Genomic DNA, 55142 nt, shown 5'->3' with positions numbered 1-55142 from the left:
CGCGGAGATCTGCCAGGAGCTGCAGCGCCTGGATTTCCCCTTCATCGACAAGAACATGCGGCCGTATTTCCGCGATGTCGCGATCCACGTCAACCGCCTGCTCGAAGACCTCACCAACCTGCGGGAAATGGCCGATCACGCCATCGAGATCGGCCTGCTGCTGGAGTCATCCCGGCAAAGCGTGGTGCAGCGCAAGTTCGCCGCCTGGGCGGCGATTCTGGCCTTCCCCACCGCGGTGGCCGGTATCTACGGCATGAACTTTCACTACATGCCGGAGTTGACCTGGCAGTATGGCTATTTCGCCGTACTGGGCTTCATAGGCGCGGGGTGCGTAGGGTTGTACGCCAGCTTCCGGCATTACGGCTGGCTGTAGCCATGGGCCGGCAGGTGGATGGGGTGATCCACTCTGCTGACGTCGCTTATTGACGCATCCCACGCCCGCTGACCAGCAGGCGCACGCACACGGCATAGAGCACGGCCGTGGCAACCAGCATGAAGCCGATGGCCGTGCCGATGCGGATGTCCGATACACCGAGGATGCCGTAGCGGAAGGCGTTGACCATGTGCAACACCGGATTGGCCATCGACACCGTCTGCCAGAATGGCGGCAGCAGGCTGATCGAATAGAACACGCCGCCCAGGTAGGTCAGTGGTGTCAGCACGAAGGTCGGGATGATCGAGATATCGTCGAAATTACGCGCGAACACCGCATTGACGAAGCCGCCCAGGGAGAAGATCGTCGCCGTCAGCAGCACCACCAGCACCGTCAGCCCGAGGTGATGCACCTGCAGGTGGGTGAAGAACAGCGACAGGATGGTGACGATCACGCCAACCGCCAGGCCGCGCAGCACGCCGCCTGTCACGTAGCCGATGAGAATGGTGTGCGGCGATACCGGCGATACCATCAGCTCCTCTACCGAGCGTTGGAACTTGCTGCCGAAGAAGCTCGATACCACGTTGCCGTAGGCGTTGGTGATCACCGACATCATGATCAGCCCCGGCACGATGTATTCCATGTAGGTGAAGCCATCCATGTCACCGATCTGTCGACCGATCAGGTTGCCGAAGATCACGAAGTACAACACCATGGTGATCGCCGGCGGCAGCAGGGTCTGCGGCCAGATGCGCATGAAACGGCGTACTTCGCGATAGACGATGGTGCGCAACGCCACCAGGTTGGCGCCGAACTCGGACTGCTCGCGGCTCATATGGCCACCTTCGACAGATTCTTCTCGACCAGTGACACGAACAGCTCCTCCAGGCGGTTGCTCTTGTTACGCAGGCTCAGCACCTCGATGTTGTGCGTCGCCAATTGGCGGAACAACTCGGTCACGCCGCGGCTTTTGTCCACCTGCACCTCGAGAGTGTGGTGGTCGACCAGCCTGGCGGGATAACCCGGCAGCTCAGGCAGCGCCGAGAGGTTCTCCTTGAGATCGAGCAGAAAGGTCTCGACGTGCAGCTTGCCCAGCAGCGCTTTCATGCTGGTGTTCTCGACGATCCGCCCGTGATCGATGATGCCGATGTTGCGGCACAGCTGCTCGGCCTCTTCCAGGTAATGGGTGGTTAGGATGATGGTGATGCCCTGCGCGTTGAGGTCGGTGAGAAAGCTCCACATCGAGCGGCGCAGCTCGATATCGACACCCGCCGTGGGCTCGTCGAGGATCAGCAGCCGCGGCTGGTGCACCAGCGCGCGGGCAATCATCAGGCGGCGCTTCATGCCGCCGGACAGCTCGCGGGACGCCACATCACGCTTGTCCCACAAACCAAGCTGGTTGAGGTACTGCTCGGCACGCTCCTTGGCCAGGCGCGCCGGGATGCCGTAATAGCCGGCCTGGGTCACGACGATGTCGAAGACCTTTTCGAACTGGTTGAAATTGAACTCCTGCGGCACCACGCCAATGCAGCGCTTGAGCGCGGCAGGCTGGGCATCCAGGTCGTGGCCGAAGACGTTGACCGTGCCACCGGACTTGTTCACCAGTGTGGAGAGGATGCCAATGGTGGTGGATTTGCCAGCGCCATTGGGGCCGAGCAAGGCGAAGAAATCCCCTTCGGCGACATCGAGGTCGAGGCCATGCAGGGCTTGAAAGCCGTTACCGTAGGTTTTGGTCAGCTGTCGGATCGACAGGGCAGTACTCATAGAAATACACACGCATGAAAAAGATAATGTTTAGAGGGACGCATCGGGCAAACATTGCAACGCATTTACGCGTTCAGGTCAGCTCGGTCATCACCGCACGCTGGTAGGCAGGCCGCTCGCGCAGCCGCCCATACCAGGCCTCGAGGTTGGGCTGTGGCGCGCGTTCGATGGGCATCTCGAACCAGGCGTAGATAAAACTGCCCAGAGGAATGTCGCCCATGGCGAACGAGCCGCCGGATAGATAGGGCTGCTCGCTCAGCGCCTGTTCCGGGCGCTCCAGAAGCTCGATGCAGCGCAGCCGTGAGGCCTCGATCAACGCCGGGTCGCGTTGCTCGAACGGTGTGCGCAAAGTGCCCCAGAACAGCTCCCGGAATGCTCCGGCGAAAGTGGAAGTGGTCCAGTCCATCCACTTGTCACCCCGCGCCCGCAGCGCCGGATCGTCGGGATAGAGACGACCTGGCGCATAGGCGGCGGCCAGGTAACGCACGATGCTGTTGGATTCCCACAGCAACAGGTCGCCGTCTTCGAGAACCGGCACCAGGCCATTGGGATTGCGCGCCAAGAATTCAGCCTGGTCGACGACCCCGAAGGCGCCGCCGGCGTCGATCCGCTGGTAGCCGACCCCGGCTTCCTCGGCACACCACAGCGCCTTGCGCACGTTGCTGGAATTCTTGCGGCCCCATATTTTCAGCATCGCCAATCGTCCTTATCAGATCCCGCCAGCCGAGACGGTGGACAACCCTACCACTCTGGCCAGAAGAAGAAAGCCGGCCTGATTGATGTTGGCTATCGATCCGGTTCATGGCGACCACCATGCCGCTGATTCATGGACTGACCTACGGGTCATCCGCGGATGCAATTTGTTGGCCGAACTCCCCGGTCCGGCCATGTGTCACTATCGTGAACGCGACAGGCCGTGAACTCGCGGAATTGACCTGTTACGCACCTGTCGGCAGTACCCGCTGCTACCGGCTACGATTACGGCGGCGGCAGCTGTTCTGCGGTCGCCACCATGGAGGATTCTGCATGCTCGCTGTCTGGTTGCTCGTTCTGGTCATCGGTACGGCCTACCTGGCCCACCGCCGCACGGCCCCCCTGCCCGCCCTGGCAATCGTCGCTGCCTACCTGCTCGCCATGGGCGCCTTCAGCCACGCCCCCGGCTGGTTGTTGCTAGTCCTCTGGTTGCCTTGGCTGGCGGTGGCCATACCCCTGGCATTGCCGGAACTGCGCCGCAAGCACTTCACGGCTCCGCTGTTCGCCTGGTTCCAGAAAGTGCTGCCGCCCATGTCGGCCACCGAGAAAGACGCCATCGAGGCCGGCACCGTATGGTGGGACGGCGAACTGTTCAGCGGCCGCCCCGATTGGGACAAGCTGCTGGCCTACCCCAAGGCCCGGCTGACGGCTGAAGAACAGGCGTTCATCGACGGCCCGACCGAAGAGCTGTGCGCCATGGTCAGTGAATGGGAAATCGGCCAGCGCATGGACCTGCCGCCCGAAGCCTGGGCGCATATCAAGCAGCATGGTTTCTTCGCCCTGATCATTCCCAAGGAATACGGCGGCAAGGGATTTTCCGCCTATGCGCACTCCCAGGTGGCGATGAAACTGGCCACCCGCAGCGGTGACCTCGCCTCCACCGTGATGGTGCCCAACTCGCTGGGCCCGGCAGAACTGCTGCTGCATTACGGCACCGAAGAACAGCGTAACCATTACCTGCCTCGCCTGGCACGCGGCGACGACATCCCGTGTTTCGCCCTGACCGGTCCCCTGGCGGGTTCCGACGCTGGTGCGATGCCTGACAGCGGCGTGATCTGCAAAGGCCAGTGGAACGGTGAAGAAGTCATCGGCCTGCGTCTGAACTGGGAAAAACGCTACATCACGCTTGGCCCGGTAGCCACCCTGCTGGGGGTGGCCTTCAAGGCCTACGACCCGGATCACCTGCTTGGCGAGAAGGAAGAACTGGGCATCAGCCTGGCGCTGATCCCGACCGAGACACCCGGCGTGGAAATCGGCCGCCGCCACCTGCCATTGGGCGCCGCATTCATGAACGGCCCAAATTCCGGCAAGGACGTATTCGTACCGCTTGAGTACCTCATCGGTGGGCCGGACTACCTGGGCAAAGGCTGGATGATGCTGATGAACTGCCTGTCGGTGGGCCGTTCCATCTCCCTGCCCGCCGTCGGCACCGGCGCGGCCAAGTACACCAGCCTGGTCACCGGCCAGTACAGCCAGGTGCGCGAGCAGTTCAACGTGCCGCTGTCCGCCTTCGAGGGGATTCAGGAGGCACTCGCGCGCATTGGCGGCAACGCCTGGCTGATGGACAGCGCGCGGATCCTCACTGCCAATGCAGTGGACCTGGGCGAGAAACCATCGGTGCTCTCGGCGATTCTCAAGTATCACCTCACCGAGCGTGGCCGCGAGTGCATCACCCACGCCATGGACGTGCACGGCGGCAAGGGCATCATCATGGGCCCGAGCAACTACCTGGGCCGCTCGTGGCAGGGTGCACCGATCTTCATCACGGTCGAGGGCGCCAATATCCTCTCGCGCAACCTGATGATCTTCGGCCAGGGCGCGATTCGCTGCCATCCCTACGTACTGAAGGAAATGGCCCTGGCGCACCGCGAGGATCGCGATCAGGCATTGCTGGAGTTCGACGACCTGCTCATGCAGCACATCGGCTTCGCCGTCAGCAACGCCGCCAGCACGCTGATTCTCAGCCTGAGCATGGGCCTGCTCGGCAAGGTACCGGGCGACCGTATCAGCCGTCCCTACTTCCGCGCCCTGAACCGCCTGAGCGCTGCGTTCGCCATGCTCGCCGACCTCAGCATGATGCTGCTGGGCGGCGAGCTGAAGCGTCGCGAGCGCCTTTCTGCGCGCCTGGGTGACGTGCTCAGCCACCTGTACCTGGCCTCGGCGGCGCTCAAGCGCTACCACGACCAGGACTATCCCGAGCATGTGCGCCCATTGCTGCACTGGGCACTGGAAGAGAGCCTGGGCAAAGCGGAAACGGCCATCGACGCGCTGCTCAGCAACTTCCCCAACCGCCTGCTGGGCAGTGCGTTGCGCGTGCTGGTGTTCCCCTTCGGCCGCCGTCACCAGGGCCCGGACGACCACCTCGATGCGCAGGTGGCTGCAATCATCGGCCGCAATGCTGGCGATCCGGCGCTCGAAGCGGTGCTCGAAGGCTGCTTCCGCCCCACCTCCACCGAGGACCCGGTCGGCGCCCTGCAACATGCCCTCAACCTGCTGCAGGCGGCTCAGCCGGTGCAGAAGAAACTGCAAAAAGCTGTCAGGGCTGGCCAGGTCCGTGAAACACCCGGGCAAAACGAGATCGCCACGGCGGTCGCTGCCGGCATCCTCACTGCCGAGGAAGGTCAGCAGTTGCAGGAGGCCGAGATCGCCCGGCGCGTGGTGATCGACGTCGATGACTTCAGCAAGGAAGAGCTGCTGCCCACAGCAGACAAGGTCAGGTAGTCGCTGCACAGGCAGGACAGCGGGCGCCGCGGACTTTATACTCCGGCGCCCGTTTTACTTTCAGGATCACCGCCATGGCCAACACCCATCTCGATCACCACATCGCGCTGCTCAATCACCTGCGCACCATTCTGGTCGCGCTGGGCGAAGCCGAGCAGATTCTCGATGACAGCCATGCCAACTTCCTCGAGCGCTACGACGAAGTGCTGAGCGAACTGCCAGTCGACCTGGAACGCAGCCAGTACCTGGGCCAGGAACTGATCAGTCAGATTTTCCAGCGCTACCCGCAGATCGCCCACCTGGTGCCCCGCGACCTGCTGTGGTTCTTCGGTGGCGACTGCCTGCACTTCATGCCGGACGAAGAGATCGAGCTGTATCAGCAACTCGACGAGCGTCGCTTTTACGCCGAGGAGAACGACGAGCCGTTCGACTGGAACCAGGAAAAGCAGCTCTTGGCCATGCCGGCCCCCGGCAGCCGCCACTAAGGTCTGTACGAAAAGTCTCCGAGCGAAGGTCAGGCGAGGCGAAAATCGGTGAGGAACGGACTGGGCTCGCATTCGAGTTTACGAGCTGTAAATGAGCAGTACTCGCTTCGCTCGCCCTACGGGCCGCGCTAAAGCGCGTTAGCCGCAAGCGGCTTCCGACTGGGCTGGCAATCCGGCCGATTCTTAACGAAGCATCACCGAGCGCAGGCACTTTTCGCGCAGAGCCTAAGCGCGACCAGCCCGCGGCGCAGCTGGCTACCGATTCACAGCCGCCCAGCCTGCCATACCGGTGCGCCCATTACCCGGCCAGGAACCTGCGGCATACCCGCTTCAGCTCGCGACGGCTATGCGCTCCACGCTCTGCGCCGCCTGGTAGAGAATCTGCCCGACCAGATCGACCTCCGCTTCGCTGATGATCAGCGGCGGCAGGAAGCGAACGGTCGCGCCGTGCCGGCCGCCCAGTTCGACGATCAGGCCACGCTCGAGGCAGGCGCGCTGTAGCTTGCGCGCCTTCTCGCCATCGGCAGCAGGCTGGCCGAGGGCATCCAGGCTGGCGGGGTCGATGATCTCCATGCCCAGCATAAGGCCGCGGCCGCGCACGTCGCCGATCCAGTCGAACTCGGTTTGCAGGCCTTGCAGCAGCATTTCCAGGCGCGCACCGACATGATGAACATGGCTGCAGACACCCTCACGCTGGATGAAGCGCAAGGTGGCATCACCAGCGGCCATGGCGAGTTGATTGCCGCGGAAGGTCCCGGCATGGGCACCCGGCTGCCATTGATCCAGCTCGCCTCGGTAGACCACCACCGAGAGCGGCAGGCCACCGCCTATGGCCTTCGACAGCGTCACCACATCGGGCGTGATGGCGCTGCGCTCGAAGGCGAAAAGATCGCCCGTGCGCCCGATACCGCACTGAATCTCGTCGAGGATCAGGGGAACGCCGTGCTCGCGAGTGATCGCCCGCAGCCCCTGCAGCCAGCGGTCGGGCGCGGGAATCACACCACCCTCGCCCTGCACCGTCTCCAGGATCATGGCCGCAGCCTGGGTCACGCCGCTTTCCGGGTCGCTCAGCACATGGCGGATGTAATGCAGATTGGCATCTATCGCCTGATTGCCAGTCAGCCCGAACGGGCAGCGGTAGTCATGGGGATAGGGCAGGAACTGCACCCCGGCCATAAGCCCGCCAAGGGCGTTCTTCGGTCCCAGATTGCCACTCACCGACAACGTACCGAGGGTCATGCCGTGGTAGGCGCCATGAAATGCCAGGATGCTCTGCCGACCCGTTGCGGTGCGTGACAGCTTGAGCGCCGCCTCCACCGCGTCCGCGCCGGTCGGGCCACAGAACTGGATGCGCGCATCCTTGGCAAGCTCTGCCGGAAGCAGGTCGAACAACGTTTCCACGAAGGCGTCCTTGATCGCCGTGCTCAAGTCGAGGGTGTGCAACGGAATGCCCGATGCCAGCGTGCCATGGATCGCTTCGACCACTACCGGGTGGTTGTGTCCCAATGCCAGAGTACCGGCACCAGCCAGGCAGTCGATGTAAACCTGCCCGCGCGAATTCTCGACGTACACGCCCTGCGCCCGTTTCAACTCCAGCGGTATGCGCCGTGGATAGCTGCGCGCATTCGACTCGCGCTGCATTTGCCGTTGCAGCACCGGCGTGCTGTCCAGGCAATAGTGCTGGCTAAGCCCGCTGTGCCGGCGCTGCAGTTCCAGCGCGGTGCCTGTTGTCGGGGTGATTGCATTCATGAGTGCATCCTCGTATCACGCGGATAGCGCGTCATCCATTACCTGCCGAGCCGGCCCGGGCAGAACCAGACAACGAGCCTTGAATGAGCTGCAGGCGGTGGCAGATTTGCCACCGCCTGCCTTCCCAGGCTCCAATCTTCCTCAGAAGTCGTAACGAGCCGCTACGCCGAGCGTCATCGGCGCACCTACGTCGAGCAGGGTGTCACTCTGATTATTGGTGGTGTATTGCTCGTCGAACAGATTGCGCACATAGCCGCTGAGCGTCAGATCGCCGATAGGGTATTCGGCGTTCAAGTTCACCAGCGTGACGCTGTCGTTGCGACGAACCCTGGTGATTTCGCGCGCGGTGTTGGTATCGAAGTTGGAGATACTCTGCCCCTGATAAATGACGTCACCGCCGATCATCAGGCCATTGCCGAAGGTGTAGTTGGCCCCCACGTTGGCCATCTTCTTCGGTGCATAGACGAACTCGTAGCCACTCAGATCCACACCGTCACGCACGAAGGACTTGTAGGTAGTGTCGTTGTAGGCGAAGCCTGCGTTGACCAGCAGTTGCGAAGTCACCAGGTATTCGGCCGAGAACTCCAGACCGATCATGCGGCTATCGGCGGCGTTGGAGACCTGGGTCGTGTTATCGGCAATATTGCGGAACGACACCTGCTGGTCTTTCCATGAGGTGCGATAGAGGTTGGCGGTGGTGCGCAGACGGCGATCCAGCCAGTTACCCCGCCAGGCCAGCTCGTAGGTGCTGGTGAACTCGGGGTCGTAGGTATCGTGACGTGAGCGGCTACGAATATTGACACCCCCACTGCGATAGCCGCGCTGCCAGGTCAGCCCGAGCACCTGATTCTCGGTGAGATCATGACTGATGCCGATTTTCGGCAGCAGTACGCTGGAACTGAGGTCCCTGTCGACAACAGGATCGGGAACGCTGATCAGGCGAACCGGGTAGTCGATCTTGGTGTTGTTCTTTTCGTGATCCCAACGCAGTCCGGTGATCAACTGCCAGTCATCCACGAACTCCCAATTGAGCTCACCGAAAACGGCATGACTGTCGATTTTGGTTTCGCCCTTCTGGTTCAGCGCGACCGTATTCCCATTGACCAACTGGTCATCGATCTCACCTTTGGAGCGCCCCAGATACATACCCATGACGCCACTGACCCGGTCCGACGCATAACCCAGGCGCAACTCCTGGCTACCCAGGGTCTGTTCGTTATGACGAGGGGCGGTCTGCGTGACGGTGGTGGTTCGGTCGAAGTCGAGAATGGAATCGTACTTTGACCAGGTGCCGGAGGTGACGCTGGTCAGGGTCCAGAAGTCGTCCAGGCGATAATCAATCTTGGCCGTGGCGGTGTTCTGAGCGAGCGTATGCAAAGTCTCAGTGTTTTCGGAGATTTTGTAGTAATCGGGCCTGGCATCGCTTCCGGCAACCGCATTGATACCACTGCGCTGTTTGGTGCGGCTGAAGGTCAGCAACACGTCCATGTCATCGGACGGCAGAATGAGGAATTTGCCACGAATATTCGACGAACGAAGCTGGTTGGCATCCATATCCAGAAAATCGTTCTCGATATAGCCATCGGCGGTCTGGTAGTCGACGGCCAGACGGCCCGCCATAACACCGTCGATCAAGGAGCCATTGGCCATGGCCGAAGCCCCGCGCTCACCATATTTTCCGACATTGCTTCTCACCGAAAACTGCGGATCGAAGGTTGGATCCTTGCTTCTCATGATGATCGCGCCGGCCAGGGAGTTGCGCCCCTGCGTGGTCGACTGGGCACCTCGATAGATCTCCACCTGCTCCATGTCCCAGAGCGCCATGGGGTTGAGGGTCATGAGCCTGTTGACCTGCAGCGCATCGTCGACGTAGACGGAAACTGCACCGTTCATTGCGGCCGGCCCCTGATCATCAAAACCGCTCACCGGAATGCCGCGGATACCCCAGTTCTCATTGCCAGACTGGGCATAGACGCCCGGTGTGCGATCCATCACTGACTGCAGATCCTGGTCACCGTGGCTGCGCAGATCCTCGGCAGTCGCTACCGCCACACTGGAGAGAGTCTTCTCTTCGCTGCGCTGGATCTTCTCGCCCGTGATCATCACTTCCTCGAGCTGAAGCGCTTGATCTCCCCTGGTTCCCTCAGCAGCCAGCACTGAGGTCGCGGCTATCAGGCCGGACGCGACAGCAATTGCCAGCGTGCTTTTCTTGAAATTACTCATCTGCCCTTCGGCTCCTTCGCCTTTGCTTATTTTTGAAGCGAACGATGCTCGCTCCGTAGTCCCCCCAAAGCTTCGGCAGCAGAAGCCGGAAGCTCACAAGTGCGAAATATTATTGATTGCAAGATAATTTGCAATCTTTATGATAGTGATTATCATTAATCATCACTTACAGATTGTTTACACGTAGTCTCAGCCACGCAAGAAGCGATGCCCGCTGCATCGACCTTTGGCATAAACCTCTTGATTGGAGGGATGGGTCATGGCCCCTCGTCTACATGGAAGCGCAACGCACACCGCTCTTCACAGTGGCTGCCCTGCGCAACGCATCACGTCATCCCTTCGCTGCCGCTTCCACTCTCAACCCTCAGAGCCGCTGCCACCTGCCGTAAGGACCCTACGCTCATGAACCAGGTCGCCAACCTGCGCTCAGCCGATGCGCCCACCACGCCTCATGAACGGGATGATTGCATCGTAGCCCCCTTGATTGACGCTAACCCGCTTCCCCTCCTGATCGCCAGCCAACAAGGCCAGTCGATCCATACCCTGAGCGACGCATTGCGCACCCTGGCCCGGCAGACGCTGAGCACAACCGGCGGCGTCCTGTTTCGCAATTTCAAGGTACCGACGCCGCTGGACTTCAAGCGTTTCGCAGCCAGTTTCGGCATGCCGCTGGGCACCTACGATTGAGTCAAAGCGGGCTGCCAATTGCATGGCTTCGAAGGCGGGCATTTCTTCGCCTTCGAGCAGCCGGAAAAGGTGTGCGAACTGGTGAAGCGAAAACTGGCCGAGGCGCTGTAGCGAAATCGGCGAATCACACAGCTCCCACGGCGCCTTGGCCGGGATGAAATTCGAGCCACGTACCTGGAAGGCACGGCCGAACTAGCCCTCGGCGCCGTAGATGCAACGCAGATAACTCGCCTGCTCCGCCTGTGGCAGACGATGCAGTTTCGGGCAGGACTCGCACAGTACCTGCGGCTTGCCAGTCACCGGTGCATGCAACTGGTAGTGCAGGCAGCAATGGCGGCGCAAGGGGATACATGCACAGACATCGGGCGCCGGCGAATCGACCATCCATTGCAGGCTTCTGGGCTTCAGACGTCCATCAGCGACCACGGCACGCTCCAGCCAACGGTGGGCCTCGGCGAAGCCTTCGCGCTCAAGGTTGGCGTCCATGCGGGCAAAGGCCCCGTCCCAGATAGCGGCAAAGTTGCCCCATAGCACCTTCGGTGCCAGCCCCCCCAGGCTGCAATGCTGGCGAACAGCGGCTCAAGGTGCTCATGCAGCAGGCGCGCCCAGTAGTCGTCGCGCTGCCGGGCGGCAAGTGAAGCCTGCGGCGTCGGCAGAAACAGCGCACGAGGCTGCCCAGCCTCGTGCAACAAAGCGACCTCTTGTTCCCAGAAGGCAATGGCCAGGTCACGCGTCAACACGACTGCCAGCAAGGCCGGCAGCATGACGCTGAGATAATTCATCGACCACTGCGAGGCGACTGGCGGGCGCTTGATCCCGGGATAGAGTTCGGCGAAACGCTCGAGCATGGGATACAACACACTCGCGTCAGCCAGGTCGGGCAGCGGCACCGACGTGCGCCCGTGGGTCTCGACCTGGATCATGCGCTGGATGGGTGGCCATGCTTGGCAAAGCCAGTCCGGGAGTTCGATGGCCTGCCTCCGCCGCGCCGGGTCAAGATGATGAGAACTATTAGCATTGATGGTATAGCCGGCCCTCTATAAACTCAACGCGTTTCACGCCGGGCAACTCGAGGCCACATGCAGACATTACGTGATTTCTGGTTGCTCGCCCGACCGTTCTGGTCGTCTGCCGAAAAACGCCCCGCTTTCCTGCTGCTGTTCGGCACGGTCGCGATGAACCTGTGCCTGGTCGGGGTCAATCTGCTCTACAACTTCTGGAACCTGCACTTCTACAATGCCCTGCAGGCGCTCGATTACGATGCCTTCGTGATCGGTGGCATACAGTTTCTCTTCCTGCAAATGGGCCTGGCCATCTTCACCGTGGCCGCCTTCCATTTCCAGCAGAAACTCACCCTGCGCTGGCGCCGCTGGGCCACCGAGAACACTCTGCAACTCTGGCTGCAACGCCAGCGCTATCTCAAACTGCAACTGACGGCACCGGAAACCGACAACCCCGACCAGCGCATCGCCGACGACATCAACCTGTTCATCACCCTGTCGTTGAAACTCAGCCTGGGCCTGATGACCGCCCTGTTGTCGCTGTTTTCCTTCCTGCACATTCTCTGGCAGGCGTCGAGCTTGGTGCGCATTCCCTTCGCGGGCGAAGAACTGGTGATCCCAGGCCTGCTGGTATGGGCAGCGTTGCTCTACTCCATCCTAGGTACTGGCGGCGCCTTCTGGCTGGGGCGTGCACTACCACGCCTGAATTTCGTCCAGCAGCGTCGTGAAGCGGACTTTCGCTTCGCCATGATGCGCCTGCGCGAAAACGCCGAAGCCGTGGCCCAGTACCGGGGCGAGAGCGAAGAGCACGCTCGCTTCAGCCAGCGCCTGGGGGCGGCACTGGACAATTTCTGGTCCCTGGTGAAACAGCAGAAGATCGTGCTCGGCTACTCCACCTTCTACATGCGCAGCGCCATGATCATTCCCATGTTCATCATGGCACCACAGTTCTTCGCCGGCGCTTTCCCACTGGGCCGCCTGACTCAGCTCAGCGCCGCATTTGGCGAGGTTCACGAAGCCATGGCCTACCTGGTGAGAGTGTTCCCCGAGATCGCCGAGTGGAAAGCGGTCGTCGACCGTCTGGTCGGCTTTCAGCGGCGCCTCGCAAGCGTTGGTGAAGAGAACGGGGTACGCCTCGAGCACAGAACCGAGGGTTTTGAAGTCACCAACCTGTCGCTATGGCTCCCGGAAGGCAGAACGCTGCTCGATGGCTTCGACCTGCGTCTGCAGCCGGGAGAAAGTCTATTGATCCGCGCGCCATCGGGTTTCGGCAAATCCACCATGATCCGTGCACTCACCGGTATCTGGAGCCATGCATCCGGAGTGGCACGCTACAACCTAGGCAGCACGCTCACGCTCGCCCAAAAGCCCTACCTTCCCCTCGGTACATTGCGCGACCTGCTCTGGTACCCGTGCGCACCGCACCCGGAAGAAAATCCGCGGCTACTCGAAGCGATGCATCAGTGCGGCCTCGGTCACCTGAGCGGACGACTCGACAGCGAAATCGACTGGGCGCAGACTCTCAGCGTTGGCGAACAGCAGCGTTGTGCCTTCGTACGCGCCCTGTTGTTGCAACCAAACGTACTGTTTTTGGATGAAAGCAGCTCCGCATTGGATGAGGCGAGCGAAAGAACCTGTTATCAGCAATTGCGCCATGCCTTGCCGGACGCCATCTTGATCAGTGTCGGACATCGAGCCTCGCTGGAGGTCCTGCACAGCAAGACCCTGGATTTATACCGCCCCGCGACCACCGATAACGAGCCTCACCAGCAAGCAATCGGGTGTGAGCCCAGTAACCCATCGCCCAGCCCACAGACCCGCAGTCACGTCTCGTGACCGCGACGGGTAGTTAACCGTTGTACAGAGAGATCGGCAGTTGCCGAGGCGGCGGGCAAGAAAATGCATCGCACAGGCGCAGCGGTGCTAGATTCTCAATCGTGGAAAAGTGCGATGCCCGGCGCCTGAAAGCCATGAAAACGCAAAACCGCCAGTCAATCCTGGCCGAGTCATGACTGGATTGATTGGCGGCTGGCAGTTTTTCAGCGCCGAAACGCAGAGACGAAAACGCCGCTCGATTGAGCGGCGTTTTCGTTTATTTGGAGCGGGAAACGAGACTCGAACTCGCGACCCCGACCTTGGCAAGGTCGTGCTCTACCAACTGAGCTATTCCCGCATTTACAACGAATTGGCGTCCCCTAGGGGACTCGAACCCCTGTTACCGCCGTGAAAGGGCGGTGTCCTAGGCCACTAGACGAAGGGGACCTGGAACTTCTTACCGCGATTCAGCTGCCAGGCTGAATCCAGAATCTGGAGCGGGAAACGAGACTCGAACTCGCGACCCCGACCTTGGCAAGGTCGTGCTCTACCAACTGAGCTATTCCCGCAATCTTTACTGCCCCACTTCTTTCCGAAGTGGCGTCCCCTAGGGGACTCGAACCCCTGTTACCGCCGTGAAAGGGCGGTGTCCTAGGCCACTAGACGAAGGGGACGTTGCCCGGAATTTCCGGCTTCCCCGCTGTGCTTTTCAGCATTACCGTGGAAGTGGCGCGCATTCTATGGAGCCTTTCAACACTCGTCAACCTCTCATATAAAATTTTTTAAAATCAACGACTTCACCCCCGATTACTGAAGCTGCAACGACTATGACCCAACCCATCGCACCTGGCCCGCCGGGGGCATTTAACCGACGCCGCACTGCCGCGATGCGTGAGAGCCACGACTCACCCTGACAATGAGTGCAGATGCGCCACGATATGCGCCTGATCAAATGCATTCGCCGCTAGGAGGCAACTCAACTAAGCACTACACTTGTGGGAAACAGCGTTCGAGAGGTTAAAAGCGATGTCCTCGCTCGTGATCACCATGGCGATAATCGGCGGCATCATCCTGCTGGTGCTCATCGCCTACCTGAACCAGCTTGCGGAAAACAACAAGCGCAAGAAGGCCCGCCTCAAGGCGGACCTGGCCGAGCGTTATCGCCGCATCGCCGACCTCAACGAACAGCTCGCCGGCCAAGTGATGACGCCCGAGCTCAAGCTGCTGCTCAGCCGCCTGCAGCTGCATTTCGCCGAACGTGTGCTGGAAGTCGATAAACAGGAAGCCTCCTACGCGGCCGTGGCCCAGGAGCTGCGCAAGTTCATCGGCCTTGGCGAAGCCATTCCGGTGCGCAATGCGCCCTTCCCGGTAACCGATGACGAACGCGCCAAGCTCGTACGCGCCCAGTTGGAGAGCCTGCATGGGCAGATCACCAAGGCCGCGCAGACCGGCCTGTTACCTGTCGACGAAGCCAAGCACTGGGTACAGCAAACCCGCCACATGCTTGCCCAGCTTTATATAGAGCTGTACGGCAATCAGGCCACCCAGGCCCTGCAGCAGCAACAGACCGGCCATGCGCGATTGGCTCTGGAGCGTGGCGTGCAGTTCCTGCAGAAACAGAGCGATGCGCCTCGCTACGAGGCAACCCTGGCGCACTTCCAGAAGCAGCTCGCCCGGGTCAACGCCATGCTCGCCGCGCCCGTGCAACAGGCGGGCGACGAGTCCAGCGAACTGACCGAAGGCCTGAAATCGATGGCCGACGATGGTGACTGGAAGAAGAAGGCACTGTACGACTAGGCTGCTGGCAAACGGCTCACGCCACCCGCACTGTTGCCTCTGGCACCAGGCCTGCGGCACGGACGCAGCCGGGTTCAGCAATCGCTCGCGCGCAGCAGCACCGCGGCCAGCTCTTCGATTGCACGCTGGTCAGCTTCGGTGAAGCGGCCGAGCAACGGGCTGTCCAGATCCAGCACCCCGATCAGACGATCATCCTTGATCAGCGGCACGACCAGCTCGCTGTTGGAGGCGCTGTCGCAGGCGATATGCCCGGCAAAGGCATGCACGTCCTCGACCCGCTGGGTCTGTCGTGACGCGGCTGCCGCGCCACACACGCCGCGACCGAACGGAACGCGTACGCAGGCCACCTTGCCCTGGAACGGCCCGAGCACCAGTTGCTCATCCTTGACCAGGTAGAAGCCGGCCCAATTGAGCCCTTCCAGTTCGTGAAAAATGAACGCACTGAACTGCGCCGCGTTGGCGATGAAATCCCGCTCGCCTGCCAATAGCGCCTCCAGCTGGGCGGTCAACAACGGGTAGCCGGCGAGCCCGGCGCCGCTTTCACTCAGGTCGATCATTGCGAAGTCTCCAGTAACTGCAAGCCCACCCACTGGCGGGCGAACTGATAAGCGCAGCGACCGTTGCGGTTACCCCGCCCGGTAGCCCAGCGAACCGCACGCTTTTCCAGCTCCTCGTTCCACTGCCACTGCAGGCCAGTTGCTGCCGCCTGCACCTCGATCCAGTGACGCACCACGTCCAGATAATGTTGCTGGGTGAACGGATAGAAGGACAGCCACAGACCAAAGCGGTCCGACAGCGCGATCTTGTCCTCCACAGCCTCGTTGGGGTGCAGTTCGCCGTCGACCACCCGGGTGTTGGCGTTGTCGCTCTCGCGCTCCGGTACCAGGTGTCGACGGTTGGAGGTGGCGTACAGCAGCACGTTTTCCGGCGAGCGCTCCAGGGAGCCGTCGAGCACGCTCTTGAGAATCCGGTAATCACCCTCGCCGGCCTCGAAGGACAGGTCGTCGCAGAACAGAATGAAGCGTTGCGGCAGCGCCAGCAGTTGTTCGACCACCCGCGGCAGGTCGGCCAGGTGATCACGCTCGATTTCGATCAGCCGCAACCCGGCGCCTGCATGCTCGGCCAGCAGCGCGCGGACCAGCGACGACTTGCCGGTGCCGCGCGCGCCCCACAGCAGCGCATGGTTGGCCGGCATGCCCTGCACGAACTGGCGGGTATTGCGCGCCAGTTGCTCGCGCTGGGTATCGACGCCGATCAGGTCGCTCAGGCTCATGTCCAGGCTCACCTTCAGCGGCTGCAGGTAGCCGCCACGGCCTTCGCGCTGCCAGCGCGCTGCCAGACTGTGCGTCCAGTCGAGCGGCTCGCGCGTGGCAGGCAGCAGCGGCTCCAGGCGCGTCAGCACGCTGTCGGCGCGCTGCAAGAAATCAAGCAAACGGGAATCCACGGTCAGTTCCTCGAATCAATCAGGTATGTGCGGCAGGTGTGCCGAAAAACAGGTGACATCGACTATGCTTGGGCAGCGAATGGAACGAGACAGCGCCCTTTATGGAAATACCACTGACACAGCGGCTGTCATTCAAACAGGCAGGCCTCACCGTTCTGGTGGCGTTCATCATCGGCGTATTGCTCAGCCTGGTGCAGATAGGCGTCGATTATGCCAGCGAAGACGCGGCCATCAACCGCGAGATTCGCGCGCTGATGGATATCAGCCACAACCCTGCCGCCCGCATCGCCTACAACATCGACGCCGAACTGGCGCAGGAACTGGTCGCCGGCCTGCAGCGCTCACCCGCGGTGATCGCCGCGCGCATCGTCGACAACAACGGCGAAACCCTGGCCAGTTCCTCACAGCCGGCTGCCGAGAGCCGCTACCGGTTGCTCAGCGATTTTCTGTTCGGCAGCAGCCGTCATTTCGAAACCCGCCTGTCGGTCGATCACGCCCCTGATGAACAGTTGGGTTCGCTGCAGCTCGACATCGACACCTACGCCTTCGGCAGTAACTTCCTCAAACGCTCGATGCTGACCCTGATCAACGGCTTCGCGCGCAGCCTGCTGTTGTCGGTGGTGCTGCTCGTGCTGTTCTATTTCATGCTGACCAAACCCCTGAGCCAGGTGATCCAGGCACTGGCCGGCCGGGACCTGCGCACCCCCGACCGCACGCGCCTGCCCTGCCCGCCCGGCCACGAGCGCGATGAGATCGGCGTCCTGGTGGAGGTTGCCAACCGCCAGTTCGCCAGCATCTCCACCGAAATCGAACAACGACGCAGCGCCGAGGACCGGCTCACCGATTACCTCGGCGAACTGGAAGCCATCGTTTCCGCCCGCACGGTGGAACTCAAGGCCGCCAACAGCCGCCTCAGTCGCTCCAATGACGAACTCGAACAGGCGCGCCGCGATGCGCTGGCCATGGCCCAGGCGCGTTCGATCTTTCTGGCCAACATGAGCCATGAAATCCGCACGCCGCTCAATGGTCTGCTGGGCATGGTGGCGCTGTCGCTCGAAGGCCCGCTGAACAGCGAACAGCGCCAGCAGCTGTCGATCGCCCATGACTCGGGCAAGGTGCTGGTCGATCTGCTCAACGACATTCTCGACCTGTCGAAGTTCGAAGCCGGGCAGCTGGAGCTGGAAAACATCGCCTTCGACCTCGGCACCCTGGTCGAGGGAACGGCCAGCCTGCTGTCACAGAACGCCCTGCCCGGCGTGGAGCTGACCTGCCTGATCGACCCACAGCTGCCGGTACAGGTGCTTGGCGACCCTACCCGCGTGCGGCAGATCGTCAGCAACCTGCTCTCCAACGCCCTCAAGTTCACCCGCGAGGGACGGGTCGATATCCGCGTCAGCTCGACCGCGGATCAGGTGCGCATCGAAGTTTGCGATACCGGCATCGGCATTGCCGAAGACGCCCAGGCGCGCATCTTCCAGCCATTCACCCAGGCAGGCGCGGACATTGCCCGCCAGTTCGGCGGCACGGGCCTCGGGCTGGCGCTGACACGCCGCCTGTGCGAGGCCATGCAGGGTCGACTGGAGCTGGCTTCATCCCCGGACAGCGGCAGCCGCTTCACTGCAACCCTGCCACTGCCGGGCCTGCAGGCTGCACCGACGCCTGCGCAGCTGACGGGGCGCGTTCTGGCCATCTGTGGCGCCGACAGCGGCCTGGCCGAACTGCTGCCGCTGCTGGTCGGCCATTGGGGCCTGGCCTATCAGCGCCTGGATAGCGCCCAGCAGGCCGGCGATGCCGCTGCCGATGTGCTGATCAGCGATTGCCCGAGCTGCATGGAACGCCTGCGCCAGCACACCGCCGTGCCGATCATCCTGGTCACTGCTTACGGCAGCTTTCTCGACCCCGACCATGCCAGCCAGCTGGCACCGCTGGAACAGGTGGCCCGGCCGCTCACCCGCCAGCACCTGCTGCAGGCGCTGAATCATGCCCTGCAGCAGCCAGCCGAGCATGTCACCAGCACGCAGGCACCGTCAGCGTCGCTGCGCCAGCGGGCGCACCATGTGCTGCTGGTCGAGGACAACCCGGTCAATCAGCTGGTTGCCAAGGGCATGCTCAGTAAACAGGGCCTGCAGGTGACCCTGGCCAACAATGGCGAACAGGCGCTTGCGCGGCTGCACGAGGAAACCTTCGACCTGGTGCTCATGGACTGCAACATGCCGATCATGGACGGCTACGAGGCCAGCCGCCAGATCCGCGAAAACCCGGCGTGGCAGCACTTGCCGATCATCGCCCTGACGGCCAATGCCCTGTTCGAGGAGCGTGAGCGGTGCCTCGCGGCAGGCATGAGCGACTACCTGGCAAAACCCTTCCGCCGTGAAGAGCTGCTGGGCCTGCTCGACCAGTGGCTACCGGCCTGAGGAAATCGCCGAGTGCTGCCCCGACAGGCCGCGCATACGCCGCAGCAACTGGTCGAGCTGCACACGCAGGGGCTCGAGCTCGCGTGTATCGACGCCGTGCTCGCAAAGCAGCTCGCGTTTGAGCACAGGCACCCGGTCGCGCAACTGACGGCCAGCGTCGGTAAGCAGCAAATGCACCTCGCGCTCGTCCTGCGCACTGCGCTGGCGCTGCACCAGGCCGGCCTGCTGCAAGCGCTTGAGCAATGGCGTCAGCGTGCCGGAGTCGAGCAACAGGCGCTCACCGAGCGCCTTCACCGTTGGCTGCTCGGGCCCTGCTCCGTCCCATTCCCAGAGCACCAGCATGGCCAGGTACTGCGGATAGGTCAGTTCGAGTCGCTCAAGCATCGGTTTGTAGCCGCGCACCACCAGGCGGGACGCGGCATACAGCTGAAAGCACAACTGCCGGTCGAGGTTCAGCTCATCCATCGAGCATTGCTTCAATGGCAGTGCGCAGCGCCTGCGGCTTGGTGGTGGGCGCATACCGGCTAACCTGGCGACCATCGCCGCTGATCAGGAACTTGGTGAAGTTCCACTTAATGCGCTGGGTTCCCAGCAGGCCCGGCGCCTCACGCTTGAGCTGCACGAAAAGAGGATGGGCGGCATCGCCATTGACCTCGACCTTGCGAAACAGCGGAAAGCTCACGCCAAAGTTGAGCTCGCAGAAACTGGAGATCGCCTTCTCGTCCGCCGGCTCCTGCTTGCCGAACTGGTTGCAGGGAAAGCCCAGCACCACCAACCCCTTGTCCCTGTATTGCTTCCAGAGGCTTTCCAGGCCCTCGTACTGCGGTGTGAACCCGCACTGGCTGGCCGTATTGACGACCAGAATCGCTTTGCCGCCAAAGTCGGCCAGGGTTTTGCGCTCGCCACTGATCATCGCGCAGGGTATCGCCAGCAAATCGTGACTCATGGTGCGGACTCGCTAATAAATGAGAACAAAGAATAGACAGCAATTAGATCGCACACAATTCAATCACTCAAAAACAAGGCCCGCCAGCCGCGGGCCGCAGGTCATGACAGGCACGCGCCGATCAACGGGGCACGTGCTTGAGCGACACCGAGTTGATGCAGTAGCGCAGCCCGGTCGGCCGCGGGCCGTCGGGGAACACGTGGCCAAGGTGCGCATCGCAATTCGAGCAGCGCACTTCGATGCGGTGCATGCCGTGGGTGAAGTCTTCCAGCTCGGTAATTACCTCGGCATTGAGCGGCTGGAAGTAACTCGGCCAGCCACAGCCGGAGTCGAACTTGGCGTCGGAATCGAACAGCGGCGTGCCACAGCACACGCATTCGTATACGCCCGGCGCCTTGCTGTCGTGATACTCGCCAGTGAAGGGCCGCTCCGTGCCGCCCAGCCGACAGACGTTGAACTGCGTGTCGGACAACTCTTCACGCCAGGTTTCCAATGGTTTTTCGAGCTTGCTCACAGGCCGTCCTCCTAAGGATAAAAAAGCCTTATCTGTACCTTTGCCCGACTCAGGCTGACACGTATGATTCGACACCTCAACCCGCAACGGCTCGCCGCCGCCTCGGCCCGCTGAAGGCCGCACCTCTTCGATTCGGGATTCTTCACCATGCAGGTCAGCAAATCCAACAAGCTCGCCAACGTCTGCTACGACATTCGCGGCCCGGTGCTCAAGCACGCCAAACGTCTGGAGGAGGAAGGCCAGCGCATCCTCAAGCTGAATATCGGCAACCCGGCACCGTTCGGCTTCGAGGCGCCCGAAGAAATTCTCCAGGACGTGATCCGCAACCTGCCCACGGCCCAGGGCTACAGCGATTCGAAGGGCCTGTTCAGCGCCCGCAAGGCAGTCATGCAATACTGCCAGCAGAAGCAGATCGAAGGCGTCAGTATCGAGGACATCTACCTCGGCAATGGCGTTTCCGAACTGATCGTCATGGCCATGCAGGCGCTGCTCAACAATGGCGATGAAGTGCTGATCCCCGCCCCGGACTACCCCCTGTGGACGGCAGCTGTAGCGCTGTCAGGCGGCAGCCCGGTGCATTACCTGTGCGACGAACAGGCCGGTTGGTTTCCGGACATCGCCGACATGCGCGCCAAGATCACCCCGAATACCAAGGCGCTGGTGCTGATCAACCCGAACAACCCGACCGGCGCGGTGTATTCGCGCGAAGTGCTGCAGGACATCGTCGACCTGGCGCGCCAGCACAACCTGGTGATTTTTTCCGACGAAATCTACGACAAGATTCTCTACGACGAAGCCCAGCACATCTCCACTGCCTCCCTGGCCCCGGACGTGCTCTGCCTGACCTTCAACGGGTTGTCGAAGTCTTACCGCGTGGCGGGCTTCCGCTCCGGCTGGGTGATCATTTCCGGTCCCAAGCATCGGGCGAAGAGCTACATCGAAGGCATCGACATCCTCGCCAACATGCGTCTGTGCGCCAACGTGCCCAGCCAGCACGCGATCCAGACCGCACTGGGCGGCTACCAGAGCATCAACGACCTGGTGCTGCCGCAAGGCCGCCTGCTGGAACAGCGCAACCGTACCTGGGAGCTGCTCAACGACATTCCCGGTGTCAGCTGCGTCAAGCCCATGGGCGCGCTGTACGCCTTTCCGAAGATCGACCCGAAAATCTGCCCGATCCACAACGACGAGAAGTTCGTGCTCGACCTGCTGCTGTCCGAAAAGCTGCTGGTGGTTCAAGGCACGGCCTTCAACTGGCCGTGGCCGGATCATTTCCGGGTGGTCACCCTGCCCCGCGTCGATGACCTCGAGCAGGCCATCGGCCGGATCGGCAACTTCCTCAAGACCTACCGTCAGTGACGATGCTGCTGCCTGCGGGCGCCATACCGGCGCCACAGGCAGCACGTCGGCCTGCCCACATGCCAGCCGGACCGATCTCATGGACCTGCAGATAGACGACTTCTACAAGGATGCCGCCAGCGGCCTGCTGGCGCTCTATCAGGTGTTCCCGCGCAAGGCTGCGCTCTACGTGGAGGACCTCATCGGCCGCGAAGAGCCTGACGAGTTCGGCCTGCCGAGCAAACGCCACCAGGCGTGCCTGGGCACCCTGCTGTGGCTCGCCGACGAAGGCTACCTGCGGTACGAATCGACCATTGGCTATGACGCTCTGGATCAGGCGGTGCTCAGTGAGAAGGGCTTCCTGCGCCTGTCGCAAAGCATTCCTCGCGCCCTGCCCGAAGGTACATCGCTGCCACCGGCGGTGAATCGTGTGCAGGCGACGCTGGCCTTTCAATTGCGCGAAGCGCTGGCTCAGCAACATGGTGAACGGATTGCGCGGCTGACCCGCCAATTGTTCGAAACCCGCCGCGCAGAGCCGCGCGGCTAGTCAGCGAAGGCTGGCCTGGGCTGCCATGGCCGCGGTTTTTCTCGGCCAGGATTGAAATAAACCGACAAAACCCCATCTAAGCACTGGTGAACGCCAGAGCCGCTGGCAAGCGGCCTGATGCAGGCGACACAGTTTGAAATAGTCACTCGGTTGAATAGCCACAGGGCGAGCCCTTATATAGCCGCCGTATCGAGCCTGTCTTTCCCCGTGAGGAGTCGTTTCACACCATGATGCGCATTATGTTGTTCCTGGCTACCAACCTGGCGGTACTGGTTATCGCCAGTATCACCCTCAAACTGCTGGGGGTTGATCGCTTTACCGGCCAGAACCACGGCAGCCTGCTGATTTTCTGCGCGGTCTTTGGTTTTGCCGGCTCGCTGATCTCGCTCTTCCTGTCCAAGTGGATGGCGAAGATGAGCACCGGCACTGAAATCATCACCCAACCACGCACCCGTCACGAGCAGTGGCTGCTGCAGACCGTTGAGCAGTTGTCCCGCGAGGCCGGTATCAAGATGCCGGAAGTGGGCATCTTCCCGGCCTACGAGTCCAATGCCTTCGCCACCGGCTGGAACAAGAACGACGCGTTGGTCGCGGTCAGTCAGGGCCTGCTCGAGCGCTTCTCGCCCGACGAAGTGAAAGCCGTGCTGGCCCACGAGATCGGTCACGTGGCCAATGGCGACATGGTCACCCTGGCGCTGATCCAGGGCGTGGTGAACACCTTCGTGATGTTCTTCGCGCGCATCTTCGGCAACTTCGTCGACAAGGCGATCCTCAAGAACGAAGGCGGCCACGGCATCGGTTACTTCGTGGCGACCATCTTCGCCGAACTGGTCCTGGGTATCCTGGCCAGCATCATCGTCATGTGGTTCTCGCGTAAACGTGAGTACAAGGCCGACGAAGCCGGCGCGCGACTGGCCGGCACCGGTGCCATGATCGCCGCGCTGCAACGCCTGCGCGCCGAACAGGGCGTGCCGGTGCAGATGCCCGACAGCCTGACCGCTTTCGGCATCAATGGTGGCCTGAAGAACGGCCTGGCCGGCTTGTTGATGACCCACCCGAAACTGGAAGATCGCATCGAAGCCCTGCGCCGCCTGGGCTGAGTGCGACACGAATGAAAAGGCGACCGCGAGGTCGCCTTTTTTGTGCCCTTCCGTTCAGCGCAGCTGCAACCGATAGGCACGCTCGTCCATATGGGTCAGGCCCCGCACCCTGAATCGATCCTCCATCGCGTCCTCGCTTTGCAGCAGCTCGCTATCCCAGGCCGTGCCGAACCCGCTTCGCACCTCGGCATCGCTGACCGAAAACGGCGGCCCGTCCATCAACGCCTGATCGTAATCCAGGGTCACCAGCAAACCCTGACTGCCCGCTGGCAGGATGTGTTGAAGGTGTCGTACGTAACGCTCGCGCATAGCCGGCGGCAGAGCAATCAGCGCGGCGCGGTCGTAGAACAGCGTGCAGTCCCCGAACTGCTCGCGGTCGAGGGCGAAGAAATCGCCGCAGTACAGTTCGATCAGCCCGTGGCGGTAAACCCTGAATGCGCCTTCCTGACTAACCGACGCCTGCACCCCCCGCTCGTGGAAGAACGCCTCCACCGCCGTCTGCGCCAGCTCCACGCCAATCACCCGATGGCCGCGCTCCGCCAGCCAGACCATATCCAGGCTCTTGCCACACAGCGGCACCAACACGCGCGCGCCTGTGGGCGCAGCGAGCAGCGGCCAATGACTGCGTAGAAACGCATTGACCTCCCTGGCGTGAAAGCCGATCTGGTTATTCTGCCAACGCGTTTGCCAGAACGTTTCCTGCATCGTGCCCCCCTTGAACAATCAATAAATCAGATAACAACGACCCGCAAATAGCCATTGTTAGCGCAGCTTAGCTGATAGATCATCAGCCTACTTTCAGGAGATCATCATGTTGCCCAGCCTGTTCATTTCCCATGGCTCACCCATGCTTGCGCTGCAACCCGGCGCCAGCGGTGTAGCGCTCACGCGGCTCGCCGCAGAGCTGCCGACACCTGCTGCCATCGTAGTGGTATCGGCTCACTGGGAAAGCGCTGGGCTGCTGGTGACGAGCGCGGCAAAACCGCAGACCTGGCACGATTTCGGTGGCTTCCCACCTGAACTCTATCAGGTGCAGTACCCCGCGCCCGGTAACCCGCAACTGGCAAAGGACATCGTGCGGCGCCTGAACGACGCGGGCCTGCCCGCCCGCACCGATGAGCGACGCCCGTTCGATCACGGTAGCTGGGTGCCGCTCTCGCTGATGTACCCGAAAGCGGACATTCCCGTGGTGCAGGTTTCGCTGCCCAGCCAGCAGGGCCCCACCTTGCAGTTGCAGGTAGGCAAGGCGCTGGCCGGGCTGCGTGAGCAGAACGTCCTGCTGCTCGGCTCCGGCAGCATTACTCACAACCTGCGCGAGCTGGATTTCTACGCCGAGCCGGAAAAGGTCGCCCCTTGGGCCAGCGATTTCCGCGACTGGATGGTCGACAAGCTGCAGCACAATGATCTTGATGCCCTGCTCGACTACCGCCGCCAGGCGCCCCACGCGCGGCAAAATCATCCCAGCGAAGAACACTTGTTGCCATTGTTCTTCGCCCGCGGCGCGGGTGACGATTGCCGCATCGAGCACCAGGGTTTCACCCTCGGCGCGCTGGGCATGGATATCTACAGCTTTGCCTGAGAGCCAGATTGCTCGAGGGTGGCGAGCAGCACCTGCACCTTGGTGATCGACTCCTGATACTCGGTCTGCCAGACCGAGTCGGCGACGATACCGCCGCCGCCCCAGCAACTGATCACGCCATCCTTGGCCAAAAGGCTGCGGATGGCGATGGAGCTGTCCATCTCGCCGCGTACGTCCAGGTACAGCAGCGAGCCGCAATACAGCCCGCGCCGCGTCGGCTCCAGTTCGTCGATGATCTGCATGGCGCGAATCTTCGGTGCGCCGGTGATGGAGCCGCCGGGAAACGCCCCCAGCAGCAGGTCCAGCGCATCCTTGTCTTCGGCCAGCTCCCCGGTCACCGCACTGACCAGGTGATGCACGTTCGGATAGCTTTCCAGCGCGAACAGTTCTGGCACGCGTACCGAGCCAATGCTGCAACTGCGCCCCAGGTCGTTGCGCAGCAGATCGACGATCATCAGGTTTTCGGCGCGATCCTTGGGGCTGTCGAGCAAGGCGCGGGCGTTGTCCGCATCTTCCTCCTCGTTGCGGCCACGGGGCTGAGTCCCCTTGATTGGCCGGGTTTCCACGCGCCCCTTGCTGACCCGAATGAATCGCTCCGGCGACAGGCTCAGCACTGCACCACCATCCGGTAGCGCCAGGTAACCGGAGAACGGCGTCGGGCACGCCTGGCGCAAGGCGCAATAGGCCTGCCAGGGTTCACCTTGATAGGCCGCGCGAAAACGCTGGGCGTAGTTGACCTGATAGCAGTCACCCGATGCGATGTAGGCATGAATGCGTGCGATGGCATCAGCGTACCGAGCCGCCTCGATATCCGCCTGGAACGGCCCAAGCAAGGCGAATGACGCATCTTTCGACACTGCCGAGGCGGGACCCCGGAACAGGGCGAGCACGCGCGCCTGCTCGCTGCTGGCGAGCGAGGGATGAAACACCAGTTGGCTGGTTTGCAACTGGTGGTCACTGATCAATGCCCAGGCATACAGGCCCAAGACGGCATCGCCCAGGCCGAGATCATCCCTGGCCTGTTCGGGCAGCGCCTCGATACGGCGGCCGAAATCGTAACCAAGGTAACCCAGCAGGCCGCCAGCGAACGGCAGCTCGAGCCCAGCCGGCAGATCGGCTTCCCCCAGAGCGGCCAACCCCACGCGCAGACGCGCGAAGAAGCCGGCGCCGGACTCACCCTCCACCGGGCACAGGGCCACCTGTGGCCAGGCGCTGAGCAGGTCATAGCGTCCACGCTGGGCACCGGGGCGGCCGGCATCCAGCAACACCGCACCCGGCGCCTGGCGCACCAACTCGAAGTAAACCGCGGGGTCAGCCCGATAAGGCAGGGAGTGGACGATACAGGTAGGCATTCAAGACATCACACGAACGAGGACGGCCGATTGTAGAGCCGCGGGCGGGATCGTCCTAGCGGCTGTTGTGGCTCGCGCAGGCTAACCGGACATTTGTTGCGGCCCGGAAACGACTCGGGGGAGCCAATGGCTCCCCCGAGTGTTAAAGCACCGCGGATCAGTCTTCGCGATAACGGCGCAGTTTCAGCGGCTTACCGGCAACGCGGGTGTCCTTGAGCTTGCTCAGCAGGCGCTCGAGGCCATCTTCCGGCAATTCCACGAGGCTGAAGCTTTCGCGGATCTGGATGCGGCCGATGGCTTCACGGGCCAGGCCACCTTCGTTGAGGATGGCGCCCAGCAGGTTCTTGGCAGCGATGCCATCACGCGCGCCCAGCGCGGTACGGCAGCGTGCGCGACCTTCACCCAGCGGCATCGGCGCGCGGCGCTCGCGCAGCTCGCCACGCTCGGAAGAACGTTCACTGCTACGCTCGCCTTCACGGCGCTCACGCGGAGCACCACCAGCGCCTGGCACCAGCGGTTGTTCGCGCTCGACGCTGGCCAGATCCAGCGGCTGGCCATTGGTGGCCTTCTTCAGCAACGCAGCAGCCAGGGCACGCGGGGTGCAGCCGATATCGGCGGTCAGGCGGTCGAGCAGCTCACCGTGGCTGGCTTCGGCATCGGCAACCAGTGGCGCCAGGCTGTTGGTCAGCTTCTTGATGCGCGCATCGAGAACCTGCTGGGCGTTGGGCAGCTTGACCTCGCCAACCTTCTGGCCAGTGACGCGCTCGATCACCTGCAGCATGCGGCGCTCACGCGGCGTGACCAGCAGCAGCGCACGACCATCGCGACCGGCACGGCCAGTACGGCCGATACGGTGCACGTAAGACTCGGGGTCGTACGGCATGTCGACGTTGAATACGTGGGTGATACGCGGCACGTCGATACCACGGGCAGCGACGTCGGTGGCGACGACGATGTCCAGACGGCCATCCTTGAGCGACTCGATCACGCGCTCGCGCTGGTTCTGGGCAATGTCACCGTTCAGGGCGGCAGCCTTGTAGCCCTTGGCTTCCAGCGCAGCGGCCAGATCCAGGGTGGCCTGCTTGGTACGCACGAATGCGATCAGCGCGTCGAACTCTTCGACTTCCAGCAGACGCAGCACGGCGTTGGTCTTCTGATCGGCGTGGATCATCAGATGCGCCTGCTCGATACGCGAGACGGTCTGCGTTTTGGTGGCGATCTTGATGTGCTGCGGGTCACGCAGGTGCTTCTCGGCGATGGCACGGATCGAGTGCGGCAGGGTCGCGGAGAACAGCACGCTCTGGCGGCTCTTCGGCATGGCTTCGAAGATCACTTCAAGGTCATCCATGAAGCCCAGCTTGAGCATCTCGTCCGCTTCGTCGAGCACCAGGTACTGGATGGTCGACAGCACTTTTTCGTCGCGACGCAGGTGGTCGACCAGGCGGCCCGGGGTGGCGACGATGACTTGTGCGCCCTGGCGAATGGCTTTCAGCTGCGGGCCCATCGGCGCGCCGCCGTAGACGGCGACCACGTTGAGGCCAGGCATCTGCTTGGAGTAGGTTTCGAACGCGGTGGCGACCTGCAGGGCCAGCTCGCGAGTCGGCGCCAGAATCAGTGCCTGCGGTTCGCGCTTGGCCGGGTCGATTTTCGACAGGATCGGCAACGCGAACGCTGCGGTCTTGCCGGTGCCGGTCTGGGCCTGGCCGATAATGTCCTGGCCAGAGAGAATTACCGGAATGGCCTGGTACTGGATGGGCGAAGGCTCTTCGTAGCCGACGGCGGTCAGGGCGGAGAGAATATTGGCGTGAAGGCCGAGTGCGGCGAAGCCGCCGGTTTCCTGGGTCATGGGTCTGCCTCTAGTGCATCCGCAAAGACCCATGTTCCAAAGCTGCACATGCCATGTAGGACCTTGTGGGTCACCCTGGCAGCCATGTCGGCGGGGATTTGCGAAAACGTGGTGATAATGAATCGTCAAGATAGCCCGCTTGGCGGACTGGCTGCCGAAAATAGCTTCCGGGCGAGTTGCACTACTTGAACGTGGCCATGAATTGGCCGGCGCGCACTATACCGGATTAACAGGTTCATGTGTGGTTTTTCGAACGAAAAAGCCCCCTCGGTGCGAGGTAAAACACCCTGCGCGACGTTGTGCCGCAGCCCCAGCATAGGCGTTGCAGTCAGGCTCTGCCGAGCAATTGCGCCTCGATAGCCGCCTTGTCGACGACCGACCAGACTTCGCCGATCCTGCCATCGCGAAAGGCATAGAAGACGTTCTCGCTGAACGACACCTTGCGGCCATTGACCGGCAGGTCGAGAAAGCGGCCCTTGGGTGCGCAATGGAAATCCAGGCGGCTGGCGATTATCGACTCGTCGCACGTCAGCAGGCGGATATTGAAGTGCAGGTCGGGGATGTCCAGAAAATCACGTTCAAGCATCTCGCGGTATCCGGACAGGCCCAGACGCCGACCGTTATGAACCACATCGTCATGCACGAAATCCCCCAGGCGCGTCCAGTCCCGGCGGTTCAGGCAATCGATGTAGGCGCGGTACACCGCGCATAGGTCGTGCTCGCTCATGCTGTGGCTCCGTGTCGATGGTTCCTGGCTGCTGGCGATCACGAACGGGTGAGCCCGCCACGTGAAAACCAGGCAGCCATGGAAAGACCCTGCCTCGACGGTTTAATTCCTGGCTCAGCTGGCCAGGCGCACCGCATCGATCAATGGCTGCAGCGAATAGCCCAGCTGCGCCTGCAGGTCTTTGGCACGACGACTGACCGCTTCGCGGTCGAATTGCTGGTCCAGCTCGGCAGGCACCAGCACCACCACATTGCCCTCCACCACCGGGCATTCCCAGTAATGGCGGTGGTAGAGCCCGCGCAGGAGCGCGGCACCCAGCGGCTTGCCGTCTTCGCTGGCCCACTGGTTGATGACCAGCCAGCCACCGGGATTGAGCTTGGCGCGGCAATCGTCGAGAAAACGCCAGGCCAGATGGCCTACGCCGGGTCCGGTATCGGTATACAGATCGACGAAGATCAGGTCGGCGGTTTCGGCGCTGGGCAGCAGATCCATGGCATCACCAATGCGCATGGTCAGCCGCGGATCATCCTCCAGGCCCAGGTATTCCATGGCCAGACGCGGAACGTCGGGGCGCAGCTCGATGGTCTCGACATCCTCGAGCGGCAGGAACCTCAGGCAGGCCTGGGTCAGGTTGCCGGCACCGAGGCCGAGAAACAGCGCGGTTTCCGGCGCCTCGTGGCACAACGCGCCGACGAACATGGCGCGGGTGTAGTCGTACTCCAGCCAACTGGGGTCAGCGGTGAACACGCAGCTCTGCTCGACCGACTCGCCAAATTCGAGAAACCGGTACTCGCCGATCTCCACCACACGGATCACGCCAAAGGCATCGTGCACCTCGGCCAATACCACTTCGTCCTTCATGTCCTCCACCGGGGGTAGGCCAGGCATGCGCAGATCTCCACCATCGCGTTCCCCGGCGCAGGCCGGGCTGGTGTCGATTGTCGATGATGCGGCGCACTCAGGTCACGCGCTAAATGCCCGCTCACGGCGCGAACCGGCATGCCGTGTTGCACCTGGCGATCGGTTACCATGACTGATCGACAACAAGAGATGCCGCCATGAGTCAGCCCTGGAGCCCCGATAGCTGGAGAAATCAGCCCATCGAGCAGCAACCTGTCTATCCGGATGCCGCGCGCCTGAGCCAGGTCGAGCAGACCCTGGCCAGCTTTCCGCCACTGGTGTTCGCCGGCGAGGCGCGAGAGCTGCGCAAGCAGTTTGCCGAGGTGACCCAGGGCCGCGCGTTCTTGCTGCAGGGCGGTGACTGCGCGGAGAGCTTCGCCGAGTTCAGTGCCGCGAAAATCCGCGACACCTTCAAGGTACTGCTGCAGATGGCCATCGTCATGACCTTTGCGGCCGGCTGCCCGGTGGTCAAGGTCGGCCGCATGGCCGGCCAGTTCGCCAAACCGCGCTCTGCCAATGACGAAACCATCGACGGCGTCACCCTGCCCGCCTACCGCGGCGACATCGTCAACGGTATCGGCTTCGATGCGGCCAGCCGTGCGCCTGATCCACAGCGCCTGCTGCAGGCCTACCACCAGTCCACGGCCTCGCTGAACCTGCTGCGCGCCTTCGCCCAGGGCGGCTTCGCCGACCTGCATCAGGTGCATCAGTGGAACCTGGATTTCATCGCCAATTCGGCGCTGGCGCAGAAGTATCACCAACTGGCTGACCGCATCGACGAGACCCTGGCCTTCATGCGCGCCTGCGGCATGGACAGCGCCGCCCAGGTTCGCGAAACCAGCTTCTTCACCGCTCATGAAGCCCTGCTGCTCAACTACGAAGAAGCCTTCGTGCGGCGCGACAGCCTTACCGGCGGCTTCTACGACTGCTCGGCGCACATGCTGTGGATCGGCGACCGCACCCGCCAGGTGGACGGCGCCCATGTCGAGTTTCTGCGTGGCGTGGGCAACCCGATCGGCGTGAAGGTCGGCCCGAGCATGACCGACGAGGACCTGATCCGCTTGATCGACATCCTCAACCCGGACAACGAGCCGGGCCGCCTCAACCTGATCGTGCGCATGGGCGCAGACAAGGTCGAGGCAGGCCTGCCGCGCCTGATCCGTACCGTGCAGCGCGAGGGCCGCCAGGTGCTCTGGAGCAGCGACCCCATGCACGGCAACACCATCAAGGCGTCCAGTGGCTACAAGACCCGTGACTTCGCGCAAATTCTGGCAGAGGTGCGGCAGTTCTTCGCCGTGCACCATGCCGAAGGAACCTATGCGGGTGGTATTCATATCGAAATGACCGGCCAGGACGTGACCGAGTGCATTGGCGGTGCCAAACCGATTACCGAGGCCGGCCTGTCGGACCGTTACCACACCCACTGCGATCCGCGCATGAACGCTGACCAGTCCCTGGAACTGGCGTTCATGATCGCCGAAACCCTGAAGCAGGTACGCCGCTGATACCCCTCGATGGCGGTGGGCCAGGCCCCTGGCTCACCGTTATCGGCTGGCGTGTCGCTCCAGGCCTCGGCCGCTTTAACCTGAACGAAGCCGACCGACAAACGGTCTTCTGTGCAGAGCCGATCACCTGAAGGCTCACCATTTCCCGGAAGGAGTCGCACATGCCCTGGTATGCCTGGTTGATCCTGATTGTGGCGATCGGCTCCATCGTCGGAGGCCTGTTCATGCTGCGCGATACGGCGAAGAAACTGCCGCTGAGCGAAGAACAGCTGAAACGCATCCATGACCGCAATATCGAGCAGGATGCCAAGGACGCGCAAGATCGCTGATCGCGTCGGCACCTTGTAAACTGCGCCTGCCCTAAGGAGGCGCAATGTTTCACTCGTGCAGATTTCTGTTGCCCCTGCTCCCTGTCGCTGCCGGTACCAGCCTGGGCTTCATCGAACCGGTGGGGCTGCTTTGCGCCTGCCTGTTCATCGCGCTGGTACTGGCGCCGCTGCGCCTGCCCGAGCCGGTCTGGTATGGCCTGGTGATCACCACCAGCCTGCTTTTGGCTGCGCACCAGTTGCCCGGTTTCGAACCCTGGGTGTTGGCCAGCGCCACACGCATCAGTGAGGATGCGCCGCCCTATGCGCTGCGCCTGTCGTGGGACAAGCTATTGGTGGGCTGCACCCTGCTCGCCTGGTGGCTGGGCCGGCAGCCGCGGCCGGCGGCCGGCCCGCTGCAGACGATGGCGGTGTGCGTGCTCACCCTGGTGGCGGTGCCCGGCCTGGCGCTGGCGCTGGGGGTGGTGGGCTGGCAGCCGAAATGGCCGGACATGCTCTGGCCCTGGCTGCTCATCAACCTGGGAGTGGCGGTGCTGGCGGAAGAATTGCTGTTTCGCGGCATGCTACAGCCGCGGCTGGTCGGCTGGCTTGGCACCCGGCCGGGCATTGCCTGTGGCGCCCTGCTGTTCGGCGCCGCGCATATTCCGTTCAGTCCGATGTTTGCAGTGGTGGCGACCCTCGCCGGCGCTGGCTATGGGCTGGCCTTTCACTACAGCGGCAAGCTGAGCGTGGCGATAGCCCTGCACGGCCTGGTCAACCTGCTGCATTTCACCCTGCTGAGCTACCCGCTGCGCCTGGGCTGAGCCGTTCGGCCCATACACGACCGAGGCGCGCTGAACCGCACCCTCAGCGGCGAAACTCGAAATGCAGCTCGGCGCCTTCGACCGAATTGGAAAATTCGGTACCGGTTTCACCGGTCAGTAGCTTGCCGCTGAGCTGGAAAGGGTCCGGTGCGATTTTCTTTTCTTCGAAAAAGGCCGGGAGTATGGGCGCCAGACCATCTTCGGCCGCTCGATCTTCGGCATCGAGCTGGGCAGCCAATTCGGGTGGCAGGCTCAGATCCAACTTGGTTCTGGGCGGCGTCTGCACCACTTTCTGCGGCTTTTTCTCGCTCTTGGCGCGCTCTGCGGCCTTTTTGGGCGCGACCGGTGCCGGTTTTTCCTGTTCCGCCGCCGGCGGCGCTGCCGGTGCGGGCGCCTCGATCGGCGCCTGGACCGCTGCCTCGGCTGGCTTGTGAGCAGGTTCGGTGGTGACCACTGCCGGCTCGCTGTTCTGACGCGGCGTCTCATCGCCCTGCTCTTCGGCGCCACAGGCGCCTAACAGCAGTGCTACGAGCAAGGGCAATAGGTAACGCATGGAGGTCATCGGGCAGTTCACGCGGTCGCGGCTAAAAATTCATTCTAAAACGCCTGGGGAATAACACCAGCCGGACTGCCGAATGGCAGTGCCGCCCGTCGCGCCCTCCATACCTTAGCGTTCACCCAAGCGTCCCAGCTCGGCTTCGATGTTCAGCCCAGGATGCTCGGCCTTGAGCCGCGCGATATGTCGCGCGGCCTCCTCGCCCTCGCCTCGCGCCTGCAAGTCGGCGATGGCGCGCAGAGCCACCCGTAGTTCCCCGGACAGAGGCGCCGTCTTGGCCGCCATGCGTGCCATGACTCGCGGCGCCTCGGCAGCCTCGGCCATCACCGCACCCTCTGCCGGGCTGGGCGGCGCCTGCAACGCCATCGGCGCGGAGGGCGGATGTGGCAGCCTCGCGGGGGGTGCGTCATAGCCGGTCGGCACCTGGTCGAGTGTTCTCAGCGTAAGACCAAGACCCAGCCCGAGTAAGGCGACACAGCCCAGTGCAGCCGACCAGCGCCTGCCTCCCGAGGCGCCACCCATGCCGTTGCGCAAGCGTTGCCAGATGCTGTGCTGGCTGGGCCCGCGAACCCGCTTGGCACCATCGGCAGCGGCCAGTATTCGCGCATCCACTGCCGGGGATGGCCGCGCACTTTGGTGCTGCCGGACGTGCTGCAGCAGCGGCTCGTCGTCTTGTTCGCGATCGTGCGGATGATCGTTCATGGTGATACCTCGTCAGCCACGCTGAGCAAGCGACGCAGCTTCTGCAGTGCATAGCGCAGGCGGCTTTTCACGGTTTCTGCCGGCGTGTGGGTCAGTTCGGCGATCTCGTGTACCTGCAACTCGCCATGGGCGCGCAACAGAAAGACTTCGCGCTGCTCGGCTGGCAGGCCTTCGAGCGCCGCCTGTATACGCGCCTCATCCTGGGTCAGGCTGAGCTGTCGCTCGGGGTCCGATGCGGCGCTGGGCTGATCATGCAACTGCTCGTCGAACAGCTCTTCGCGCTGTTGGCGCTTGCCGTGCCTGCGCCAGTGATCGATCAGCCGGTTGCGGGCGATCTGGTACAGCCAGGTCCTGAACAGCACGGCCGCTTCGCGTTGCAGCGACTCGCTGCGAATCAGGCTCATCCAGGTGTCCTGAAACACCTCTTCAGCGACCGTGTGGTCGCCGCACAAACCGAGCAGAAATCGAAACAGACCGAGCCGATGCCGCTGGTAAAGATGCGTGAAGGCAGCGGCATCGCCAGCCCGGTAGCGACGCAACAAGTCGGCATCGCTGGGCTCGGTGGCACTGGGCGGGTTGGCGGTCACTCACTCGACTCGGTCGACACGGGAGTCGCCAGTTTGCAGGCTTTGCGCCAGTTCCACCAGTTGCACGAACTCGCTGCGCAAGCCGAAGGGATCATCGCCACGGCTACCGCGTGCCAGCGCCAGGGTGTCGGCCCAGCCGAAGCGGCCGGTGTAGCGGCTGCCATTCAGTTGCTGAGCGAAGGCGGCCACCGATGCCGCGAAACGCAGGTCTTCGCTGGCCTCGGCGATGGGCGCCACCTGAAGAGGCGCCTGGATGGCCGTTTCCAGCAGGCGGCTGTGGTTCCGCTCGGGGGCCTTGTAGCGGATGCGCAGCCACGCCAGCTCACCCTCGCCCCCTGCAGCCGGGCCGGCATGGTGATAGCGCAGCGGCTCCAGCCACCCGCGGCTGCCGACCGGGACGATCTCATAGAGCGCGGTCACGCTGTGCCCGGCGCCGATGTCGCCGGCATCGACCTGGTCATTGTTGAAGTCCTCGCGGCGCAAGGCACGGTTCTCGTAGCCGAGCAGACGGTACTCGCTGACCTGCGCAGGATTGAACTCGACCTGAACCTTCACATCCCGGGCGACCGTGGCCAGGGTCGAACCGAGCTGCTCGACCAGCACCTTGCGCGCCTCGCGCAGGTTATCGATGTAGGCGTAATTGCCGTCCCCGGCGTCGGCCAATTGCTCCATCAACGTCTCGTTGTAATTGCCGGTTCCAAAGCCCAGGGTGGTCAGCGAAATGCCGGTCTTGCGCTTGTCGGCGGCGAGTGCCTTGAGGCTATCGAAATCGCTGATGCCGACATTGAAGTCGCCATCGGTGGCCAGCAGGATGCGGTTGATGCCATGGCGAATGAAGCCCTTCTGCGCCTGCTGATAGGCGAGCTGGATGCCCGACTCCCCTGCTGTCGAGCCGCCCGCCTGCAAATGCTCGATGGCCGCTCTCAATTGCGCCTTCTGCGAGCCGGCGGTGGGTTCCAGCACGACGCTGGAATCGCCCGCGTAGACCACCAGCGACACCCGGTCCTGGGCGCGCAACTGCTCGACCAGCAGTTTCAGGGTGCCCTGCACCAGCGGCAGGCCGTCAGGGCGGTCCATCGAGCCGGACACGTCGACCAGAAACACCAGATTGGCTGCCGGCAACTCGGCCACCTGCCGGTCGGCGGCCTTGATGGCGATGCGCAGCAGGCGGCTCTCCGGGTTCCAGGGGGTAACCGCCAATTCGCTGGCAACACCGAATGGCACGTTATCGCGCGGCGGGGCATACCCGTATGGAAAGTAATTGACCAGTTCCTCAAGGCGCACCGCCTCGGTCGGCGGCAATCGCCCTTCGTTGAGCAAGCGCCGCACGTTGGCGTAGCTGCCGGTGTCGACATCGATACTGAAGGTCGACACCGGTGCCTCAGCCACCGAGTGCACCGGGTTGGCGGCCAGGCGCCGGTACTGCTCGCGGTTCATATCGACCCCGGCTGCATAGGTGTATTCGCTGGCCACCGGCACGGCCATACGCGTCATCATCGGCGCCGGACTCACCGGCGCCTGGAGTGCCGTGACTTCGGCTGCAGCAGGCGTTCGCTGCAGTGCAGGCGACGAATCGGTGGGGTCATCGTGGCTGGCGCTGCAGGCGCCGAGCAGCAGTGATATGCCGCACAACAACGGTTGGGCAATCCTCTTCATGGTGCTTCTCCTGGGTTCGAAACAGCGCTTCGACCCAGTAGACGCAAGCACGCCGCGATTCGGGTTAATCAGAACCCGCTGGTCGAGGCTTCCTGGCAGAGCTGAGTGGCCAGCATACCCAGGGTCATCAACGCGCGCTCTGCCTCACGGTTCCACGGGATGCCGCAGTTGAGCCGCACGCAATGGTTGAACTGCTCCGTGTTGCTGAAGATCAACCCCGGAGCGATGCTGATGCCCTGCTGCAGGGCGCTGACGTGCAGGTCCTTGGTATTCACACGCGCCGGCAGGCTGACCCAAAGGATGAAACCGCCATTGGGCCGGGTGATCTGCGTGCCCTCCGGAAAATACTGCTGCACTGCCAGCTGAAAGGCGCTGAGATTCTTGCGGTATTCCTGACGAATGTGCCGCAGATGACGGTCGTAGCCGCCATTCTCCAGGTACGCGGCCACAGCCATCTGAGTGACGCTGCAGGCCGAATGGGTGGTGAACATCTGCAGCCGCTGGACTTCGTCGTGATACTTGCCGGCGATGATCCAGCCGATCCGTACACCCGGCGACAGGGTTTTGGAAAAGCTCGAGCAGTACACCACGCGCCCGTCCAGATCACCGGCCTTGAGCGCCTTGGTGCGGCCCTGCTCGAACATCAGCTCACCGTAGATATCGTCTTCGATGATCTGGATATCGAAGTCGCTGGCCAGGCGCAGCAATTGCTTCTGGCGCGCCTCGGGAATCGTGCCGCCCAACGGATTGCTCAAGCGCGCGGCGAGTACCAGCGCCTTGATCGGCCACTGGCTGGCAGCCAGTTGCAGTGCCTCGACACTGATGCCGGTAGTCGGATCGCTGGGAATCTCGATGACCTTCAGGCCAAGCAGATCGGCCAGCTGCAGCAAGCCGTAATAGGTCGGCGACTCGGTGGCGATCAGGTCGCCAGGGCGGGTCAGCACGCGCAGGCTCATCTGCAGCGCGTCCACACAGCCATGGGTGATCACCACGTCCGAGGGATCGACCAGCACCCCGGCATCGCGCATACGGATCGCCACCTGACGGCGCAGCGGCTCGAACCCCGGGCTGAACATGTAGCTGAAGGCACGCGGGCTCTGAAAGCGGGTGACCTTGGCCAACTGCTGGTGCAGGGCACGCACCGGCAAGTAGTCGACATGAGGCACCGCGGCGCCGAGCGGAAACACCCCCTCGCGGCGGGCTTCACCCAACACCTGGTTGATGATGCTGCTGCGCGTGACCAGCCCGGGCCGCTCGACTCGGGCAATGTCCGGCGTGTCGGCGGTCAGCGCAGGCGTCTGGTGCACATAGAAGCCTGACTGCGGCCGCGCGCGGATCAGCCCGAGGTCTTCCAGGTTGGCATAGGCCTGGAGCACCGTTGCGTGACTCACACTAAGCTGGGCGCTCATCTTGCGAACCGACGGCACCCGCTCACCGGGTTGATAAACGCCACGCCGAATATCGTCGGCAAGCTGCTGAGCGATACGCTGATAGAGCAACAGATTGGTCATGGCCGCTTCGTCCCGGTACTGAACCACAACAGTAGCCCACACAGCGCACGCTGTACCGGTACAGATCGGGATTATCAGGACGATACAGCCGTTCGTCCGCCCGAACATGATGTGAGGCGGTCATGCGCGGCGCTGCGATACCCCGCAAGGACGCGCGTGACTGTGCGCAGAGACGGCGCCCCCCGCCTTAGCGGGTAGCGCCCAGCCGCCCCTGCTCGTCGGAAAAGAGAATTTCGACCCGGCGGTTTTGCGCACGCCCCTTGGCCGAGGCATTTTCGGCCACCGGGAAGCTTTCACCGAAGCCCTGCACCTCGACGCGCTTGGCATCGATACCCAGGTCGATCAGTGCATCGGCGACCGTTTGCGCGCGCGCCCTGGACAGCGCCACGTTATCTTCGCGCTTGCCGCTGCTGTCGCTGTAGCCCTCGATACGCACGATACGCCGCGGATTGAGCTGCAGAAACTGCACCAGTTTCAGCACGGTGCGATTGGCGCTGGGCTTGAGGCGCGCCTCGCCCGCATCGAACAGCACGTCACCGAGGGTCATCACCAGGCCGCGATCGGTCTGCGCGGTGGCCAGGCTGACGATCTGCTCTTCAAGCCAGGCGTTCTGTTCCTGCACGCTGATCAACTTGGCCTCGCGCAGCGCCAGTTGCAGGCGCTGGCGCTCGAGCTCCAGCCGCGCGGCGCGCTCCTGGCCCAGGGCAAGCTGGCCGTGTTCGCGGGCAATCTCGCTGTAGCGCTGGCTCAGGTAGGCGTAGTGAGCCACGTCGTCGGCGCTGCCCCAGTAGCCGGCCAGGCGCTCAGCGCGGCCAAGGGACTCGCCTGCGCGGATCACATCCTTGGGCGCGCTGCGCAACACCAGCGGATCTTCCTTGACCGACTGGAAACTGCTGCGCGCAGCCTCCAGCGCGGTGCTGTGTTGATCATCGAGCCCGGCACAACCTGCCAGGCACAGCCCCATCAGCGCCGCAGCGCCAAGGCGTGCAGCACTCATGGCATGGCTCCGAGCTGGTCACGCAAGCGACCGATATGGCGGTTCAACTCCACCAGTTGGGCCTGGCTACGCAGGCCCAGCACGCGCGCCTCGGCCAGGCGCGCATCGAGTTCGGCCTGCTCGGCCTGGATGCGCGCATCACGGTAGGCCTCCTCGGCCATGGCCGTGCGCGCCAGGGCAAGCTTCTGTTCGGCCTGAGTCAGTTCGGCAATGGTTTCGCCAGCCGCCACGGTGCGAGCCTGCTCGACCACCTGTTCGGTCAGGCGCATCTGCTCGGTGGGCGCGGGGTCGCTGGCGCAGCCCTGCAACAACAGCAACGCCAGAACGGCGCCGGTATATCGATAGATCACGGTTACGTCCTACTGATTCGAAACACTGGCGGCCGGCTGCGGCTGCTGGTCCTTCCAGCGCAACAGGTTGCGCTGCAGAAGGGTTTGCGGCAGGCCGGCGGCGGTGAATTCTGTCATTTTTTTGGCCAGCTGTCCGCGCAGCCACGGATCGTTGCAGGCAGAATTGTGCGACAGCGCAAGATGCAGCCCCTCACTGGAGACCGGCGGGTCGAGCACCTGCAAATCCTCCTGCAGGCCCAGCGTGGATGCCAGGGCCTGCCCGGGGTAGCGTTCGTAGAGCACGTAGTCGGTGCGGCCGAGCATCAGCTTCTGGAACGCCTGGGTCAGACTGGACACGCCTTCCAGCGTCAGGTTATCCCTGGCATAAGCGTCGAACGTCTGCCCGAAGCTGTTGTTGACCAGCGTATCGCCGGTGCGTCCCTGCAGGTCGGCCCAGCCGGTGTAGGGAAAATCGCTGCCTTTGCGAACCCAGACCACGCTCGGCGTGGACAGGAAGGCCGGGTGGATGAAGTCCATGCTGTCCAGGCGCGAGACGGTCAGAAAGGCACCTGCAAGCATATCGATACGCCCGGTTCGTACATCCTCCTGCGCCCGCGACCAGGGGCCGGCGTAGACCACCTCGATACCGACGCCCAGTTCCTCGGACACCATCTTGAGCAGGTCCACGGTGGCGCCAATCAGTTGCCCAGGGTTCTGCGGGTCACGCCACAGGTAAGGGGGGTATTCAGGATTGCCAGTGGCCACCAGGCGCTCGCATTTGCCGGCAGCCTGGAGGCTGCTCGCCACCAGCAAGCCGACGAGCACCAGCAGACTCGACCTGATTAAACCTCGCTCATGCATGGTCGCTCTCTCGATTCAGGTAGCGGCCAGCGATCCACCGGCCAATGATTCATGACATGCTAGCTCATACCACCTGGATAATCAGCGATAACAGGCCGCATGAAGAAATTGATTCTCACCCTCGTCGCCTTCCTGGCGGTCGCTACTGGAGCGCTGCTGTACTTCTCGCCGGCTGCGCAACTGGCGGGTTACCAGGCCATCGAACAATGGCGCGCCGGATTGAATGAACGCAGCATCAGCGTCAACGACCTGGATATCCGCTACCACGAGGGTGGCCCGCAAGAGGCCGAAACCATCGTGCTGGTGCACGGTTTCGGCGCCGACAAAAGCACCTGGCTGTGGTTCGCGCGAGGCCTTACCGAGCGCTACCACGTGATCGCTGTCGACCTGCCCGGCTTCGGCGCCAGCGCTCGCCCCCACGGCAGCTATGACGTCGGTACCCAGGCCGAACGCCTGGCCGGCTTCACCGAGGCCTTGGCCATCAGGCGCATGCACCTGGTCGGGCATTCCATGGGCGGGCACATCGCGGCGCTTTACGCGGCCCGCTACCCCGAGCAGGTCACCAGCCTGGCGCTGATGGCCAATGCCGGCGTCAGCGCGCCGCAGCGCAGTGCGTTTTTCCAGCGCCTGGACGAGCACGGCGACAACCCCCTGCTGGTAGGCAGCACTCCGCAATTCGATCGCCTGCTCGACTGGCTGTTCGTCGCGCCCCCACAATTGCCCGAGCGCATCCACCAGTACCTGGCACAGCGAGCGGTGGATGACAACACGCACCAGCGCGAGGTGTTCGAACACCTGCAGCAGCGCTATCTGCCACTGGAGCCCGAGCTGCCGCGAATCAGCGCACCCACCCTGCTGCTCTGGGGCGACCAGGACCGCATCCTCGACGTATCCAGCATCGAGGTGATGAAACCGCTGCTCGCCGATGCCAGCGTGGTGATCATGAAAGGCTGCGGCCACGCGCCGATGCTCGAGCGCCCGGAAGAAACCGCTGCGCACTACCTGCAATTTCTCCAGGCGCTGAGGCAACGCAAGGCAGACGCGGCAAGCGAGGCGGCCTCCCGCTGAAAGCGCGGCGCGCCCATGAAAAAACCCGCTATCAGCGGGTTTTTTCACGGCTGCAAAACGCGGTCAGACCAGCTTTTCGAGCTCCGGCACGGCCTCGAACAGGTCCGCAACCAAGCCGTAGTCGGCCACCTGGAAGATCGGCGCCTCCTCGTCCTTGTTGATCGCAACGATCACCTTGGAATCCTTCATGCCAGCCAGATGCTGGATAGCACCGCTGATGCCGACTGCGATGTACAGCTGCGGCGCAACGATCTTGCCGGTCTGGCCGACCTGCATGTCGTTCGGCACGAAGCCGGCATCGACCGCAGCGCGCGACGCGCCGACAGCTGCACCGAGCTTGTCGGCCAGGGTGTACAGGTGCTTGAAGTTGTCACCGTTCTGCATGCCACGCCCGCCGGAAACGACGATCTTGGCTGCGGTCAGCTCGGGACGATCAGACTTGGCCAGCTCTTCGCCAACGAAAGCCGACTTGCCGGCGTCACCGCCTGCCGAAACGTTTTCGATGGCAGCCGAGCCACCTTCGGCGGCGACGGGGTCGAAGCCGGTGGCACGCACGGTGATCACTTTCACGGCAGCAGAAGACTGCACGGTGGCGATAGCGTTACCCGCATAGATCGGGCGCTTGAAAGTGTCCGGGCTCTCCACGGAAACGATCTCGGAGATCTGGTCGACATCCAGCTGCGCAGCGACGCGCGGCAGGATGTTCTTGCCGTTGCTGGTAGCGGCAGCCAGCACATGGCTGTACGCCTTGCCCAGCTCAGCCACCAGCGGCGCGACGTTTTCCGGCAGCTGGTGAGCGAAGGCGGCGTTGTCGGCAACCAGGACCTTGGCAACGCCAGCAATCTTGGCAGCTGCCTCAGCGGTAGCGCTGACATTCTGGCCAGCGACCAGCACGTGGATGTCGCCACCGATGGCCTGGGCGGCAGCGACGGTGTTCAGGGTCGCAGGCGCCAGCGCGGAATTGGTGTGTTCAGCGATAACCAGAATAGACATTAGATCACCTTCGCTTCGGTTTTCAGTTTCTCGACCAGTTCGGCAACCGACTTGACCTTGATACCCGCACCGCGTGCAGCAGGCGCTTCGACCTTGAGGGTCTTGACGGTGGAGGCCGTGGATACACCCAGCGCCTCAGGTGTGAGGGTTTCCAGCGGCTTCTTCTTGGCCTTCATGATGTTCGGCAGCGAGGCGTAGCGCGGCTCGTTCAGGCGCAGGTCGGTGGTGACGATGGCCGGCAGGTTCAGCGCAACGGTCTGCAGACCGCCGTCGATCTCACGGGTCACATTGGCCTTGTCGCCGCTGACTTCGACCTTGGAGGCGAAGGTGCCCTGGGCATAACCAGTCAGCGCAGCGAGCATCTGGCCGGTCTGGTTGTTGTCACTGTCGATGGCCTGCTTGCCAAGGATTACCAACTGCGGCTGCTCCTTGTCGACCACGGCCTTGAGCAACTTGGCGACCGCCAGGGAGTTCAGCTCGTCGGCGGACTCGACCAGGATGGCGCGGTCGGCGCCCAGCGCCAGAGCGGTACGCAGTTGCTCCTGCGCCTGGGTCGGGCCGATCGACACGACCACGATCTCGCTGGCGACGCCCTTTTCTTTCAGACGTACGGCTTCTTCAACGGCGATTTCACAGAATGGGTTCATCGACATCTTGACGTTGGCAAGATCGACGCCACTGTTGTCCGGTTTAACGCGAACCTTGACGTTGTAATCGACCACTCGTTTGACAGCTACAAGAACCTTCATGGATTCCTCGTTACTCTCCGGTGAATAGGAATGTCGCCAGAAGCGAGCATGCGGGTGATGCAGACAAGCAGGACGCGAGCGACCTTCAGCCATACGGCGAGCGCAAAACCGCCCGTATCTTGACCGCACCACCTAGCTCGGTCAATACGCCCTGGCTGCGAGCCATTCGTGTTGTAGCCGGATTCTAGCAGGCCTACAGAAAATTCAAACAAACGTTTGTATTGGCCCTGATCCGGGCTGGCGATATACTGCGCCAGCGTGGCTCAGGAAGGATGCCGGCACGCCATAAAAAACTAGAGAGCCTTGATGAGGAGATAGCCCGTGGAACGCGAATTTATGGAGTTCGACGTCGTCATCGTCGGCGCCGGCCCCGCCGGTCTGTCCGCCGCTTGCCGCCTGAAGCAGAAGGCCGCCGAGGCTGGCCAGGAAATCAGCGTCTGCGTGGTCGAGAAAGGCTCCGAAGTCGGTGCTCACATCCTCTCCGGCGCGGTTTTCGAGCCCCGTGCGCTGAATGAACTGTTCCCCGACTGGAAGGAACTGGGCGCGCCGCTCAATACGCCGGTCAAGGGCGACGACATCTATGTACTCAAGGATGCCGAGAGCGCCATCAAGGTTCCGGGCTTCTTCGTGCCCAAGACCATGCACAACGAAGGCAACTATATCATTTCCCTGGGCAATCTGTGCCGCTGGCTGGCCCAGCAGGCCGAGAACCTCGGCGTGGAAATCTACCCGGGTTTCGCCGCTCAGCAGGCGCTGATCGATGAAAGCGGCGTGGTGCGCGGCATCGTCACCGGCGACCTTGGCGTCGACCGCGAAGGCAACCCGAAGGAAGGCTATTACACCCCCGGCATGGAGCTGCGCGCCAAGTACACGCTGTTCGCCGAAGGCTGCCGCGGTCATATCGGCAAGCAGTTGATCAGCAAGTACCAGCTCGACAGCGAAGCCGACGCCCAGCACTACGGCATCGGCCTCAAGGAAATCTGGGATATCGACCCCAGCAAGCATCAGCAAGGCCTGGTGGTGCACACCGCCGGTTGGCCGATGGACATCATGGGCACCGAGAACACCGGTGGCTCCTTCCTTTATCACCTGGAAAACAACCAGGTGGTGGTCGGCCTGATCATCGATCTGTCCTACGCCAACCCGCACCTGTCGCCGTTCGACGAATTCCAGCGCCTCAAGCACCACCCGGTGTTCAAGCAATACCTGGAAGGCGGCAAGCGCGTTTCCTACGGCGCCCGCGCGATCGCCAAGGGTGGCCTCAACTCGCTGCCGAAAATGGTCTTCCCGGGCGGCGCGCTGATCGGCTGCGACCTCGGCACCCTGAACTTCGCCAAGATCAAGGGCAGCCACACCGCCATGAAGTCCGGCATGCTGGCAGCCGAGGCCATCGCCGAAGCGCTGGCCGCGGGTCGTGAGGGTGGTGATGAACTGCGCAACTATGTCGACGCGTTCAAGGCCAGTTGGCTGTACGACGAACTGTTGCGCAGCCGTAATTTCGGCGCCGCGATTCACAAGTACGGCGCCGTGGTTGGCGGCGGCATCAACTGGGTCGACCAGAACCTGTTCGGCGGCAAGCTGCCCTTCACCCTGCATGACAACAAACCGGATTACGCCTGCCTGAAGCTCGCGGCGGACTGCAAGAAGATCGCCTACCCGAAACCGGACGGCAAACTCAGCTTCGACAAGCTGAGCTCGGTGTTCCTCTCCAACACCAACCATGAAGAGGAGCAGCCCTGCCACCTAAAGCTGACCGACCCCAGCATTCCGATCGACAAGAACCTGCCGCTGTACGACGAGCCAGCGCAGCGCTATTGCCCGGCCGGCGTGTATGAAGTGGTCGCCAACGACGACGGCAGCAAGCGCTTCCAGATCAATGCGCAGAACTGCGTGCACTGCAAGACCTGCGACATCAAGGATCCTGCTCAGAACATCACCTGGGTAGCGCCGGAGGGCACGGGCGGCCCCAACTACCCCAACATGTGACCATCAAAAAAGGCTCCCTCGGGAGCCTTTTTGCCAAGTGCTATTCCTGCGGTCCTATGGGAAAAAAGACCCCACCGCTCCACACCCCCAGCCAGGTCCGACCTTCCATGTCGCGGGGCTGCGCCAGCTCGACCAACTGATAGAACACGTTGCGATGGATCAGCGCTTCCAGATTGGCGCGAATATGCACATAGGGCGACGGCTCCTGGGTCTGCGCGTCCAGCACCACACGCAAGGGGTGCTCACTGCCTGCTTCGACCTCATCGCCAACATTGGTGACGAAGCGCAATACCTGCGATTCGCCCTGCCCTGTCGCCTGTACCGAAACCGCCACGAACGGCGCGTCATCAACCGTGATACCCACCTTCTCCACGGGCGTGACCAGAAAATAGCCATCCCCATCGCGGCGAATGATGGTCGAGAACAGCCGTACCATGGCCGGCCTGCCGATCGGCGTGCCCATGTAGTACCACGAGCCGTCACGCGCAATGCGCATGTCGATATCGCCGCAGAAATCAGGATTCCACTGGTGCACCGGCGGCATGCCCTTGCTGCCAGCCGGCGGGATCTGCGCCAGCAGGTCACCCGCCTTGTCGGTTTCGCTCACTGCGCCTCCCAAGGCCAGTTCCAGAGAGAAGCTGGCCGTTAACGACTGAAGCCCAAAAGTTTACGCGCATAATCCTCGAGTGGTGCCCTGATCAGCTCTTCGGGGCGCGCATCATAAAACGTCAGGAATCCGCCGCGGCTGCGAATACGCGCCGTGTCCACCAGGTAGCGAGTGTTGGTTTCGATCAGCATCAGCTGCAGCACGCTGCGATCGGTGCCGAGCCGGTCGAAGGCTTCCTGATCTTCCCACTCCTCCAGGGTGCCGATGCGGTCGTCGGCGTAGGCGAAGCGGGTGTACAGCAGGTAATGCGCACCAGCGGCGCGCGCCTCGCCCAGCGCGTCATCGAGACCGACCGGCGCCCTTGCGCGGCGCACCATGGGGAAGTACTCGACGAACCCACGGAATGCTTCCTCGGCCACCACATTGGGCCGCGGATAGGCGTGCTTGCCGTTCGGTGCGAAATGTCCCTGAGCGATGTAGATGAAGGAATCGGCCTGCAACCGCCAGGACGCCGAGCGCCGCATCGTGTTGTGATCCAGCACGCCGGCATCACGCAGGTGGTAGGTGGCACCATCGGCCATGTCGCTGACATTCATGCAGCCGGCCAGGCTCAGCAACAGGGCCACGACAAACAGGTTACGCATGTGAACTCTCCCGACACCGGCGACGGAAAACCGGCGAATGACTGCCTGTAGCAGGTTTCGCGCCAGCCGGCTCACCCGGGCTCTCAAGCCCCTGGGCGGCGGCTCAGGCGGGAGGCGTCTCGCTGTCGCGTTTACGCTTGTTGCCCATGCGCACGCCGATGTCCATCAGGAACTGGAAGAACCCTTCCTGATCCTCCAGCACATTGCTCCAGAACGGCGAGTGATAGAGCGCCACGGCGCCATGCACCAGGGCCCAGGCAGCGCAGTAGTGGAAATACGGCGGCACGTCTTCGAGTTTGCCCTCGGCGATGCGGCCCTTGATCAACTGGGTGAGGCGCTCGAAGTTGGAGGCGCGGATGCTGTGCAGCTGTTCGACCAGCTCAGGCACCTGATTGCCCTTGACCACCTTTTCTTCCAGCCGGTCGAAGAGCCGGTAGCGCTGCGGGTCCCGCATGCGAAACTCGAAATAGGCACGCGACAGCGCTTCCTTGTCACGGTCTATGTCGGACGAATGCAGCAACTCGTTCAGATCACGCTCGTAGTCGAGCATCAGCCGCAGGTAGATTTCCGCCTTCGACTTGAAATGCTTGTAGATGGTGCCTTTGCCGATACCCACGGCGTCGGCGATCATCTCCACGGTAACACTGTCCTCACCCTGCTCGAGAAAGAGCTTGAGGGCGATATCAAGTATTTCCTGCTCGCGGCGGCGAAACTCACGGATCTTGCGGGGTTCTTTCTGCATGAGGATATGACAAGGTCAAAATTCAAGTCCGTTATTATGCCTAACTAACGCGAAATTGCACGGATCACACGCTCATGAATGCCATCATCGACGAGTTTCCCCAGCCGGACGATATTCACTACCTGAACCACGCGGCAGTTGCCCCCTGGCCGGCCCGCACGGCGCGGGCCGTGGAGCGCTTCGCCCGGGAAAACATCAGCACCGGCGCGCGTGACTACCCGCAATGGCTGGAAACAGAACGCCGCTTGCGCGAACGCCTGGCGCGCCTGCTGAACGCCTCGTCACGTGCCGACATCGCGCTGGTCAAGAATACTTCCGAAGCCCTGTCGTTCGTGGCCTTCGGCCTGGATTGGCGCGCCGGCGACCAGGTCATCATCAGCACCGAGGAGTTTCCTTCCAACCGTATCGTCTGGGAAGCGCTGCGCCCCCAGGGCGTCGAGGTGGTACAGGTGAACCTGCACGATGGCGATGCCGAAGCTGCCCTGCTCGCCGCCTGCACCTCACGCACCCGGCTGATGGCTATCAGCGCTGTACAGTACGCCAGCGGCCTGCGCCTGGATCTGCAGCGCCTGGGCGTCGGCTGCGAACAACGCGGCGTGCTGCTGTGCGTGGATGCCATCCAGCAGCTCGGCGCCCTGGGTATGGACGTGCAGAGCAGCCGCTGCGCCTTCGCCATGGCCGACGGCCACAAGTGGCTGCTCGGCCCGGAAGGCCTGGGGGTGTTCTATTGCCGCCCGGACCTGCGTGCGCAACTGACGCTGCACGAATATGGCTGGCACATGCTCGAGCACGCCGGCGATTACGACCGCGATGACTGGCAGCCGGCCCGCAGTGCCCGGCGCTTCGAATGTGGCAGCCCCAACATGCTCGGTGCCATGGCGCTGGAAGCCAGCCTGTCGCTGCTCGAAGAGGTTGGCATGGCGCAGGTCGAAGACGCGCTGCACGAGCGCGTGCAATGGCTTCTCGATGGCCTGCTGGGTATCGAGGGCGCCCAGTTGCTGAGCGTCAGGGACCGGCAAAAACGCGCGGGCATCGTCACGTTCGCCCTGGCCGGATGGGAAAACCAGATGCTCCACGAACGCCTGAAGAGCGCGCAGATCATCTGCGCCCAGCGTGGCGGCGGTATTCGCCTGTCACCGCATTTCTATACCCAGCCTCGCGTGATCGAACACACCCTGCGGGTGTTGCGCCAGCTCGCCAGCAAATGAGCACTCAGCAGCGCAAGAAGTATTCCAAATCCGTTTAACGCCGGGGATGGACGCCTGCCGAACATGACCAATACTTCAGGTACCGCTGCGGCATTCCCCCAAGTGTCGCGGCGGCCGGAGTGCCGAGGACCGCGCACTTCGCTTGACTCCTAATGGTCTTGACCCGGATTCCCCCGAAACCGGGTTTTTTTTGCCCGCGCCACACGGGCGAGCAGCCTATCGGCCTGGCAACGCGCTGACGATTGCCCGTCAGCACGTCGACGCTAATCAGCCAACCCGCGCCAGGGGGAACAGGCGCTTGAAGTTCTCGCCGGTCTGCTGCGCCAGCGTCTCGTAGCTCACGCCTCGCAGCACCGCCAGGTACTCGGCGACGTCACGTACGTACTCCGGCAGGTTCGGCTTGCCACGGTGCGGAATGGGCGCCAGGTAGGGCGAGTCGGTTTCCACCAGCAGGCGATCGGCCGGCACCTGGCGAGCCACTTCGCGCAGCGCATCAGCGTTGCGGAAGGTGACGATGCCGGACAGGGAAATGTAGAAGCCGATATCCAGTGCGGCCCTGGCCATTTCCCAGTCTTCGGTAAAGCAGTGCAGCACGCCGGCTTGCGGCAAGTCGGCTTCGCGCAGCAGGGCCAGGGTATCGGCACGGGCTTGGCGGGTGTGCACGATTACCGGCTTGCCAGTGATCTGCGCGGCCTGCAGGTGCAGCCGAAAAGCGGCCTGCTGCAACTCGGCCGCTTCCGGCTCGTAGTGGTAGTCCAGGCCGGTTTCACCGATGGCGACCACGCCGGGATGATCCAGCTCGCCAAGCAGCCAGTCGAGCGCCGGTGCGCTGCCCGGTTCGAGGTCGAGTGGATGGATACCCACCGAGCAATTGACGTCGGCGTAGCGCTGCGCCAGATCACGAACGGTGGCTGCGTTGTCGGCACTGACGCCGATGCACAGGAAATGGCCGACACCTCGGGCACGCGCGGCGGCCAGCGCCTCGTCCAGTGAACCACCGTGGGCGGTCAGGTCGAGGCGATCGAGGTGGCAATGGGAATCTATGAGCATGAAGCAAACCTCACGCGGCAGGCGCAGACCGCAAGCGAGGCGGTACCCGGCTTTTCGCTCGCGGCGCTGGCCTGCGGCTACATCGTGTGGGTGGGACGATCGGACTTGAGGGCGCCGGCCAGGTAGGTTTCGATCTTGTTGCGCGCGGTGTTGTCGCCTTCGTTGAACTGCACGCCGACACCGGCGGCGCGATTGCCCTGGGCACCCTTGGGCGTGATCCAGACGACCTTGCCGGCGACCGGGATCTTTTCCGGCTCGTCCATCAGGTTGAGGAGCATGAACACTTCATCACCGAGCTTGTAGCTCTTGTTCGTGGGAATGAACAGGCCGCCATTCTTGATGAAGGGCATGTAGGCGGCATAGAGCACGGACTTGTCCTTGATGGTCAGAGACAAGATGCCGTTACGGGGCCCCAGATTCGGTGGCAAGCTCATGCGTGATTCCTGATGTCGTGGCGTAGGCGGATTCTAGCCCGGCGCAGGCAGGCTTGCCCACTGCACCAGCAAGGCTTCGAGAAGCAGCACACGGTTGAGGTTGGCCTTGCCCAGGACTTTCTGCCGCTGCTGCAGCAACCAGTCCTGGATATTCAGCACCTTGCCCTGCGGTGCTTTCTGCGCCAGGTACTGGACGACCTTGCTCATGTCGGTGGGCCCCAGGCCCTGCTCGTCCTCGGTCAGCTGATAACGCAGGATCAACTGCGCCCAGTCGCAGAACCAGTCGAACAGCAGCGGCAAGGGAACGGCGTTCCAGCTTTCGGCCAGCTGGCTAACGGAAATCTGCTGCTTGTGCAGCTTCTTCACGCCCTCGACCACCAGCGCACGCTGCTCGCGCACGCCCTGTGCCTGGAGCCTGACGGCTGCCAGCGGTGAGCCCGCTGCCAGGTACAGCAATTCGCGGATTTCCTGCTCGCTGCTACCCGACAAGGCCTCGCTCAGCCATTGCAGGCTCACCGCCTCACTCGGCAACGGGCAAGCCTGCTGCACGCAACGACTCTTGATGGTCGGCAGCAACCGGCTGGGCTGATGGCTGATCAGCAGCAGCACGGTGTCGCCGGAAGGCTCTTCGAGACTCTTGAGCAGCGCGTTGGCGGCGTTCAGGTTCATCGCCTCGGTCGGCTCGACGAGGATCACCTTGCGCCCGCCCAGCTGGGCGGTCTGCACCACGAAGTTGACCAGTGCCCGAACCTGGTCGACCTTGATCGGCTTGTCGGCCTCTTCCGGTTCGAGCACGTAGTTGTCCGGGTGACTGCCGGCAGCCAGCAGGTGACATGACTTGCACTGCCCGCAGGGCTGCAGGGCCACTGGAGACTTGCACAGCAGCAGCGCCATCAGGCGCTCGGCCAGGGCTCGCTTGCCGATGCCGGCAGGGCCGTGGAGCAGATAGGCGTGAGCATGCTGGGTACGCCCGGCGAGTTGCTGCCACAGCGCGGTCTGCCAGGGATAGACATCAACCACGCCGCAGCTCCAGCAGTTGCGGCAGCAGTGCATGCAGATCGCGCTGTACGGCCTCGAGCGCCTGCGCCGCATCAACAATGCGGTAGCGGGCCGGCTCCGCCCTGGCGCGCTGCAGGTAGGTGGCGCGCACGGCCTCGAAGAAGTCGCGGCCTTCCTGCTCGAAGCGATCCAGGCGACCGCGGGCAGCCGCGCGGGCCAGGCCCACTTCCACCGGCAGGTCGAACACCAGGGTCAGATCGGGCCGCAACGCGCCCTGCACGAAGCGCTCCAGTTGCGCGATGCGCTCGACATCGAGGCCGCGGCCTCCGCCCTGGTAGGCATAAGTGGCGTCGGTGAAACGATCACAGAGCACCACGGCGCCGCGCTGCAGCGCCGGCATGATGACCTGGGCAAGGTGTTGGGCACGCGCGGCGAATACCAGCAACAGCTCGGTATCGCTGGCCATGACTTCGTCACTGGGGGCCAGCAGCAGTTCGCGCACCCGCTCGGCCAGCGGCGTGCCACCGGGTTCGCGGGTCAGCAGCACGTCGATCCCCTGCTCGCGCAGGAGCGTCGCCAGGTACTCGCGATTGGTGCTCTTGCCGGCGCCCTCGGGGCCTTCCAGGGTAATAAACAGGCCGCTCACGGGTTGTCCTTATCACTATCACTATCACTGTTCTGGGGAATGGGCGCCGGGCTGGACCGGTAGTCGGCCCGGCGCTTCAACTGGTACTCACGGACAGCACGGTTGTGTTCGTCGAGGCTTTCCGAAAACACGTGACTGCCATCACCGCGCGCGACGAAATACAGCGTCTTGCCTGGCACCGGGTGCAGCGCCGCATGAATCGCCTCGCGGCCGACCAGGGCAATCGGCGTTGGCGGCATGCCATCGATGGTGTAGGTGTTGTAGGGCGTCGGCTCGCGCAGGTGGGCACGGGTGATTCGCCCCTCATAGCGCTCGCCGAGGCCGAAGATGACCGTCGGGTCGGTCTGCAGGCGCATGCCAATGGCCAGGCGTCTCACGAACACGCCAGCGATTTCGCCGCGCTCCTCGGGCACCCCGGTTTCCTTCTCGATCAGCGAGGCCATGATCAGCGCCTCGTAGGGGTTCTTGTACGGCAGCGCTTCGGAACGCTTCGCCCATTCCTCGTCGAGCACCACCTGCAGGCGCTTGTGGGCCTGTTTGAGCAGATCCAGATCGCTCATGCCGCGTACGTAGCGGTAGGTGTCCGGGAAGAAGCGGCCCTCGGGATTGAGGCCCGGCTGCCCCAGCCTGACCATGATCTCGTCATCGCTCAGCTCGCTGAGGGTCAGTTCCAGCTTGTCCTGGCGCGCCAGCGCGGCACGCACCTGGCGGAAGCTCCAGCCTTCGACCAGGGTCAGGCTGTATTGCACCACGTCGCCACGGCGCCACAGGTCGAGCATGTCGCGCACGCTCAGGTCGGGCGTCAGCCGATACTCGCCGCTGTGCAAGGGCTGGCCCTGCAGGTTGAAACGCCAGTACAGGCGCAGCCAAAGCGCGCCGTCGATGACGCCCTCGGCTTCGAGACGGTTGAGCACGCCTCCGGGCGTGGCACCGGCAGGTACCTCGATCAGGCGTTCTTCGCTGATCGCCAGCGGCTGCTCCAGGGCACGGTGCTGCTGCCAGGCGGCGAAGCCCAGTGCAAGACCGGCCAGTACCACGGTGATTTCGAGCACGAACAGTAATTTGCGAATCACGGATCAGCAGTCCAGTAGATGACGGGCAACGGCCTGCAGTTTACGGGTGAGCGGCCCGACCGGCCAGTGACGGTGCTGCAACTGGCGAACCGGCCATACGCCGTACAGGCTGTTGCAGAGAAACACCTCGTCGGCGGCCAGCACCTCGTCGAGCTCGATATCGCCGACCTGACAATCGATACCCAGGCCCTGCGCCTGTTCCAGCAGCTCGGCGCGCATCACCCCGGCCACGCCGCAGCGCGACAGCTCGGGCGTCGACAGCGCGCCACGGCAGACCACGAAGAGGTTGCTGAACACCCCTTCGATCACGCGCCCCGACACATCGCGCATCAATCCTTCTGCGTACCCGTCGTCCTGCCATTCGGCGCGGGCCAATACCTGCTCGAGGCGATTGAGGTGCTTGAGGCCGGCCAGCAGCGGCTGCTCGGCCAGGCGGGTGGCGCAGGCAAACAGCTGGATGCCATCCTCCGCGTGCTGCAGCGGATAGGCTGGCATGCGGCCAGCCTGCAGGATACGCCGCGGAGCCCCTGCAGGCCGTGCGTAGCCGCGCTGGCCGTCACCACGGGTGATGATCAGCTTGGCGAGGCCCTGCTGCAGTTCGCCACAGAAGGCCAGCAGTTCGCCGCGCAGTGCCGCGCTGTCGAGGTCGATGCGCAGACGCCGGCAGCCGGCGGTGACCCGAGCCAGGTGACGTTCGAGCAGCACCGGCCGACCGCCGCGCACGGCCATGGTTTCGAACAGGCCGTCACCGTAGGCCAGGCCGCGGTCCACCAGAGACAACGACGTGGCCGGCCGGCCATCGACCCAGCTGAACATCAATCGGCGTACCGGCGAAATACCAGTGAGCCGTTGGTGCCACCGAAACCGAACGAGTTGGACAGCGCCACTTCGATCGGCATCTTGCGCGCGTGGTGCGGCACGAAGTCCAGGTCACAGCCTTCGTCCGGCTCGTCCAGGTTGATGGTCGGTGGCGCCACCTGATCCCGCAATGCGAGGATGCTGAAGATCGCCTCGACCGCCCCGGCCGCACCGAGCAGGTGGCCGGTCATCGACTTGGTCGAGCTGACCGCGACATGGCGCGCATGCTCGCCGAATACCGTCTTGATCGCCGCCACTTCGGCCTTGTCGCCAGCCGACGTCGAGGTGCCATGGGCGTTGATGTACTGCACATCGGAAGGCTGGATGCCTGCATCGCGCAAGGCGTTGGCCATGCAGCGCGCAGCACCGGCGCCGTCTTCGGGCGGCGAGGTCATGTGGAAAGCGTCGCCACTCATGCCAAAGCCAATCAGCTCGGCATAGATGGTCGCGCCACGCGCCCTGGCGTGCTCGAGCTCTTCGAGCACCAGCGCGCCGGCGCCGTCGGACAGCACGAAGCCGTCGCGGCCCTTGTCCCACGGCCGACTCGCCTTGGTCGGCTCGTCGTTGCGGGTGGACATCGCCCGTGCCGCGCCGAAGCCGCCCAGCCCCAGGCCGCAGGCGGCCATCTCGGCACCGCCGGCAATCATCACGTCGGCCTCGCCGTAGGCAATGTTGCGCGCAGCCATGCCGATACAATGGGTACCGGTGGTGCAGGCGGTGGCGATGGCATAGTTGGGGCCCTGCAGACCCAGGTGGATCGACAGGAACCCGGAAATCATGTTGATGATCGAGCCCGGCACGAAGAACGGCGAAATGCGCCGCGGTCCCTGTTCGTGCAATGACTTGCAGTTGTTCTCGATGTTGGTCAGGCCGCCAATCCCGGAGCCCATGGCCACACCGATACGATCACGGTTGGCATCCGTGACTTCCAGGCCGGAATCTCGGGCCGCCTGAAAGCAGGCCGCCAGGCCGTACTGAATGAACAGGTCGAGCTTGCGCGCCTCTTTGGCGGACAGATACGGCTCGACATCGAAATTCTTCACCGACCCACCGATACGGGTGGAAAAGGCGGAAAGATCCATATGGTCAAGCAGGCCGATGCCACTGCGGCCGGCCAGAATGCCCTGCCAGCTGCTCGGCACATCGTTACCCAGCGGCGACAACATGCCCATACCGGTAACCACGACGCGTCTACGCGACACAGCAATCTCCTCTTGTCAGTTTTGTCGACGCCTCGATGTACCCCGGCACACTCATGCCCGGGCCGATTGATCATCCGGCGATTGGCTCCAGGTGGCTGCACCACCCCAGGTCCAGGACGCCGTCGGCGCTCTTCTTTGCTTTTACAGTGAACCGTCAAAGAAAAGCCGCACGCCTTTGCAGACGTGCGGCTTTTCCAGATCGGGAAGCGACGAACTGCTTACTGCGCGTGCGCGGTAACGTAGTCGATTGCTTCCTGAACAGTGGTGATCTTCTCGGCTTGCTCGTCCGGGATTTCGGTCTCGAATTCTTCTTCGAGAGCCATCACCAGCTCAACGGTGTCAAGAGAGTCGGCACCCAGGTCTTCAACGAAGGAAGCGCTGTTGGTTACTTCTTCTTCCTTCACGCCCAGTTGCTCGGCAACGATTTTCTTGACGCGTTCTTCGATGGTGCTCACGTGTTGTCACTCCTATTGGACAAATCCAGCCAGCTGGTTGTGCCGGCAAGTGTATAGAAAGGGTTTTCGGCTTTTCAAGCTGAAAGCCGATGGCGCGCACGGAAAAGCCCCGACGATCCCATTTCAAAACCAGCAAAGTTGCCACTAATTTTCCATCGAATCGCCGACGTTCGCCTCGGCACCGCCCGTATTCAGCTCATGTACATCCCACCGTTCACAGGGATGGTAGCCCCTGTGACGTAAGCTGCACCATCGGATGCGAGGAAAGAAACCACGTTGGCGATCTCTTGTGCCTGCCCCAGACGGCCCAGCGGAATCTGTGTAAGCAGTGCTTCGCGCTGCGTTTCCGGCAATTCACGGGTCATATCGGTGTCGATGAAACCCGGTGCCACCGCGTTGACGGTGATCGAACGCGAACCGACCTCACGGGCCAGTGCACGGCCGAAGCCTTCAAGGCCAGCCTTGGCTGCAGCGTAGTTCACCTGCCCGGCGTTGCCCATGGCACCCACCACCGAACCGA

Annotated in this window: 56 protein-coding genes and 4 tRNA genes (2 of these 60 cut by a window edge); 17 read left to right on the top strand and 43 right to left on the bottom strand. The window is 63.0% G+C overall.

Annotated elements, in window-relative coordinates; all coding sequences use genetic code 11:
- On the top strand, positions 1-373 hold the final stretch of the coding sequence (locus tag ACZ0AV_RS23170; protein WP_499153180.1) for a magnesium and cobalt transport protein CorA. The gene continues 599 nt to the left of window position 1, outside the view; the window shows 373 of its 972 coding nt (coding positions 600-972); its start codon lies beyond the left edge, outside the window; the stop codon is at positions 371-373.
- Between the two features lie 46 nt (positions 374-419).
- Here ACZ0AV_RS23170 and ACZ0AV_RS23165 read toward each other — a convergent pair whose 3' ends face one another.
- From ACZ0AV_RS23165 to ACZ0AV_RS23155, 3 genes are all read right to left on the bottom strand, one after another.
- Positions 420-1208: an ABC transporter permease gene (locus ACZ0AV_RS23165; protein WP_499153179.1), complete on the bottom strand. Its 789-nt coding sequence runs from the start codon at positions 1206-1208 to the stop codon at positions 420-422.
- Complete coding sequence (locus ACZ0AV_RS23160; protein ID WP_499153178.1) at positions 1205-2137, bottom strand: ABC transporter ATP-binding protein; 933 nt, start codon at positions 2135-2137, stop codon at positions 1205-1207. The genes ACZ0AV_RS23165 and ACZ0AV_RS23160 overlap by 4 nt, the downstream gene beginning before the upstream one ends.
- 73 nt (positions 2138-2210) lie before the next feature.
- Positions 2211-2831, bottom strand: coding sequence for a glutathione S-transferase family protein (locus ACZ0AV_RS23155; protein ID WP_499153177.1), 621 nt, complete (start codon positions 2829-2831; stop codon positions 2211-2213).
- Between the two features lie 332 nt (positions 2832-3163).
- On the opposite strand from ACZ0AV_RS23155, the gene ACZ0AV_RS23150 reads away from it, so the two are divergent.
- Complete coding sequence (locus ACZ0AV_RS23150; RefSeq protein ID WP_499153176.1) at positions 3164-5611, top strand: acyl-CoA dehydrogenase; 2448 nt, start codon at positions 3164-3166, stop codon at positions 5609-5611.
- A gap of 74 nt (positions 5612-5685) precedes the next feature.
- Complete coding sequence (locus ACZ0AV_RS23145; RefSeq protein ID WP_499153175.1) at positions 5686-6096, top strand: PA2817 family protein; 411 nt, start codon at positions 5686-5688, stop codon at positions 6094-6096.
- 330 nt (positions 6097-6426) lie between these two features.
- On the opposite strand, the gene ACZ0AV_RS23140 is transcribed toward ACZ0AV_RS23145, so the two are convergent.
- Both ACZ0AV_RS23140 and ACZ0AV_RS23135 read right to left on the bottom strand, forming a co-directional pair.
- Positions 6427-7845 (bottom strand): diaminobutyrate--2-oxoglutarate transaminase, encoded by a 1419-nt coding sequence (locus ACZ0AV_RS23140; RefSeq protein WP_499153174.1) that lies wholly within the window; start codon positions 7843-7845, stop codon positions 6427-6429.
- Positions 7846-7986: 141 nt separating this feature from the next.
- On the bottom strand, positions 7987-10068 hold the full coding sequence (locus tag ACZ0AV_RS23135; protein WP_499153173.1) for a TonB-dependent receptor: 2082 nt from the start codon (positions 10066-10068) through the stop codon (positions 7987-7989).
- Positions 10069-10470: 402 nt separating this feature from the next.
- On the opposite strand from ACZ0AV_RS23135, the gene ACZ0AV_RS23130 reads away from it, so the two are divergent.
- Positions 10471-10755: a hypothetical protein gene (locus ACZ0AV_RS23130; RefSeq protein WP_499153172.1), complete on the top strand. Its 285-nt coding sequence runs from the start codon at positions 10471-10473 to the stop codon at positions 10753-10755.
- 192 nt (positions 10756-10947) lie between these two features.
- Here ACZ0AV_RS23130 and ACZ0AV_RS23125 read toward each other — a convergent pair whose 3' ends face one another.
- Both ACZ0AV_RS23125 and ACZ0AV_RS23120 read right to left on the bottom strand, forming a co-directional pair.
- Positions 10948-11181 carry a hypothetical protein gene (locus ACZ0AV_RS23125; RefSeq protein ID WP_499153171.1) on the bottom strand — a complete coding sequence of 78 codons (234 nt, stop codon included), beginning with the start codon at positions 11179-11181 and terminating at the stop codon, positions 10948-10950.
- Positions 11160-11678, bottom strand: coding sequence for a hypothetical protein (locus ACZ0AV_RS23120; RefSeq protein WP_499153170.1), 519 nt, complete (start codon positions 11676-11678; stop codon positions 11160-11162). The genes ACZ0AV_RS23125 and ACZ0AV_RS23120 overlap by 22 nt, the downstream gene beginning before the upstream one ends.
- A 156-nt stretch (positions 11679-11834) precedes the next feature.
- Here ACZ0AV_RS23120 and ACZ0AV_RS23115 point away from each other — a divergent pair, with 156 nt between their 5' ends.
- Entirely contained in the window at positions 11835-13592 is a 1758-nt protein-coding gene (locus ACZ0AV_RS23115) for an ABC transporter ATP-binding protein/permease (protein WP_499153169.1), read from the top strand.
- A 261-nt stretch (positions 13593-13853) separates the two neighbouring features.
- On the opposite strand, the gene ACZ0AV_RS23110 is transcribed toward ACZ0AV_RS23115, so the two are convergent.
- From ACZ0AV_RS23110 to ACZ0AV_RS23095, 4 genes are all read right to left on the bottom strand, one after another.
- Positions 13854-13929: transfer RNA gene (locus ACZ0AV_RS23110), tRNA-Gly, on the bottom strand.
- A gap of 13 nt (positions 13930-13942) precedes the next feature.
- Positions 13943-14018 (bottom strand) — tRNA-Glu (locus tag ACZ0AV_RS23105).
- A 46-nt stretch (positions 14019-14064) separates the two neighbouring features.
- Positions 14065-14140 (bottom strand) — tRNA-Gly (locus ACZ0AV_RS23100).
- 29 nt (positions 14141-14169) lie between these two features.
- Positions 14170-14245: transfer RNA gene (locus tag ACZ0AV_RS23095), tRNA-Glu, on the bottom strand.
- Positions 14246-14597: 352 nt separating this feature from the next.
- On the opposite strand from ACZ0AV_RS23095, the gene ACZ0AV_RS23090 reads away from it, so the two are divergent.
- Positions 14598-15368 carry a hypothetical protein gene (locus ACZ0AV_RS23090; protein WP_499153168.1) on the top strand — a complete coding sequence of 257 codons (771 nt, stop codon included), beginning with the start codon at positions 14598-14600 and terminating at the stop codon, positions 15366-15368.
- Between the two features lie 74 nt (positions 15369-15442).
- Here ACZ0AV_RS23090 and ACZ0AV_RS23085 read toward each other — a convergent pair whose 3' ends face one another.
- Positions 15443-15925 carry a GAF domain-containing protein gene (locus ACZ0AV_RS23085; RefSeq protein ID WP_499153167.1) on the bottom strand — a complete coding sequence of 161 codons (483 nt, stop codon included), beginning with the start codon at positions 15923-15925 and terminating at the stop codon, positions 15443-15445.
- Positions 15922-16812 carry an ATP-binding protein gene (locus tag ACZ0AV_RS23080; protein WP_499153166.1) on the bottom strand — a complete coding sequence of 297 codons (891 nt, stop codon included), beginning with the start codon at positions 16810-16812 and terminating at the stop codon, positions 15922-15924. Before ACZ0AV_RS23080 ends, ACZ0AV_RS23085 begins: the two co-directional genes overlap by 4 nt.
- 101 nt (positions 16813-16913) lie before the next feature.
- Here ACZ0AV_RS23080 and ACZ0AV_RS23075 point away from each other — a divergent pair, with 101 nt between their 5' ends.
- Positions 16914-19226, top strand: a complete 2313-nt coding sequence (locus ACZ0AV_RS23075; protein WP_499153165.1) for a hybrid sensor histidine kinase/response regulator — start codon at positions 16914-16916, stop codon at positions 19224-19226.
- On the opposite strand, the gene ACZ0AV_RS23070 is transcribed toward ACZ0AV_RS23075, so the two are convergent.
- The 3 genes from ACZ0AV_RS23070 to msrB form a co-directional block, all read right to left on the bottom strand.
- Positions 19215-19706 carry a MarR family winged helix-turn-helix transcriptional regulator gene (locus ACZ0AV_RS23070; protein WP_499153439.1) on the bottom strand — a complete coding sequence of 164 codons (492 nt, stop codon included), beginning with the start codon at positions 19704-19706 and terminating at the stop codon, positions 19215-19217. The genes ACZ0AV_RS23075 and ACZ0AV_RS23070 overlap by 12 nt on opposite strands.
- Positions 19684-20172, bottom strand: coding sequence for a glutathione peroxidase (locus ACZ0AV_RS23065; protein ID WP_499153164.1), 489 nt, complete (start codon positions 20170-20172; stop codon positions 19684-19686). Before ACZ0AV_RS23065 ends, ACZ0AV_RS23070 begins: the two co-directional genes overlap by 23 nt.
- 121 nt (positions 20173-20293) lie before the next feature.
- The gene (msrB, locus tag ACZ0AV_RS23060) at positions 20294-20686 is read right to left on the bottom strand and encodes a peptide-methionine (R)-S-oxide reductase MsrB (protein ID WP_499153163.1); all 393 of its coding nucleotides are present in this window, start codon (positions 20684-20686) and stop codon (positions 20294-20296) included.
- A gap of 147 nt (positions 20687-20833) precedes the next feature.
- Here msrB and ACZ0AV_RS23055 point away from each other — a divergent pair, with 147 nt between their 5' ends.
- From ACZ0AV_RS23055 to htpX, 3 genes are all read left to right on the top strand, one after another.
- Complete coding sequence (locus ACZ0AV_RS23055) at positions 20834-22045, top strand: pyridoxal phosphate-dependent aminotransferase (RefSeq protein ID WP_499153162.1); 1212 nt, start codon at positions 20834-20836, stop codon at positions 22043-22045.
- 79 nt (positions 22046-22124) lie between these two features.
- Complete coding sequence (locus ACZ0AV_RS23050; protein WP_499153161.1) at positions 22125-22571, top strand: hypothetical protein; 447 nt, start codon at positions 22125-22127, stop codon at positions 22569-22571.
- 227 nt (positions 22572-22798) lie between these two features.
- A complete protein-coding gene (gene htpX, locus ACZ0AV_RS23045) occupies positions 22799-23671 on the top strand; it encodes a protease HtpX (RefSeq protein ID WP_499153160.1) in 873 nt (290 codons plus the stop codon).
- A 54-nt stretch (positions 23672-23725) separates the two neighbouring features.
- Here htpX and ACZ0AV_RS23040 read toward each other — a convergent pair whose 3' ends face one another.
- Complete coding sequence (locus tag ACZ0AV_RS23040) at positions 23726-24376, bottom strand: thiopurine S-methyltransferase (RefSeq protein ID WP_499153159.1); 651 nt, start codon at positions 24374-24376, stop codon at positions 23726-23728.
- 106 nt (positions 24377-24482) lie between these two features.
- Here ACZ0AV_RS23040 and ACZ0AV_RS23035 point away from each other — a divergent pair, with 106 nt between their 5' ends.
- The gene (locus ACZ0AV_RS23035; protein WP_499153158.1) at positions 24483-25250 is read left to right on the top strand and encodes a DODA-type extradiol aromatic ring-opening family dioxygenase; all 768 of its coding nucleotides are present in this window, start codon (positions 24483-24485) and stop codon (positions 25248-25250) included.
- On the opposite strand, the gene pabB is transcribed toward ACZ0AV_RS23035, so the two are convergent.
- The 4 genes from pabB to ACZ0AV_RS23015 all read right to left on the bottom strand — a co-directional run bounded on the left by pabB (position 25235) and on the right by ACZ0AV_RS23015 (position 30036).
- On the bottom strand, positions 25235-26602 hold the full coding sequence (gene pabB / locus ACZ0AV_RS23030; RefSeq protein WP_499153157.1) for an aminodeoxychorismate synthase component I: 1368 nt from the start codon (positions 26600-26602) through the stop codon (positions 25235-25237). The two genes, ACZ0AV_RS23035 and pabB, sit on opposite strands and share 16 nt — an antisense overlap.
- A 157-nt stretch (positions 26603-26759) precedes the next feature.
- The gene (locus tag ACZ0AV_RS23025; protein WP_499153156.1) at positions 26760-28448 is read right to left on the bottom strand and encodes a DEAD/DEAH box helicase; all 1689 of its coding nucleotides are present in this window, start codon (positions 28446-28448) and stop codon (positions 26760-26762) included.
- A 328-nt stretch (positions 28449-28776) separates the two neighbouring features.
- The gene (locus ACZ0AV_RS23020) at positions 28777-29175 is read right to left on the bottom strand and encodes an ester cyclase (protein WP_499153155.1); all 399 of its coding nucleotides are present in this window, start codon (positions 29173-29175) and stop codon (positions 28777-28779) included.
- 114 nt (positions 29176-29289) lie between these two features.
- A complete protein-coding gene (locus ACZ0AV_RS23015) occupies positions 29290-30036 on the bottom strand; it encodes a spermidine synthase (protein ID WP_499153438.1) in 747 nt (248 codons plus the stop codon).
- Between the two features lie 197 nt (positions 30037-30233).
- Here ACZ0AV_RS23015 and ACZ0AV_RS23010 point away from each other — a divergent pair, with 197 nt between their 5' ends.
- From ACZ0AV_RS23010 to ACZ0AV_RS23000, 3 genes are all read left to right on the top strand, one after another.
- Positions 30234-31580 carry a class II 3-deoxy-7-phosphoheptulonate synthase gene (locus ACZ0AV_RS23010; protein WP_499153154.1) on the top strand — a complete coding sequence of 449 codons (1347 nt, stop codon included), beginning with the start codon at positions 30234-30236 and terminating at the stop codon, positions 31578-31580.
- 161 nt (positions 31581-31741) lie between these two features.
- The gene (locus ACZ0AV_RS23005) at positions 31742-31909 is read left to right on the top strand and encodes a DUF2897 family protein (RefSeq protein WP_499153153.1); all 168 of its coding nucleotides are present in this window, start codon (positions 31742-31744) and stop codon (positions 31907-31909) included.
- A 44-nt stretch (positions 31910-31953) separates the two neighbouring features.
- Complete coding sequence (locus ACZ0AV_RS23000) at positions 31954-32709, top strand: CPBP family intramembrane glutamic endopeptidase (RefSeq protein ID WP_499153152.1); 756 nt, start codon at positions 31954-31956, stop codon at positions 32707-32709.
- Positions 32710-32752: 43 nt separating this feature from the next.
- Here the strand turns inward: ACZ0AV_RS23000 and ACZ0AV_RS22995 are convergent, their stop codons facing one another.
- The 8 genes from ACZ0AV_RS22995 to ACZ0AV_RS22960 form a co-directional block, all read right to left on the bottom strand.
- Positions 32753-33262, bottom strand: coding sequence for a hypothetical protein (locus ACZ0AV_RS22995; RefSeq protein WP_499153151.1), 510 nt, complete (start codon positions 33260-33262; stop codon positions 32753-32755).
- A 114-nt stretch (positions 33263-33376) separates the two neighbouring features.
- The gene (locus tag ACZ0AV_RS22990) at positions 33377-33967 is read right to left on the bottom strand and encodes a hypothetical protein (RefSeq protein WP_499153150.1); all 591 of its coding nucleotides are present in this window, start codon (positions 33965-33967) and stop codon (positions 33377-33379) included.
- Complete coding sequence (locus tag ACZ0AV_RS22985) at positions 33964-34554, bottom strand: RNA polymerase sigma factor (protein ID WP_499153149.1); 591 nt, start codon at positions 34552-34554, stop codon at positions 33964-33966. Before ACZ0AV_RS22985 ends, ACZ0AV_RS22990 begins: the two co-directional genes overlap by 4 nt.
- Positions 34555-36210 carry a YfbK domain-containing protein gene (locus ACZ0AV_RS22980; protein ID WP_499153148.1) on the bottom strand — a complete coding sequence of 552 codons (1656 nt, stop codon included), beginning with the start codon at positions 36208-36210 and terminating at the stop codon, positions 34555-34557.
- Positions 36211-36278: 68 nt separating this feature from the next.
- Entirely contained in the window at positions 36279-37721 is a 1443-nt protein-coding gene (locus tag ACZ0AV_RS22975) for an aminotransferase-like domain-containing protein (RefSeq protein WP_499153147.1), read from the bottom strand.
- A gap of 187 nt (positions 37722-37908) precedes the next feature.
- Positions 37909-38718: an OmpA family protein gene (locus ACZ0AV_RS22970; RefSeq protein WP_499153146.1), complete on the bottom strand. Its 810-nt coding sequence runs from the start codon at positions 38716-38718 to the stop codon at positions 37909-37911.
- Positions 38715-38987: a DUF4398 domain-containing protein gene (locus ACZ0AV_RS22965; RefSeq protein ID WP_499153437.1), complete on the bottom strand. Its 273-nt coding sequence runs from the start codon at positions 38985-38987 to the stop codon at positions 38715-38717. Before ACZ0AV_RS22965 ends, ACZ0AV_RS22970 begins: the two co-directional genes overlap by 4 nt.
- Before the next feature lie 90 nt (positions 38988-39077).
- A complete protein-coding gene (locus ACZ0AV_RS22960; RefSeq protein WP_499153145.1) occupies positions 39078-39908 on the bottom strand; it encodes a substrate-binding periplasmic protein in 831 nt (276 codons plus the stop codon).
- A gap of 99 nt (positions 39909-40007) precedes the next feature.
- Here ACZ0AV_RS22960 and ACZ0AV_RS22955 point away from each other — a divergent pair, with 99 nt between their 5' ends.
- Positions 40008-40976, top strand: a complete 969-nt coding sequence (locus tag ACZ0AV_RS22955; protein ID WP_499153144.1) for an alpha/beta fold hydrolase — start codon at positions 40008-40010, stop codon at positions 40974-40976.
- 63 nt (positions 40977-41039) lie between these two features.
- Here ACZ0AV_RS22955 and ACZ0AV_RS22950 read toward each other — a convergent pair whose 3' ends face one another.
- Positions 41040-41969, bottom strand: a complete 930-nt coding sequence (locus tag ACZ0AV_RS22950) for an electron transfer flavoprotein subunit alpha/FixB family protein (protein ID WP_499153143.1) — start codon at positions 41967-41969, stop codon at positions 41040-41042.
- Positions 41969-42718, bottom strand: a complete 750-nt coding sequence (locus ACZ0AV_RS22945; protein WP_499153142.1) for an electron transfer flavoprotein subunit beta/FixA family protein — start codon at positions 42716-42718, stop codon at positions 41969-41971. The genes ACZ0AV_RS22950 and ACZ0AV_RS22945 overlap by 1 nt, the downstream gene beginning before the upstream one ends.
- Positions 42719-43039: 321 nt before the next feature.
- Here ACZ0AV_RS22945 and ACZ0AV_RS22940 point away from each other — a divergent pair, with 321 nt between their 5' ends.
- The gene (locus ACZ0AV_RS22940) at positions 43040-44704 is read left to right on the top strand and encodes an electron transfer flavoprotein-ubiquinone oxidoreductase (RefSeq protein ID WP_499153141.1); all 1665 of its coding nucleotides are present in this window, start codon (positions 43040-43042) and stop codon (positions 44702-44704) included.
- Positions 44705-44744: 40 nt separating this feature from the next.
- Here ACZ0AV_RS22940 and ACZ0AV_RS22935 read toward each other — a convergent pair whose 3' ends face one another.
- The 3 genes from ACZ0AV_RS22935 to ACZ0AV_RS22925 form a co-directional block, all read right to left on the bottom strand.
- Complete coding sequence (locus ACZ0AV_RS22935) at positions 44745-45311, bottom strand: DUF1285 domain-containing protein (protein ID WP_499153140.1); 567 nt, start codon at positions 45309-45311, stop codon at positions 44745-44747.
- A 38-nt stretch (positions 45312-45349) separates the two neighbouring features.
- The gene (locus ACZ0AV_RS22930; protein ID WP_499153139.1) at positions 45350-45955 is read right to left on the bottom strand and encodes a DUF4823 domain-containing protein; all 606 of its coding nucleotides are present in this window, start codon (positions 45953-45955) and stop codon (positions 45350-45352) included.
- A 103-nt stretch (positions 45956-46058) separates the two neighbouring features.
- Positions 46059-46697 carry a TetR/AcrR family transcriptional regulator gene (locus ACZ0AV_RS22925; protein WP_027906448.1) on the bottom strand — a complete coding sequence of 213 codons (639 nt, stop codon included), beginning with the start codon at positions 46695-46697 and terminating at the stop codon, positions 46059-46061.
- Between the two features lie 74 nt (positions 46698-46771).
- Here ACZ0AV_RS22925 and ACZ0AV_RS22920 point away from each other — a divergent pair, with 74 nt between their 5' ends.
- On the top strand, positions 46772-47905 hold the full coding sequence (locus tag ACZ0AV_RS22920; protein ID WP_499153138.1) for an aminotransferase class V-fold PLP-dependent enzyme: 1134 nt from the start codon (positions 46772-46774) through the stop codon (positions 47903-47905).
- Between the two features lie 267 nt (positions 47906-48172).
- On the opposite strand, the gene ACZ0AV_RS22915 is transcribed toward ACZ0AV_RS22920, so the two are convergent.
- The 9 genes from ACZ0AV_RS22915 to fabG form a co-directional block, all read right to left on the bottom strand.
- Positions 48173-48955 carry a TatD family hydrolase gene (locus ACZ0AV_RS22915; protein WP_499153137.1) on the bottom strand — a complete coding sequence of 261 codons (783 nt, stop codon included), beginning with the start codon at positions 48953-48955 and terminating at the stop codon, positions 48173-48175.
- 77 nt (positions 48956-49032) lie between these two features.
- Positions 49033-49389, bottom strand: coding sequence for a PilZ domain-containing protein (locus ACZ0AV_RS22910; protein WP_042556691.1), 357 nt, complete (start codon positions 49387-49389; stop codon positions 49033-49035).
- A gap of 33 nt (positions 49390-49422) precedes the next feature.
- Positions 49423-50409: a DNA polymerase III subunit delta' gene (locus ACZ0AV_RS22905; protein ID WP_499153136.1), complete on the bottom strand. Its 987-nt coding sequence runs from the start codon at positions 50407-50409 to the stop codon at positions 49423-49425.
- Positions 50402-51034, bottom strand: coding sequence for a dTMP kinase (tmk, locus tag ACZ0AV_RS22900; RefSeq protein WP_499153135.1), 633 nt, complete (start codon positions 51032-51034; stop codon positions 50402-50404). The genes ACZ0AV_RS22905 and tmk overlap by 8 nt, the downstream gene beginning before the upstream one ends.
- Complete coding sequence (gene mltG / locus ACZ0AV_RS22895) at positions 51031-52107, bottom strand: endolytic transglycosylase MltG (protein WP_499153134.1); 1077 nt, start codon at positions 52105-52107, stop codon at positions 51031-51033. The genes tmk and mltG overlap by 4 nt, the downstream gene beginning before the upstream one ends.
- Positions 52108-52110: 3 nt before the next feature.
- On the bottom strand, positions 52111-52923 hold the full coding sequence (gene pabC / locus ACZ0AV_RS22890; RefSeq protein WP_499153133.1) for an aminodeoxychorismate lyase: 813 nt from the start codon (positions 52921-52923) through the stop codon (positions 52111-52113).
- Entirely contained in the window at positions 52923-54167 is a 1245-nt protein-coding gene (gene fabF, locus ACZ0AV_RS22885; protein ID WP_499153132.1) for a beta-ketoacyl-ACP synthase II, read from the bottom strand. Before fabF ends, pabC begins: the two co-directional genes overlap by 1 nt.
- Positions 54168-54385: 218 nt before the next feature.
- Positions 54386-54622, bottom strand: coding sequence for an acyl carrier protein (gene acpP, locus ACZ0AV_RS22880; RefSeq protein ID WP_003245177.1), 237 nt, complete (start codon positions 54620-54622; stop codon positions 54386-54388).
- Positions 54623-54813: 191 nt separating this feature from the next.
- Positions 54814-55142 carry the final stretch of a 3-oxoacyl-ACP reductase FabG gene (fabG, locus tag ACZ0AV_RS22875; protein ID WP_499153131.1) on the bottom strand. 415 nt of this gene lie beyond the right edge of the window, so the window shows 329 of its 744 coding nt (coding positions 416-744); its start codon lies beyond the right edge, outside the window; its stop codon occupies positions 54814-54816.

The sequence above is a fragment of the Pseudomonas sp. AC532 genome (assembly GCF_979258965.1).
The sequence above is the reverse complement of the archived record's forward strand: the minus strand, read 5'-3'. Positions and strand labels throughout refer to the sequence as shown.

What these genes read in the sequence shown, in the direction of transcription:
- ACZ0AV_RS23050 (WP_499153161.1), top strand. Translation starts at nt 22,125, where the DNA reads ATGGACCTGCAGATAGACGACTTCTACAAGGATGCCGCCAGCGGCCTG.
- ACZ0AV_RS22970 (WP_499153146.1), bottom strand. Translation starts at nt 38,718, where the DNA reads ATGAGTGCTGCACGCCTTGGCGCTGCGGCGCTGATGGGGCTGTGCCTG.
- ACZ0AV_RS23140 (WP_499153174.1), bottom strand. Translation starts at nt 7,845, where the DNA reads ATGAATGCAATCACCCCGACAACAGGCACCGCGCTGGAACTGCAGCGC.
- ACZ0AV_RS23065 (WP_499153164.1), bottom strand. Translation starts at nt 20,172, where the DNA reads ATGAGTCACGATTTGCTGGCGATACCCTGCGCGATGATCAGTGGCGAG.
- ACZ0AV_RS22960 (WP_499153145.1), bottom strand. Translation starts at nt 39,908, where the DNA reads ATGCATGAGCGAGGTTTAATCAGGTCGAGTCTGCTGGTGCTCGTCGGC.
- ACZ0AV_RS22930 (WP_499153139.1), bottom strand. Translation starts at nt 45,955, where the DNA reads ATGCGTAACCTGTTTGTCGTGGCCCTGTTGCTGAGCCTGGCCGGCTGC.
- ACZ0AV_RS23090 (WP_499153168.1), top strand. Translation starts at nt 14,598, where the DNA reads ATGTCCTCGCTCGTGATCACCATGGCGATAATCGGCGGCATCATCCTG.
- ACZ0AV_RS23145 (WP_499153175.1), top strand. Translation starts at nt 5,686, where the DNA reads ATGGCCAACACCCATCTCGATCACCACATCGCGCTGCTCAATCACCTG.
- ACZ0AV_RS22990 (WP_499153150.1), bottom strand. Translation starts at nt 33,967, where the DNA reads ATGAACGATCATCCGCACGATCGCGAACAAGACGACGAGCCGCTGCTG.
- ACZ0AV_RS22920 (WP_499153138.1), top strand. Translation starts at nt 46,772, where the DNA reads ATGAATGCCATCATCGACGAGTTTCCCCAGCCGGACGATATTCACTAC.
- ACZ0AV_RS23015 (WP_499153438.1), bottom strand. Translation starts at nt 30,036, where the DNA reads ATGAAGGACGAAGTGGTATTGGCCGAGGTGCACGATGCCTTTGGCGTG.
- ACZ0AV_RS23000 (WP_499153152.1), top strand. Translation starts at nt 31,954, where the DNA reads ATGTTTCACTCGTGCAGATTTCTGTTGCCCCTGCTCCCTGTCGCTGCC.
- ACZ0AV_RS23055 (WP_499153162.1), top strand. Translation starts at nt 20,834, where the DNA reads ATGCAGGTCAGCAAATCCAACAAGCTCGCCAACGTCTGCTACGACATT.
- ACZ0AV_RS23010 (WP_499153154.1), top strand. Translation starts at nt 30,234, where the DNA reads ATGAGTCAGCCCTGGAGCCCCGATAGCTGGAGAAATCAGCCCATCGAG.
- ACZ0AV_RS23155 (WP_499153177.1), bottom strand. Translation starts at nt 2,831, where the DNA reads ATGCTGAAAATATGGGGCCGCAAGAATTCCAGCAACGTGCGCAAGGCG.
- ACZ0AV_RS22980 (WP_499153148.1), bottom strand. Translation starts at nt 36,210, where the DNA reads ATGAAGAGGATTGCCCAACCGTTGTTGTGCGGCATATCACTGCTGCTC.
- ACZ0AV_RS22995 (WP_499153151.1), bottom strand. Translation starts at nt 33,262, where the DNA reads ATGCGTTACCTATTGCCCTTGCTCGTAGCACTGCTGTTAGGCGCCTGT.
- ACZ0AV_RS23160 (WP_499153178.1), bottom strand. Translation starts at nt 2,137, where the DNA reads ATGAGTACTGCCCTGTCGATCCGACAGCTGACCAAAACCTACGGTAAC.
- ACZ0AV_RS23130 (WP_499153172.1), top strand. Translation starts at nt 10,471, where the DNA reads ATGAACCAGGTCGCCAACCTGCGCTCAGCCGATGCGCCCACCACGCCT.
- ACZ0AV_RS23165 (WP_499153179.1), bottom strand. Translation starts at nt 1,208, where the DNA reads ATGAGCCGCGAGCAGTCCGAGTTCGGCGCCAACCTGGTGGCGTTGCGC.
- ACZ0AV_RS23075 (WP_499153165.1), top strand. Translation starts at nt 16,914, where the DNA reads ATGGAAATACCACTGACACAGCGGCTGTCATTCAAACAGGCAGGCCTC.
- ACZ0AV_RS22965 (WP_499153437.1), bottom strand. Translation starts at nt 38,987, where the DNA reads ATGCGCCTGACCGAACAGGTGGTCGAGCAGGCTCGCACCGTGGCGGCT.
- ACZ0AV_RS23040 (WP_499153159.1), bottom strand. Translation starts at nt 24,376, where the DNA reads ATGCAGGAAACGTTCTGGCAAACGCGTTGGCAGAATAACCAGATCGGC.
- ACZ0AV_RS23115 (WP_499153169.1), top strand. Translation starts at nt 11,835, where the DNA reads ATGCAGACATTACGTGATTTCTGGTTGCTCGCCCGACCGTTCTGGTCG.
- ACZ0AV_RS22950 (WP_499153143.1), bottom strand. Translation starts at nt 41,969, where the DNA reads ATGTCTATTCTGGTTATCGCTGAACACACCAATTCCGCGCTGGCGCCT.
- ACZ0AV_RS22915 (WP_499153137.1), bottom strand. Translation starts at nt 48,955, where the DNA reads ATGCTCATAGATTCCCATTGCCACCTCGATCGCCTCGACCTGACCGCC.
- ACZ0AV_RS22945 (WP_499153142.1), bottom strand. Translation starts at nt 42,718, where the DNA reads ATGAAGGTTCTTGTAGCTGTCAAACGAGTGGTCGATTACAACGTCAAG.
- ACZ0AV_RS22975 (WP_499153147.1), bottom strand. Translation starts at nt 37,721, where the DNA reads ATGACCAATCTGTTGCTCTATCAGCGTATCGCTCAGCAGCTTGCCGAC.
- ACZ0AV_RS23005 (WP_499153153.1), top strand. Translation starts at nt 31,742, where the DNA reads ATGCCCTGGTATGCCTGGTTGATCCTGATTGTGGCGATCGGCTCCATC.
- ACZ0AV_RS22910 (WP_042556691.1), bottom strand. Translation starts at nt 49,389, where the DNA reads ATGAGCTTGCCACCGAATCTGGGGCCCCGTAACGGCATCTTGTCTCTG.
- htpX (WP_499153160.1), top strand. Translation starts at nt 22,799, where the DNA reads ATGATGCGCATTATGTTGTTCCTGGCTACCAACCTGGCGGTACTGGTT.
- ACZ0AV_RS23120 (WP_499153170.1), bottom strand. Translation starts at nt 11,678, where the DNA reads ATGATCCAGGTCGAGACCCACGGGCGCACGTCGGTGCCGCTGCCCGAC.
- ACZ0AV_RS23025 (WP_499153156.1), bottom strand. Translation starts at nt 28,448, where the DNA reads ATGACCCAGGAAACCGGCGGCTTCGCCGCACTCGGCCTTCACGCCAAT.
- ACZ0AV_RS23150 (WP_499153176.1), top strand. Translation starts at nt 3,164, where the DNA reads ATGCTCGCTGTCTGGTTGCTCGTTCTGGTCATCGGTACGGCCTACCTG.
- ACZ0AV_RS23135 (WP_499153173.1), bottom strand. Translation starts at nt 10,068, where the DNA reads ATGAGTAATTTCAAGAAAAGCACGCTGGCAATTGCTGTCGCGTCCGGC.
- ACZ0AV_RS22955 (WP_499153144.1), top strand. Translation starts at nt 40,008, where the DNA reads ATGAAGAAATTGATTCTCACCCTCGTCGCCTTCCTGGCGGTCGCTACT.
- pabC (WP_499153133.1), bottom strand. Translation starts at nt 52,923, where the DNA reads ATGTTCAGCTGGGTCGATGGCCGGCCGGCCACGTCGTTGTCTCTGGTG.
- ACZ0AV_RS23020 (WP_499153155.1), bottom strand. Translation starts at nt 29,175, where the DNA reads ATGAGCGAGCACGACCTATGCGCGGTGTACCGCGCCTACATCGATTGC.
- ACZ0AV_RS23035 (WP_499153158.1), top strand. Translation starts at nt 24,483, where the DNA reads ATGTTGCCCAGCCTGTTCATTTCCCATGGCTCACCCATGCTTGCGCTG.
- ACZ0AV_RS23085 (WP_499153167.1), bottom strand. Translation starts at nt 15,925, where the DNA reads ATGATCGACCTGAGTGAAAGCGGCGCCGGGCTCGCCGGCTACCCGTTG.
- ACZ0AV_RS22925 (WP_027906448.1), bottom strand. Translation starts at nt 46,697, where the DNA reads ATGCAGAAAGAACCCCGCAAGATCCGTGAGTTTCGCCGCCGCGAGCAG.
- pabB (WP_499153157.1), bottom strand. Translation starts at nt 26,602, where the DNA reads ATGCCTACCTGTATCGTCCACTCCCTGCCTTATCGGGCTGACCCCGCG.